This window comes from Frankia sp. CcI156, from assembly GCF_001983015.1.
GTDB lineage: Bacteria > Actinomycetota > Actinomycetes > Frankiales > Frankiaceae > Frankia > Frankia casuarinae.
Window position 1 is genome coordinate 1 of the sequence record NZ_MOMD01000054.1, and the last position, 47,831, is coordinate 47,831.

The 47,831-nt window shown below is 68.1% G+C and carries 43 protein-coding genes and 3 pseudogenes; 36 read left to right on the plus strand and 10 right to left on the minus strand.

Annotation, left to right across the window (positions count from 1 at the left end; genetic code table 11):
- The first annotated feature begins 114 nt into the window (after positions 1–114).
- From CcI156_RS18185 to CcI156_RS18200, 4 genes are all read left to right on the plus strand, one after another.
- On the plus strand, positions 115–1,800 hold the full coding sequence (locus CcI156_RS18185; protein WP_083718630.1) for a DEAD/DEAH box helicase family protein: 1,686 nt from the start codon (positions 115–117) through the stop codon (positions 1,798–1,800).
- Positions 1,793–2,395, plus strand: a complete 603-nt coding sequence (locus CcI156_RS18190) for a hypothetical protein (RefSeq protein ID WP_076807071.1) — start codon at positions 1,793–1,795, stop codon at positions 2,393–2,395. Before CcI156_RS18185 ends, CcI156_RS18190 begins: the two co-directional genes overlap by 8 nt.
- A 2-nt stretch (positions 2,396–2,397) precedes the next feature.
- A complete protein-coding gene (locus CcI156_RS18195) occupies positions 2,398–2,838 on the plus strand; it encodes a very short patch repair endonuclease (protein ID WP_023841385.1) in 441 nt (146 codons plus the stop codon).
- Positions 2,839–2,900: 62 nt separating this feature from the next.
- Positions 2,901–4,082: a DNA cytosine methyltransferase gene (locus tag CcI156_RS18200; protein WP_076807073.1), complete on the plus strand. Its 1,182-nt coding sequence runs from the start codon at positions 2,901–2,903 to the stop codon at positions 4,080–4,082.
- 109 nt (positions 4,083–4,191) lie between these two features.
- Here CcI156_RS18200 and CcI156_RS18205 read toward each other — a convergent pair whose 3' ends face one another.
- Both CcI156_RS18205 and CcI156_RS18210 read right to left on the minus strand, forming a co-directional pair.
- Entirely contained in the window at positions 4,192–4,566 is a 375-nt protein-coding gene (locus CcI156_RS18205; RefSeq protein WP_083718632.1) for a hypothetical protein, read from the minus strand.
- Complete coding sequence (locus CcI156_RS18210) at positions 4,563–4,931, minus strand: hypothetical protein (protein WP_023841388.1); 369 nt, start codon at positions 4,929–4,931, stop codon at positions 4,563–4,565. The genes CcI156_RS18205 and CcI156_RS18210 overlap by 4 nt, the downstream gene beginning before the upstream one ends.
- Positions 4,932–5,282: 351 nt before the next feature.
- Here CcI156_RS18210 and CcI156_RS27870 point away from each other — a divergent pair.
- The 5 genes and pseudogenes from CcI156_RS27870 to CcI156_RS18235 form a co-directional block, all read left to right on the plus strand.
- Positions 5,283–5,399, plus strand: a pseudogene (locus tag CcI156_RS27870) (kinase); the annotation flags it as partial.
- Positions 5,400–5,514: 115 nt separating this feature from the next.
- The gene (locus tag CcI156_RS18220; protein ID WP_076807075.1) at positions 5,515–6,699 is read left to right on the plus strand and encodes a tyrosine-type recombinase/integrase; all 1,185 of its coding nucleotides are present in this window, start codon (positions 5,515–5,517) and stop codon (positions 6,697–6,699) included.
- Positions 6,696–9,263 (plus strand): site-specific integrase, encoded by a 2,568-nt coding sequence (locus CcI156_RS26300; RefSeq protein ID WP_076807077.1) that lies wholly within the window; start codon positions 6,696–6,698, stop codon positions 9,261–9,263. The genes CcI156_RS18220 and CcI156_RS26300 overlap by 4 nt, the downstream gene beginning before the upstream one ends.
- On the plus strand, positions 9,260–9,880 hold the full coding sequence (locus CcI156_RS18230; protein WP_023841391.1) for a DUF6262 family protein: 621 nt from the start codon (positions 9,260–9,262) through the stop codon (positions 9,878–9,880). Before CcI156_RS26300 ends, CcI156_RS18230 begins: the two co-directional genes overlap by 4 nt.
- A 246-nt stretch (positions 9,881–10,126) precedes the next feature.
- Positions 10,127–12,874: a hypothetical protein gene (locus tag CcI156_RS18235; protein WP_139341534.1), complete on the plus strand. Its 2,748-nt coding sequence runs from the start codon at positions 10,127–10,129 to the stop codon at positions 12,872–12,874.
- Between the two features lie 336 nt (positions 12,875–13,210).
- On the opposite strand, the gene CcI156_RS18240 is transcribed toward CcI156_RS18235, so the two are convergent.
- On the minus strand, positions 13,211–14,293 hold the full coding sequence (locus CcI156_RS18240) for an ISAs1 family transposase (RefSeq protein ID WP_083718640.1): 1,083 nt from the start codon (positions 14,291–14,293) through the stop codon (positions 13,211–13,213).
- A 266-nt stretch (positions 14,294–14,559) separates the two neighbouring features.
- Between CcI156_RS18240 and CcI156_RS18245 the strand changes: the two are divergent.
- A pseudogene (locus CcI156_RS18245) lies at positions 14,560–14,955 on the plus strand (kinase); the annotation flags it as partial.
- Positions 14,956–15,105: 150 nt separating this feature from the next.
- On the opposite strand, the gene CcI156_RS27115 reads toward CcI156_RS18245, so the two are convergent.
- Positions 15,106–16,635 carry a helix-turn-helix domain-containing protein gene (locus CcI156_RS27115; RefSeq protein ID WP_371681820.1) on the minus strand — a complete coding sequence of 510 codons (1,530 nt, stop codon included), beginning with the start codon at positions 16,633–16,635 and terminating at the stop codon, positions 15,106–15,108.
- 585 nt (positions 16,636–17,220) lie between these two features.
- Here CcI156_RS27115 and CcI156_RS18255 point away from each other — a divergent pair.
- The gene (locus CcI156_RS18255) at positions 17,221–18,408 is read left to right on the plus strand and encodes a hypothetical protein (RefSeq protein ID WP_083718634.1); all 1,188 of its coding nucleotides are present in this window, start codon (positions 17,221–17,223) and stop codon (positions 18,406–18,408) included.
- Positions 18,409–18,435: 27 nt separating this feature from the next.
- On the opposite strand, the gene CcI156_RS18260 is transcribed toward CcI156_RS18255, so the two are convergent.
- Positions 18,436–18,768, minus strand: a complete 333-nt coding sequence (locus CcI156_RS18260) for a hypothetical protein (protein ID WP_023841398.1) — start codon at positions 18,766–18,768, stop codon at positions 18,436–18,438.
- 84 nt (positions 18,769–18,852) lie between these two features.
- Here CcI156_RS18260 and CcI156_RS18265 point away from each other — a divergent pair, with 84 nt between their 5' ends.
- From CcI156_RS18265 to CcI156_RS18360, 20 genes are all read left to right on the plus strand, one after another.
- The gene (locus CcI156_RS18265) at positions 18,853–19,548 is read left to right on the plus strand and encodes an ATP-binding protein (RefSeq protein WP_076807087.1); all 696 of its coding nucleotides are present in this window, start codon (positions 18,853–18,855) and stop codon (positions 19,546–19,548) included.
- Positions 19,545–19,901 carry a hypothetical protein gene (locus CcI156_RS18270; protein ID WP_023841400.1) on the plus strand — a complete coding sequence of 119 codons (357 nt, stop codon included), beginning with the start codon at positions 19,545–19,547 and terminating at the stop codon, positions 19,899–19,901. The genes CcI156_RS18265 and CcI156_RS18270 overlap by 4 nt, the downstream gene beginning before the upstream one ends.
- A 127-nt stretch (positions 19,902–20,028) precedes the next feature.
- Positions 20,029–20,502, plus strand: coding sequence for a hypothetical protein (locus CcI156_RS18275; RefSeq protein ID WP_254665616.1), 474 nt, complete (start codon positions 20,029–20,031; stop codon positions 20,500–20,502).
- 152 nt (positions 20,503–20,654) lie between these two features.
- Positions 20,655–21,038, plus strand: coding sequence for a hypothetical protein (locus CcI156_RS18280; RefSeq protein ID WP_023841402.1), 384 nt, complete (start codon positions 20,655–20,657; stop codon positions 21,036–21,038).
- A gap of 60 nt (positions 21,039–21,098) precedes the next feature.
- The gene (locus CcI156_RS18285) at positions 21,099–21,965 is read left to right on the plus strand and encodes a methyltransferase domain-containing protein (protein WP_083718642.1); all 867 of its coding nucleotides are present in this window, start codon (positions 21,099–21,101) and stop codon (positions 21,963–21,965) included.
- Positions 21,966–22,047: 82 nt separating this feature from the next.
- Entirely contained in the window at positions 22,048–22,833 is a 786-nt protein-coding gene (locus tag CcI156_RS18290; protein WP_076807089.1) for an SAM-dependent methyltransferase, read from the plus strand.
- 311 nt (positions 22,834–23,144) lie between these two features.
- Entirely contained in the window at positions 23,145–24,485 is a 1,341-nt protein-coding gene (gene fxlM / locus CcI156_RS18295) for a methyltransferase, FxLD system (protein WP_083718636.1), read from the plus strand.
- Between the two features lie 3 nt (positions 24,486–24,488).
- A complete protein-coding gene (locus tag CcI156_RS18300; RefSeq protein ID WP_023841406.1) occupies positions 24,489–26,048 on the plus strand; it encodes a hypothetical protein in 1,560 nt (519 codons plus the stop codon).
- Positions 26,041–26,340, plus strand: a complete 300-nt coding sequence (locus tag CcI156_RS18305) for a 4a-hydroxytetrahydrobiopterin dehydratase (RefSeq protein ID WP_076807091.1) — start codon at positions 26,041–26,043, stop codon at positions 26,338–26,340. Before CcI156_RS18300 ends, CcI156_RS18305 begins: the two co-directional genes overlap by 8 nt.
- Before the next feature lie 99 nt (positions 26,341–26,439).
- Positions 26,440–26,895: a GNAT family N-acetyltransferase gene (locus tag CcI156_RS18310; RefSeq protein ID WP_076807093.1), complete on the plus strand. Its 456-nt coding sequence runs from the start codon at positions 26,440–26,442 to the stop codon at positions 26,893–26,895.
- Positions 26,896–27,530: 635 nt separating this feature from the next.
- The gene (locus CcI156_RS18315) at positions 27,531–28,571 is read left to right on the plus strand and encodes a radical SAM protein (protein WP_076807095.1); all 1,041 of its coding nucleotides are present in this window, start codon (positions 27,531–27,533) and stop codon (positions 28,569–28,571) included.
- Entirely contained in the window at positions 28,564–29,265 is a 702-nt protein-coding gene (locus CcI156_RS18320; protein WP_023841410.1) for a hypothetical protein, read from the plus strand. The genes CcI156_RS18315 and CcI156_RS18320 overlap by 8 nt, the downstream gene beginning before the upstream one ends.
- A 99-nt stretch (positions 29,266–29,364) precedes the next feature.
- The gene (locus CcI156_RS18325; protein ID WP_076807098.1) at positions 29,365–29,979 is read left to right on the plus strand and encodes an AAA family ATPase; all 615 of its coding nucleotides are present in this window, start codon (positions 29,365–29,367) and stop codon (positions 29,977–29,979) included.
- A gap of 27 nt (positions 29,980–30,006) precedes the next feature.
- Positions 30,007–30,444: an NUDIX domain-containing protein gene (locus CcI156_RS18330; protein ID WP_076807101.1), complete on the plus strand. Its 438-nt coding sequence runs from the start codon at positions 30,007–30,009 to the stop codon at positions 30,442–30,444.
- A gap of 620 nt (positions 30,445–31,064) precedes the next feature.
- Complete coding sequence (locus CcI156_RS18335) at positions 31,065–31,994, plus strand: hypothetical protein (RefSeq protein WP_254847504.1); 930 nt, start codon at positions 31,065–31,067, stop codon at positions 31,992–31,994.
- A 44-nt stretch (positions 31,995–32,038) separates the two neighbouring features.
- Positions 32,039–33,127, plus strand: coding sequence for a TauD/TfdA family dioxygenase (locus tag CcI156_RS18340; RefSeq protein WP_076807103.1), 1,089 nt, complete (start codon positions 32,039–32,041; stop codon positions 33,125–33,127).
- A 77-nt stretch (positions 33,128–33,204) separates the two neighbouring features.
- Positions 33,205–34,425 (plus strand): class I adenylate-forming enzyme family protein, encoded by a 1,221-nt coding sequence (locus CcI156_RS18345; protein ID WP_217697717.1) that lies wholly within the window; start codon positions 33,205–33,207, stop codon positions 34,423–34,425.
- Complete coding sequence (locus CcI156_RS18350) at positions 34,409–35,062, plus strand: HIT family protein (RefSeq protein WP_076807107.1); 654 nt, start codon at positions 34,409–34,411, stop codon at positions 35,060–35,062. The genes CcI156_RS18345 and CcI156_RS18350 overlap by 17 nt, the downstream gene beginning before the upstream one ends.
- Positions 35,059–36,636 (plus strand): AMP-binding protein, encoded by a 1,578-nt coding sequence (locus CcI156_RS18355; protein ID WP_023841417.1) that lies wholly within the window; start codon positions 35,059–35,061, stop codon positions 36,634–36,636. Before CcI156_RS18350 ends, CcI156_RS18355 begins: the two co-directional genes overlap by 4 nt.
- The gene (locus CcI156_RS18360) at positions 36,633–37,769 is read left to right on the plus strand and encodes a DUF6624 domain-containing protein (RefSeq protein WP_076807110.1); all 1,137 of its coding nucleotides are present in this window, start codon (positions 36,633–36,635) and stop codon (positions 37,767–37,769) included. The genes CcI156_RS18355 and CcI156_RS18360 overlap by 4 nt, the downstream gene beginning before the upstream one ends.
- A 24-nt stretch (positions 37,770–37,793) precedes the next feature.
- Here CcI156_RS18360 and CcI156_RS18365 read toward each other — a convergent pair whose 3' ends face one another.
- Entirely contained in the window at positions 37,794–38,249 is a 456-nt protein-coding gene (locus CcI156_RS18365; RefSeq protein WP_254847505.1) for a ribonucleotide reductase, read from the minus strand.
- Positions 38,250–38,909: 660 nt separating this feature from the next.
- On the opposite strand from CcI156_RS18365, the gene CcI156_RS18370 reads away from it, so the two are divergent.
- Positions 38,910–41,048, plus strand: a complete 2,139-nt coding sequence (locus CcI156_RS18370; protein ID WP_083718644.1) for a radical SAM protein — start codon at positions 38,910–38,912, stop codon at positions 41,046–41,048.
- Positions 41,049–41,067: 19 nt separating this feature from the next.
- On the opposite strand, the gene CcI156_RS18375 is transcribed toward CcI156_RS18370, so the two are convergent.
- On the minus strand, positions 41,068–41,688 hold the full coding sequence (locus CcI156_RS18375) for a hypothetical protein (protein ID WP_076807115.1): 621 nt from the start codon (positions 41,686–41,688) through the stop codon (positions 41,068–41,070).
- 83 nt (positions 41,689–41,771) lie between these two features.
- Here CcI156_RS18375 and CcI156_RS18380 point away from each other — a divergent pair, with 83 nt between their 5' ends.
- Entirely contained in the window at positions 41,772–42,872 is a 1,101-nt protein-coding gene (locus CcI156_RS18380; protein WP_076807117.1) for an aldo/keto reductase, read from the plus strand.
- On the plus strand, positions 42,869–43,699 hold the full coding sequence (locus tag CcI156_RS18385; protein WP_076807120.1) for an endonuclease/exonuclease/phosphatase family protein: 831 nt from the start codon (positions 42,869–42,871) through the stop codon (positions 43,697–43,699). The genes CcI156_RS18380 and CcI156_RS18385 overlap by 4 nt, the downstream gene beginning before the upstream one ends.
- Positions 43,700–43,709: 10 nt before the next feature.
- Here the strand turns inward: CcI156_RS18385 and CcI156_RS18390 are convergent, their stop codons facing one another.
- Positions 43,710–44,405 (minus strand): hypothetical protein, encoded by a 696-nt coding sequence (locus CcI156_RS18390; RefSeq protein WP_023841424.1) that lies wholly within the window; start codon positions 44,403–44,405, stop codon positions 43,710–43,712.
- Positions 44,406–44,581: 176 nt separating this feature from the next.
- On the opposite strand from CcI156_RS18390, the gene CcI156_RS18395 reads away from it, so the two are divergent.
- The gene (locus tag CcI156_RS18395; RefSeq protein WP_217697718.1) at positions 44,582–45,103 is read left to right on the plus strand and encodes a GIY-YIG nuclease family protein; all 522 of its coding nucleotides are present in this window, start codon (positions 44,582–44,584) and stop codon (positions 45,101–45,103) included.
- A gap of 739 nt (positions 45,104–45,842) precedes the next feature.
- Here CcI156_RS18395 and CcI156_RS18400 read toward each other — a convergent pair.
- Both CcI156_RS18400 and CcI156_RS18405 read right to left on the minus strand, forming a co-directional pair.
- Positions 45,843–46,493 (minus strand): 2'-5' RNA ligase family protein, encoded by a 651-nt coding sequence (locus tag CcI156_RS18400; RefSeq protein WP_023841427.1) that lies wholly within the window; start codon positions 46,491–46,493, stop codon positions 45,843–45,845.
- Positions 46,490–47,293 (minus strand): hypothetical protein, encoded by an 804-nt coding sequence (locus CcI156_RS18405; protein ID WP_023841428.1) that lies wholly within the window; start codon positions 47,291–47,293, stop codon positions 46,490–46,492. The genes CcI156_RS18400 and CcI156_RS18405 overlap by 4 nt, the downstream gene beginning before the upstream one ends.
- Before the next feature lie 312 nt (positions 47,294–47,605).
- On the opposite strand from CcI156_RS18405, the pseudogene CcI156_RS18410 reads away from it, so the two are divergent.
- Positions 47,606–47,831: pseudogene (locus CcI156_RS18410) on the plus strand (IS110 family transposase); the annotation flags it as partial.

Genomic DNA, 47,831 nt, shown 5'->3' on the forward strand with positions numbered 1-47,831 from the left:
AATACCGATAAGACCAGCGTTGGAAGCCCGGCTCCCAGCGCCTTCCCGCATGCCCGGAACCAGCCCCTCCGCGGTCCAGCAATTCACTCCTCAGACCAAGTGGGAGGAGGTGGAGTGAAGACTTCCTTCATGGACCCCGCGTTCCTTCACGAGATTGGCCCTGTCGCGTTTGCCCGGCAGGTGGAGCGCCTGCTGCGGCATCTGGGGTTCACCAACATCGTCAATATCGACGGTTCCAATGATCAGGGTGGCGACCTTCTCGCYGACCGCCTCGGCGAGCGGTGGGTTTTCCAGGCAAAGTGGAAGGCAAGGGCGGCGGTACCATCTAGCGCGATTGACGAGGTCGTTCGGGCGCGCGCTTACTATCAGACGGATCGGGCTGCCGTCGTCACAAACTCCCGCTTTGGTCCTTCAGTTGACCGACGCCGCGACGAGCTGCTGCGCGTAGGGGTGCGGGTCGACCTGTGGTCAGGCAAGGAGCTCGTCGAGCTCTACGCCGACGAGYGCGTCACCCGTCCGCGCTTGCCTGAGCGTCCCCTACGGCCATACCAGGCGGAGGCGTTCCAGCGGTTGGTAGAGGATCTTGAGGAACACGGTAGGGCGTTACTCGTCCTCGCTACTGGACTCGGGAAGACCGTCATCGGTGGTGAGGTCATTGCTCGCCACCTTCGCCGTCGGCCGGCTGACCGTGTCCTCGTCGTGGCGCACACGAAGGAGTTGGTCGAGCAGCTAGAGCGGGCGCTATGGCACCACGTCGGTAAGGAGACCCGTACCCAGCTCCTGACTGGGGACCACAAGCCGGACGACCTGCGCGGGATCACCTGCRCCACCGTCGCGAGCGCTCTGTCCTATGTGAAAGGAGGCTATCGACCGGGGCTGGTGATGGTGGACGAGGCTCATCACGTCGCCGAGGACGGGYAGTTCGCGGAGCTACTCGATCTCCTTCGTGACGTGCAGCACTTCGGAGTTACCGCGACGCCCTGGCGTGGAGACCGGTTCGACATCCGGCATCGTTTCGGCGAACCCAGTTACACCCTCGGCATCGAGGATGGGATGCGGCTCGGTTACCTCGCCGAAGTACGGTACCGCCTGTTTGCCGATAACATCGACTGGGATTTCGTTCGGGAAGCGAGTCGTCACCGATATACCATTAAAGATCTTAATGCTCGGCTATTCGTAGCGGAACGCGACGAGGCAATCCGCGATCAGCTAGTAGACACCTGGGCACGTACAGTTGAGCCTCGCGCCGTAGTGTTCTGCCGCACGATCGAACACGCCGAACGGATGGCCACCCTCCTTAACGGAGTGCCGCAATGGCGAGGAGCCGAGGCAGTCCACGCAAGCCTTGACCAGCGAGACCGGCAACTTCGCCTGATGAGGTTCCGCTCCGGTGAGACACCGATCATCACCGCGGTCGACATTCTCAACGAAGGCGTCGACGTACCTGACGTGAACATCATCTGTTTCGCTCGCGTTACTCACAGTCGGCGGATCTTCGTTCAACAGCTGGGTCGTGGCCTGCGTCTACGAGAGGGCAAGACGCATGTCGAAGCCCTCGACTTCGTTAGCGACATCCGGCGGGTCGCCGCGATCATGAATCTGCGAGAGCGGGTGTCCGCCGACGAGATCGAGACGCTACGCTTGTCCGGCGCTGGCACCCGGTTTGAGTTCATGGACCGAGCCGTCGAGAGCCTAATGCAGGAATGGATCAAGGACGCGGCAAGCCTGGAGACGGCGCTGGACKAAGCACGACTACAGTTCCCCTCCCCTGAGGTCTTCTCGGGTACATGGCATGAGTGACATCCCCGAACCGCTACGCCGCGAGATCATCGCGGAGATCTTCGACCGAGCCGACCAGCTCGACTGGGATGGCCTCAGCCAGGCGGAGCGCTCCAGGGCCTACGACAGCTGGGTTGATGATCCCCAGATTGGGGCGGTCCTTCTCCGCTTCCTCGCTCCCGAACGCGCCAGAGTGTGGATCAAGGACGTGCCGATGAAGCACTACGATCGCGCCCGCCGCGGTATCGGCCCCTACGCCCCCCTGGTACGCCGCCGGCTTCCTGGGCCCGATCATCTGGCTCGTCAGGTGCTCGGCCCTGGCTGGTCCATCCGGGAGCAGACCATTCGCGCTAAGCCCAACCGCTGCGAAGTCAGCGACGGCCGCACCGATCGGTTGATGATTTGGGGGAAACCGGCCAACTTTCGCGCGCTGATCTGGGYGGGTATCAACGCTGAGGTCGACCACGAGCCCACGCCCCTCCTCGTCGTCGTCAGTCGCCAGGGACAGCGGTTGAGCGACGGGGAGATCACCCGGCACGCCCTTCTGGCAAAGCAGGCGGGACTCGAAGTTCGACACACCACAGTGCGTGATACTCCAACCACGGGGGCGGACTGACGATGCGCGATCCAGAGGTCACCAGCAGGATCATGTCCGCCGTCAGGTCCCGGGACACCAAGGCCGAGGTCGGTCTCCGTCAAGCATTGTGGCGACGTGGGCTACGTTACCGTATTCGTAGCCGTCTACCTGGGAAGCCCGACATTGTCTTCCCGACACCTCGTGTGGCCGTCTTCGTTGATGGTGATTTCTGGCACGGTAATGCCTGGCGGGTGCGCGGCATGCCGACCTTCGATAGTCAGTTCGAGCGGATGAACAACCCTGACTTCTGGCGGAAGAAGATCCGGAACAACATGGCCCGCGACGAGCGGGTGACCCATGAATTGCAACAGGCAGGGTGGACCGTCTACCGAGTCTACGAGTCACGGCTCCAGAAAAACCTCGGCGACGTCGCGGACGAGGTCGAATACCTCGTACGCTCCCAAGCCTCTCGACACACCTGAAAAAATTCGACATAATAGGCCTAAGGTGGACAACTTTCGGGAAGTAGGGGCGTGGTGGCCGAATGCCAAGATCGGTAGAGATCTTCGCTGGTGGTGGCGGTATGGCGCTCGGTATGCGTAACGCCGACTTCGAGYACGAGCAGCTTGTCGAGAAGGAGTCCAAGCCCAGTCACATCCTCCGCGCCAACGCCGAGCGTACCCCATCGCTGTGGAAGAGTGACAATGTCCGCGAGATGGACGTCCTCAAATGGTTGGAGGAACTTGACGATCTACATCTTGATGGTGTAGATCTTGTCGCCGGTGGGCCACCTTGCCAGCCGTTTTCGATCAGTGGGGTACATGCGGGCCACAACGATAAGCGCAACATGTTCCCCGCCGCGATCGAGACGGTTCGCAGACTTCGCCCGAAACTATTCGTGTTCGAAAATGTGCCAGGACTGCTGCGACCCAATTTTCTACCATATTACAACTACATCTTCGACCAGCTCTCCAACCCAGATATCATGCCCCGAACCGACGAGTCGTGGCAGACTCACTGGAGCCGAGTAAGGCAAGGGGATCGCAATGGACTCGCCTATCGAGTCTATCGATCCAAGATCAACGCTGCGGATCTTGGTGTCCCGCAAGTAAGAGAGCGCGTCTTCCTTGTCGGCATTCGAACCGACGTCGCGAACTTCGATAGTTGGCCTGGTATTGCGGCCAGCCATAGCAGGGATCAGCTCCTACGCGCGCAATGGTTGACAGGGGAATATTGGGAAGAGCACGAGATTCTTGAACGGCCAGACATTCCGCCGCGGCTCGCTGCGCGGGTACGCACGCTCCGCCAGCAAGAATTTGATACGGCGGATCAGTTTCGCTGGAAGACCACACGTGACGGGTTGTGTGGCCTACCGGAACCCATCGACAATGTTGACCATGAGGAATTCGTCAACCACCGCGGGATTCCCGGCGCGCGCACCTACAAACGGCATACCGGCGGATTGATAGACTGGCCGGCCAAGACCCTCAAGGCGGGAGTGCACGGGGTCTGCGGAGGGGAAGCGATGATCCGCTTCCACGACGAGTCAGTCCGCTACTTGACCGTCYGAGAAGCAGCTCGAATTCAATCATTCCCGGACAACTATGAGTTCCCAGCGACACGGACGGCGGCCATGCGGGCGATCGGAAACGCCGTAGCCGTAAGCGTGGCGGAACGAATTGGCCGCAGCCTCCTCGAACACACCGGTCTACTGGAAGCGGAATAGCTATTCGGTTGCACCCTGATTAGGTGGCTTGCCAGACCCCCTACGGTCCCAAGTGGCTGACCGARCTCGGGGCTTGGAGTGCCGCGTGCCTGTCGCTGCGTCCAAAGGGTCAGGCCCGTTCGCCTGCAACATCCTTCCGTTTTGGGTGCTGGAGGCAGGCTCCGGCATCGATGGTGGTCGCGGCGCGGATCARCATCCAGGCGAGGGCGTGCGCTTCCTGCGCGGTGAGGTACTCGATGCCGCTGCGGGTGGGCGCACGATCACCGAAGTCGGCACTGACGACCGCGGGATGGACGGTGGACGCCGTCATCCGCTGTTCGACCCGTACGCGCAGCAGGCCRCTCGCGGACCGCAGCCCAGGTATCTCCGGGATGTCGATCTCCGCGATCTCCGCAATGTGGTGGTCGCYGGGGCCACCGGGTTCGGGACGGAGATGGCCCTCTGGAAGCTGGCACCACGCGGGGCAGGAGTCGCTGGCGGTCACCGGATCACCCGCTGTGTCACGACGCCGCTGCCTGCCGAGGAACGCATGCCGAGAGGGGTGTGCCAGACGAGGCGGAGGTTCCGTCCGGCCACTGCGAAGATCCTGACGGCGTCCTCCGCGTGGGCACACGACGCGTGAAGGGTCGCGCCACCCGCGATGACAAAGGCGTGGTCGTCGAACTGGAAGCCCCAGCCGAACACCGCATCCTCCAACAGACCGACGTCCTGCTCGACGAGCGCGAATAGACGGGGCGCGTGCCTGGCGATAAACGACTCCAGCACCCCGGGCACATCTTGGAACGCTCCGAGCCAGGCAACGTCAGCCCGGAGTTGATCGTCGGGCTCGGCACTGAACTCAATGGTCATGCAGGTCGGTCCTTTCCAACTACACGCCGGGCGGGGCAGCTCCACGCCACCAGGGCAGCCGACATCAAGACGGTCCTTCGTGGCGGACGAGCGGACACTGTCACACCATCGCCCGGACAGCCGCCGGCGTCATTCCCGCCGCGACGAACGATCTGCTCGCGCGGCATCGTCTACGTGACCTGCGCGAATGYGGAGACTGAGCGCTATCTCTTCGTGGGCGTAGCCCACGTCACGCACGTCTGCAAAGCGAGCGCGGCCGGATGCGCCGATCACCTACCGTCACGGGCGTCCGGACTGGCTGTCGGTCGTGGTGTCGGTACTGGCAGCATCGTGGAGGTGCCGGACGAGGCGATGGCAGGATCAGCGACGACCATGCTGGTGGTGATTCGCGGCAACTCGGGAGCGGGGAAGAGCTCGGTCGCGCGGGCGCTACGAGCGCGGGCTGGGCGTGGTGTCGCGCTGGTGGAGCTTTCCGACCGTCCTCCTGGTRCACGTGACGTCTGCGGCGGCGTGGATCGTTGATCCTTCTGGGCCTCTAACCTTTCATGATCTCTACGTTCGGGACGTGGGGATGTGAGGATGCGTGGACCGCAGACGGGTCGTTGGGCAGATACGAGTGCAGGAGATCGTCTTCGGTGGCGGTCGCCGGGCGTGGACGATCCTGTGGCCCGAGGGCGCGGTCTACGAGGACGCGGACCGGTTCCTGCGTCGGTATGAGGGCGAGCCAGGTACGCAGCGGACGTACGCGTACTTGCTGGTGGATCATCTGCGGTGGTTGGAACGCGAAGCACTCCAGCTTGAGGCAGTGCGGCTGCGGGATCTTCAKCGGTACATGGGGATCGTCGGCGCCGAGGTGCGGATGCCGCTGGGCGAGCCATGGCGGGTCGGCAAGCGGYCCTACAGCGCGACGACCTTGGGCACCGCGGCATCGGTGCTGAAGGGCTTCTACCTCGGACTCTCGGACGAGCATCGCCACGTCGAGCTCCGGCGAGACCTGGACCAGGTTCGATTGCCCTCGAAGTTGGACCGGAACAGGTCGTTGCTGGGGCATGTGACCTCGACGATGCCGGCCAACCCGCTGGCACCGGGCAAGGGCACCCAGCGGCATCCGAAGATGCTGCCGGACGAGGGCCGTGGCCGGCTGCTGCGGAGAGCGACCACGGCTCGCGACCGCATGATCGTCACGTGGCTGTATGACGGCGGGTTCCGGATCGGCGAGCTGTGCGGGCTGCATCTCGCGGACCTGCACCTGCGGGAGAACGCCGGCTGCGCCCAGGCGCGCGGCGCCCACGTGCACATCTGCCACCGCGAGAGCAACGTCAACAAGGCCAGGGCGAAGACGAAACACCCCTGGCAGTTGGTGAACGGGGTCGTACAGGGCGGGTTGATCCGCCGGGTCAGCCCCGAGATGATCCACACTTACTTCGTCTACATGACCAGCGAGTACCCGCGCTCCGCGGCGAGCGGCCACGGGATGTTGCTGGTGCAGCTCGCCGGTGAGGACCACGGGCAGCCGCTGTCGGCCGCGGGTGCGCGCARCATGTTCCGCCGGGTCGGCCTGCGGGCCGGGCTCGGCCGGGTTCACCCGCACCAGGCGCGGCACACCTTCGCCACAGCGGTCCTGGACGCCTCGGGCGGCAACCTCACGATCGCCCGCGACGCCGGCGGTTGGGCGTCCGCCGCCACGGTGGACCAGATCTACGGCCATACCGACATCCACGATCCCCAGTTCGACGCGGCCCTGCGCAAGGTCTGGAACCAGACGTGACCGAGACCGCCGCCCGACTCGCCCTGCCGCGGCCCAGCCGGGAGTCGCGGGACCGGTTGGAAGTTCTGACCGCTCTGATCGGCGGGCCGGGTTTCGACCCGCTGTTTCGGGACGATGTCATCCGCGTCCCGCGCGACCATCCGGCGCTGCACTGGAACTGCCTGATCGAGGGCTGCGACGGTTACATCCGTGCCCGCGAGCTGTGCGGGAATCACCTGATCCGCTGGCGCGAGGCACAGGCCGCCGGCGTGGAACGGCTGGAGTTCCTGCGCACCGCCGCGCCGGTCGCCGCGCAGAAGCGGCTGGCCGCGCCTGGCGGCTGTCGGGTGCCGCGGTGCGGCCGGCCTGCGGAGCGGAAGGTGTTCGCCGAGTTGTGCGCCTTCCACCTGCGCCGCTGGCAGAAGCGGGCCGGGTCTGTGCGCGTGCTGGAAGACGGCGAGTTCGAGGCGTGGATGGTCGTCCAGGCGCCGCGCGCCTCGTTCGGCGCGTGCGCCGCGCAGTGCTGCACGGATCTGGCCCGCTCACCGCTGCGGCTGTGTGAGGACCACGAGAAGCTCTACCGACGGGCTGGGCGCCCCGGCGGCGCCCAGCTGCCATCCAACTGGGGCCGCTGGTTCGATCGCCGTGGTCGCAGCGTCGCGGTCTCCTATGACGACGAGCCGGCGTTTCGACGCTGGTGCCGCCAGGTGCAGCCGGCCGCCCGGCCGGGGCAGATCAGCCTGCACGGCCTGAGCCCACTGGTCACGGCGGAACTGAAATGGGCCCTGCATGCCTACAGCCAGCGCAGCGATCACACCCGGTGGTGGATGCACGCGATCCTGCGAGTCGTCGACGGCTGCCGCGGCCTCACCTCGATGGCGGACTACGACCTCGTCGGCGCAGGCGCGCACGAGCGGATGATCGTGTCCGAGATCCGCCGCGATCTGGAGATCGTCTACGTGGCGCCGAGCGAGAGCAAGACGGCCGGATACATCGACTTCGAGCACTTCGGCCGCAGGATCACCCATCTCAACAGCAGGTTCGACCTGACCCAGATTCCGCAACGGTGGCTCCGTGATCTGCTCTGGGACCACCTCGCGGACCTTCTGCGCTCGGTCGACTGCCCCCGCGGCCGGGGCACCTTCTTCGCGATCCGCGTCGCGGTCCAGGAACTCGGGGCGTTCCTGGAGGCCAACGCTCCCGCCRCCGGCCAGGACCCGTCGCTACTGCGCGCGGCACACGTCGATCAGTTCGTTGCCGATCATCGTCGCCGAGCCCGAGACCAGCTACCGGCGCTCCGGCCCAGCTACCATGCCAAGCGGCCCGTCGTCACCGACGTCAACTGCAAGAGCACCTTCGAGATTCTTCGCAGGATCATGCGGGCGGCATTGGAGTCCGGTCGCACCGAGCAGATCGGGCTGGACCGGGAGTTCGTCGCCGCCTTCCCCACGGRAGACAAGCCGATCTTCCGGCCTCGCAGCCCCTACACCGACGACACCGCCCGCGCCCTCGCTGACCCAGCCAACCTCGCCCTGCTCGACCAGACCGACATCGAAGGCCGGGGAGCCCGCGACATCTGGGAAACGATCGTGGTCACCGGGCGGCGGGCCGGCGAGGTTCTCGGGCTACGGCTGGACTGCGTCGGAATCTACAACGGCGTTCCGCTCCTCTGGCACGATCAGACCAAGGTCGGCAACTACAACGAGGCCATCCGCATCCCCGACTACCTTCACGAGCGGCTGCGGGAACGGCAACGCACGACCATCACMCGTTTCGAGCAGCGCTACGCGCGGACCCCGACATCGCAGGAACGCACGACCATGGCGATGTTCCCCCGCGGCCACAAGAACCCGCGTGGCACTCACGCCGTCAGCTACACCTGGTTCCACGGGCACTTCCGCCGCTGGCTGCACGGCCTCAACCTGGGCCCGGCGGTTCCGCACCAGGCCCGCCACACGCTCGCGACCAGACTGCTGGCCGCCGGCGCCAGCCTGACGCACATCAAGCGCTACCTTGGCCACGTCTCCGAACGGATGACCGAACACTATGCGAAGGTCGCGCTCAGCGACCTCGACGACGTTCTCCAGCAGGTATGGGTCACCGGCCCCGGCGCGCCCCAACCCGGCCAGCTGATCTCCGACAAGGTGACACCGCTGCCGCACGAGCAGGTCCACGCCCTCGCGATCGATCTTGGACGGCGCGCCACCCCGACTGAAGGTGGGATCTGCACCTACCAGGTCGTCGTTGACGGCGGCGCCTGCCCGTGGAAGCTGGACTGCGAGCACTGCGACAAGTTCGTGATGACCGGCGCCGACCTGCACTACTGGCGGCGCAAACGCGAGCAGTGGTACTCCCTGGCCGAACGCGCACCCACCGACGAGATGGCCGACTGGCTGCACCAGCAGTTCGAGCCCACCGCCCGCGCCATCATCGGCCTKGAACGCGCCCTCGCCGGACTCGGCCTGCTCGACGACGCACTCGCGCTGGACCTGCGCCGCCCCCAGGACTACTTCCACCGCCTCTGGACCACCGGCTTCCGCACCACCGACCTGGCCACCATCGGCGGCGCGGACGCCAGCGCATGACCAACCTGGACGCGGGAGTAGCGCGCACGACGGCCGCCAACCAGGCCCGCCAGCAGGCCACCCGCGACAAGCTCACCCGTGTTGAGGCGACGCTGCGCACCCTGCGCCGCGAGCGAATTCCGATCACCTACCCGGCCGTCGCCCGACGGGCCGGCGTCTCGCGCACCTTCCTTTACCAGAACACCGACGCCAACAAACTGATGACCACGGCGATCGCCGCCAGCGGCGACCAGCGACGCCGAACCCAGGAAGCACACGACGCGCAGGTCGAAGCATCCTGGCACCAGCGGGCTCTCAACGCCGAGGACGCCATCAAGGTCGCTTACGCCGAAATCGACACCCAACGGGAACGGATCAGCATCCTCCTCGGACAACTCCGTGACCTGCATGCCGAGTACACCGAGGGCACCGCCCAACGCCTCGCAGAGGAGAACGGCGCGCTCAAGCAGCGTGTTCGCCAACTCGCCGACGGCAACCGGAGCCTGGAGCAGAAGTTGCACGCCGCCCGCTCCAACAACCGCTTCCTCGACAAACGCCTCGCCGACCTTGAAGCCGAACTCGTCGACGCACAGTTGAACCGACCGACAGGCTCCCGACCTGATCGTCCTGATCGGTGACCTACGCGGTCGGAAGCCACCCCGCCCTACAGGGGCGGACCCCCGGTCATTCCGGCGCTGACGATCGCGACCTGGAGACCATGATTCAATATGCGCTTCGATCGATGAGCGGATGATGAGCCGACCGCCGGCGCTGACGGGGGTTCTGGTAGACAACGCTCGTCGGCTCCTCGCCGGCACAGGCACGTCTCGGCGGCTGGCGTGTCAGGCACCGATATCAACTCGCCGCCTCACCCAGGGAGGGCAATGACCGGGCTGGGGGCTTTGGCCGCCGCGGGCGGGGTGCGTCTGCTCGCGTCCGTGGCTTCGCCCGCGGCTCGGGCGCTCGCGCGGAAGGCGACGTTCCGGCGGGCGGTCTGTCGCCGCGTACGCAAGCGGGTCAAGTGGCCGTGTCCGTGGCGCGCCTATCGGAAGTGGCTCAAGACCCTCACGGCGGAGGAGCTCGCTGCGCCGGTCGAGGAGATCCAGGCGCACCTGGCCGCTCGTCTCGACGCGATGCTGGCCGCGGCGTCGACAGACTGGGTGCAGTCGCCGGAGCACCTATCACGGGCACTGCGTTTGGTTGAGTTGACGTACCCGGCGATCGCCGCCGGACTTGGCGACGCCAATCGGACGGCGATATGCGAGAGCTGGGCGCAGCAGCGCAGCTTGCAAGTGCGGGACCTGCTCCTCCAACTGGTCGGCCCCGGCGCCGGGCTCAGCTCGCCCGACCTGGCCTGCGCCCTGGAAGCCCGCTCGCGAGCGCGGCGCGCGGTACGCCTGCAGCCCTATGAACTGGACGAGGACACGCTGGCGCCGCACTTCGCGCACGTCGAGATCGTGCAGGTTCCGGCGGGCGAGGTCCGGGTGCTGCTTGGCGACTTCGGCTCCGGCAAGTCTGAAATCGGCGAGGCCTGGCACCGGGCCCGCATCACAGACCTCGCCGCGCACGAGTCGGCGCCGTTCCCCGTCTGGTGCAACGCCCGCGACCTCGTCGCCGAGTCGCTGGAGGCTGCCGTTGAACGGCAGGTGGGCGCCGCGTGGCGGCACGGCCGCGGCGCCGCCGCCGTCGTCGACGGCGCCGACGAGGTGGACCCATTCACCGCGCAGGCGCTGCTGGAAGCGGCGCGGACGACCGTTCGGACGTTCACGAACGTCCGCATGCTGCTCACAGCGCGGCCCGGCGTCCTCGCGCCCACGGATGCAGAGGAGCTGACGGCGCCGCTTCTGGCCGATGACGAGGCTCAGAGCCTGGTTGAACTGGCAGGGGGGCGAGCACACGACACGTGGCAGTGGACGGCCAACATGCGCACGACCGTCGCGCGGCCGTTCTTCGCGCTCGCCGCCGGCGCGATGCTAGCGCGGGACGAGGCGCCGCGCGGTGAGGCCGACCTGATCCGGGGGCTCGTCGAGGACGCTCTCAAGCACGGGAAGCAGCGCGCGGCGGTCACCTCGACCGAGACGCGATCGGTCCTCACAGCGATGGCCGTGGCACTCACCCGCTCCGGCACCGACGGGCTTTCGTTCGGCGACCGCCAGATCGCTCGGTCAAGCCGGCTCGTCGCCGACGCCGTCGATGGCACGGCCCGGTTCTCGCTGCCGATCTTCCAGCACTGGTTCGCGGCCCAGGCGCTCTTGTCAGGAGATGTGCCCGCCAGCGAAGTCATGGCTGACGCGATGAGCTTCAACCGATGGCGCTGGGCCGCGGCTGTGGCCGCCCTCAGCGCGAACGGGCCTGACGCCGTTGACGACCTGCTCACCGCGTGGGTCGCGGCGAACCCGGGCGCAGCCGCCTGGATCCTCAAGACGGCCTTCGCCGGTCACCGGGACTGGCGCGCGCCGGACGACAAAGCGCTCGACCCGACGACAAGCGGCGCGCGCCTGCTCCGCGCGCTGCGCACCTGGACTGACGCGCTAGGAGGCCTCGCTGCCGACACCGTCCCGTGGCCGGTCGTGGCAGGCCCGGTCGAACTGGGCGTCGCCGTGTCTGGGCCCCGCATCGACGTCGGGTTCGCCAGGTCCGCGCCGGCGGCGGATCTCGTAACCGAGCTGCCGCAGGGAGTGCATCCATTGGCTGGCGGATCGACGGTGGGCTGGTCGGCGTGGATCAGCGGCGGAGCGCCCGAAGGCGACGTCTGGCCGTGGACCATGGTCCGCAACCAGGTCGCCAAGGCGACGATCGAGAGGCTGTCCTGGGACCATCGGCTGGGTGCCTCGGACGGCGTGTGGGTCGCCGAGCACCGCTTCGACCTCGCGCGGCGGYTGCTCAACCGGGGCTCGCGATTCCAACAGCCGCTGCCCGCCGAACGGGTACGCGCGCAGGCCGTAAAAATCCTCGACGCGGTCGGCGGGGCACGCAACGCGAGGATCGTGCTCAACGGCCGGAAGATCGGCGGCAGTGACCTCGACGACCTCGTCCGCTGGATCGACGACAGTGCCGCGGAACACGTGGAGTCCCACCTGCCAACCGCGGACATCGAGCATCCGACCGGCGGGTGGGTCTGGGACCGGTTCTCGCCACAGCGACTCATGGAGTTCGAGGTCGAGGTCTACGGCCGCGCCTGCGACGCCTACGACGAGGCCGCGGCGCACGCGTTCGCTCGACTCAGCTGGTCAATGCCGGGTGCGGCGCTCGCGCCGTTCGGCGTCGTCATGGAATTCACAAGCGCCAGCGGCGACCAACCGCCGGGCCTATCGCTGACGCGAGTGCCGGTGGCGCTGCTCCCACAGTTCGCCGCCGAACGCGAGCCGGCCATCCGGTCCGCATCCGGCCGAGCGATCATCGCTTACGCCGAGCCGGAACCGTCAGCAGACCGGTTCCCGGCGATGCTCGGACAGGTACGGGCCTGGCTGGCGCAGCGCGGACGCGAGTCGACCGCCAGCCTGGGCTKGGCCCACACCGCCGCGGACGACATGGCCGAAGTMCGACCCGCGTCCAGCGTCGCCGCCCGCTGGCTGAGCGACGACCTGAAGAATCTAGGGCTGGCCACCGGGACTTTCCCCCAGCTCCGGTAACTGCGGAGCGAAGGARAGCACCGCCTCGATCACATCCGATCATGGTCAAGCGACGCCGATCTCTCCAGAATCATGCTGGAACCCGTGCTCATTTCTCCCACCCGATGACCGTTGTCGGCCGCCTGCGCGGCGCTCGCTACCGACACCCGACTCTCGGGAAACCGTGTAAGGCTTCGCATGCGACAGCCCACGTCGCGAACATGTTCACGACGTGGATGCCCAGCCTGGAGGCGACTCAACACTTTTGGCGGTTGGTAAGGTCGAGCAGGACTACCTGCGCCGGGTGGTGCTCAGAGAACGGGACGATCCCGGCCAGGGCCCCGGCAAAGTTGTCGCTTAGCAAGCAATCTTCATGATCGTCTCCAGTGGGCGTTCGGGGCGGCGGGCGTGATAACGGATTCCCGCGGCGATGTTCGTAGTACCGGCCAGGCGCAGGATCGTGATCGCGAGGTTGCGCATGCTGGCCATGACCTGGGGCGCGTTACCGGTCCGCACCTGATCGAGGTCCTCGCCGAACGTGACGTCGYGGACCCAGTGCAGCCGGTTCTCCACGTGCCAGTGCTCCCKGGTGAACGCGGCGAGCTCAGCCGGGCTCGCCTGATGGGTTGGCAGGCTCGTGACCAGGTAGGCGACCTCGGTCTCGACCAGCCCGCCGGTGAGTGGCTGACGTCGACGAGTGATCCGCACCGCCTGCACGGCGTGCGGGAACAACAGCCCGGCGCGAACCTCGGTGGCTTTCACCGTGCGCCGTTCGCGGCGGCCGTGGCCCCGCTCGACGGTCCGCGCGCTGGTCCTCACCTGGCCCCAGGGCAGAGCCGCGAGCTGGGCATACAGGCTGGGCTGGTTCGCCTTCACCGTCAGGACGTAGTGCGCCCCGCGGCCRACCAGCCAGCGAGCGGTCTCGGTCTGGGTATGCAACGCGTCCGCCGTAACGATCACACCGGCCAGGTCGAGGCCCGCGAGTAGGACGGGTAGCGCGGGGATCTCGTTCGACTTCGCGTCCACCGCGACCTGGCCGAGCACCACACCGGTGTCATGGTCGAGCGCGGCGAGCAGATGCCGACCCGCGACCTCGCCGGTGCGGGAGCCACGCAGGGTCTTGCCGTCGACCGCGACCCGCCGCCGCGTCCCCTCCCGCGGGCTGGTCACCGCGGCGGCCCAGGCTCCCAGCGCCGTGTCCAGCGCATCWGCGTCGAGGGCTGCGAACACCCGGCGGAACGTCGACTCCTCAGGCACCCGGACGATCCCGAGCGGACCGGCGACCGCCTGACCGGCATCAGCGGCCCACTCGCCGATCGCGGTGAACGACCGCGCGCCAGCGACGACCGCGCAGGTCGCCAAGGTCAGCACCACGGCCAGGCTGTACCGCCGCCCTCGGGATTTCCGTGGATCCGGCACCCGGCCGAAGACCGCCAGCAGACCCGACAACGAGGACGGGCCCTGATAGCCGTCAGTGACAGCGACAGCCAGCTGATCGAGAACAGGAACAGGCGGTGATACTGGTACGGCGGGCACGGCACCTCAGGTCGATCATGATGGCGTAGGAACCTCCATGATCTCMAGGTGTCGTGCCCGCACCCATGAAGCCCCCGACCGCGGGCCGGTCTCCCGCTACACAGCCCCACCACAAACCCCAGGCCTGACCCACCGCCTACGCGTCAGCAAACTTGCCGGGGCCCTGCGATCCCGGCGGGTTCGCTCCGGCGCTGATCGATCAGACCGTGCGTTTCTGTCTTGATCATGGTTTCCACGTTGTGCTGGAGGGCATCCTCACCGCGGCCCGCTACGCCAGCATGATCGAAGGACTGCTTGGTGCGCATCAGGGCCGGAGTTTCGTCTTCTACCTTGACGTGTCGCTGGAGGAGACGCTGCGTCGTCATGCCACCCGGCCGCAGGCGGCCGAGTTMACCAGCGAGGACATGCGCGGCTGGTACCTGCCCCGTGATCTTCTCGGGGTAGATGGCGAACAGGTCGTCCCGGAACACTCGACGCTCGACCAGACGGTCGCGTTCATCGGAGCCGCCGCCGGGCTTGTACCCGCGTCGCCCATCCGGGCGGCACCAGGCAGTCCTGCCCCATGAATCGCGCGACGGGTGCGGGTGTGCGGGATTCGTGGCCTGCCGCTCCAGACCAGGTGTCGGCTGGCCGCAGCCCATGATGCTTCCGCCAGTCGCTGCGTGCTTAGGGGATCGTGGCCTTCTTCACCGTGCCGCTGACCGCTGGCAAGCCAGTCAGYGGGGCCGATGTGGGAGGCCTGGAAGATCCACTTCAGCTTCGTAGAGGTCCTCGAAGGCGCGGACCGCCGGATCGGCTCGAAACGCGGCGAGACGAGCGCGCAGGTGTTGGACCCGGTCGGAAGTGCGTGCTGATCCTGCGCGGGCGTCGAGGCGGACGACGTGTGAGGCTTCCTCGACGGCCCGGTGGAGATCGCCTGTCTGCAGGTAGGCCTCGGCGAGCCAGGAGCGGTAGAGGGCGGCTTCGCGGGCGTGGTCTTCGTCGCAGCGGGCGACCGCGTCGACCAGCAGTGGTTCGGCGCGTTTCGGGAGGCCGAGTTCGACGTAGCAGCGGCCGGCCATCATCTGGATCTCGTTGTCGTCGAGCCAGTACACCCAGGTCGGTTCGTCGTCAGGGTGGYGCTGCTCGTAGTGCCGTTCCACCGCGGCGAGCGCCTTCTCCGTGGCCGACCGGTCGCCGGCCTTCGCATGTGCCCAGGCGATCCGTTCGTACAACAGCGCCAGAGTGGCCGGTGTGGCGGAGTCCTCCGCTCCGCGCAGGGCGGTGCGGGCCAACAGGATCGCGGTGCGCGGGTCGTGCTGATTCGCGAACTGGTAGCTCAACGTCGAGATCAGGTTCGCCGCGACCGGGCTGTTACCCGCAGCGTGCGCGGCTTTCACTCCGTCGAGATAGAAACGGCGCGCGGCCTGGGTGTGGCCGGCGTCCATCGCGACCCATCCGGCGAGCTGGCAGAGCTCCGCGACCGCGGACTGCAGCCGACGTCCGAGATGCTCATCGTAGATCGCGTCGCCGAGCACGGCGGTCGTGGCGGCGACTTCCCGGGAGACCAACTCGTGCAGGTCCCGGCCGCCGACGAAGTCATCCAGACGGCGCAGCTGCACGACCCGGCCTTCCACCGTGCGGGTAAACGCCTCGCCGATCCGCCTTCCTACGCGGGTCTCCACGACCTGGGGTGGTTCGGTCACCAGCCACTCGTGCGCGCGGCGCAGAGCCGTATCCGCGTCGATGTCCTCCTCTATGGGATCGTTGCCAGCGGGCGCGACAGAGCTCACCCGGCCCGGAAGAGCGGGCACACGCACGTGTTCGACACTGACCGGCTCAGGCCGCGGTCGGCTGCTGATCGCGGTGGCGTTGTGTGCGGTGCCGTCCTGCGCCGGCCGTGGAATGCTCTTGTGGATCTGCGCGATGAGGAGCAGATCGTCGTGGGGCATCTGCTCGCGATCATCAAGGTCAATGAGGTTGTGGATGCTGGTGCCGTAGACCTCGGCGAGCAGCGCAAGGAGCTGGGGGGTCGGCCGGCGACGCAGGGGCAGCGGCCAGTTCTCCAGCTCGCTGAGACGGGGGYCGGTCATCGGGGCCTTGCCGTGCGGGTCAAGGCCGGTGCGGGCGGCGTGAGCGTTGATACGGCCCGCGGCCTGTTGCTGAGTCCAGCCGTGCGCGATCCGGTGCGCGGCGCGGGGACGGTAGTGGTAACGGCGGGCGAACTCGATCGCGATCTCGTCGTGGGACATGCCGACGGCGCGCATCCGCTCCCGCAATTCGTCCTGCTCGACGCGATGGCTGGGCGTGGCCACGACGATCGTGAGTCCCTTCCGTGACAGAGTGTCATCTCGCGATTCCGGAGGCCTGTCCACGGTAGTCGATCGATCACGCCCCGGGGAGGCAGGGGCGGTATCGCCGCGAAACGATTGCTGCCGCCGTTGGTGTTTTCCCAGCTCACACGGGGTCGAGAAAGACGAACAGCTTCTTCGCGTTCGAGGGAATGACCGGCGGCACGGCTGGGGCGATGGTGTAACGGTTCCACTTTGCCTACCGTCAGTGAGGGCCGTTCCCATGACGTGGATCGCCGACGCCACACTCCGCGACCATCCCCCCGGACCCGGCGCCACCCGCACCGGCCGGATGGAGCCGGCGGTGTCGACCGGCCAGAGGCCGCATCGGAGTAGCCGGCTGGTCGCAGGCGCATCCATGACGGGCTCGACGGGCTTCGCCGTGGGTGGGCCTGCAGGTCCGGGCGGTGCGAGGGGCGACGACTGCGTCCTGCCGGGGAGCGGGGAGCTGGCGCGGTGAGCCGGCCGTCCGGTTGCCCGGCCTGCTGGCCGGATGCCGATGTGCGGTGGCTGGTCGAGGACACGCGACGGCGGATCGTGTCCGCGACCGCGGAACTGTGGCCGCAGTTTCGGGTGGACATCGGGCCGCTGTTCACGGCGGGCACCACGTTCGCCARCCGGGTCCAGGTCGGGGGGTCCGTGGTGTGCGCGGCGGTGCGACCTGGGGGTGCGCTGTCGCGTGTCGTCCGCGGCGACCACGGTGACCTCGCCGCGGTGCGCTCGGACGACCGCGGGTGCGCGGACCAGGTACAGGCACAGGCACAGGCAGAGCAGCTCACCGCACTGGCCGCGCACAGCGGGCTTCGGGTGGCCGCCCCGACCGCCCTGACCGGCGGGGTGCTGTTCACCCCCTGGGCGGCGGGGCCGAGCCTAGCCGCCCGCGTACAGGCCCAGCCTGCGATGCTGACCGAGCTGCTGGCCACGTTGATGGACGACCTGAGCGAACTGCACCGTGATCCGGCGCGACAGCTGCGGCAGGTCGCGGCACCGGCCCAGGCCCGCAGCCTGCCTCGGGTGGTCACCGCGGCGCTGGAGCACACGRCGGATCACTTCCACGCCGACCGGGCGCCGGCGGGGGAGGTCGGGGAGCTGCGGGCGCTCGCGGGAAGCCTGTCGATGCGGCTGGGCCGGCTGGCCGCCCGGTGGGATCCCACGGCCTGTCCCAGCGCCGGACTCGCCTTCGGGAACCTCTCCCCCGGCCACATGCTGTATCCCGACGGTTCGCCGGCGCCGATGCTGGTAGCACCCTCGCTCGGGCCCGAGGGGGAACCGGCGGACACCGGGACGCTGCTCGGCCACCTGCATCTGCTGGCGGTCGGTGCCGCGCCGAGCGTACGGGCGGACCTTGTCGAAGGCCTCGAAGCCTGGCTCGCCGGCCAGCTGGCGGCCCGCCGGGAGCAGTGGAAAGGCTGGCTGTCCGCCGTCCTCACGGTCTGGGCGGCCACCGTCTTCGACCGGGTCGTCACCGCTGAAACGCTGCCCGCCGCCCTGCCGCTCGCACCCGTCACCGCAGCGCTCCGGACCGATCCCCTGCCAGCGCTGGCCGCTCTCGACGTGCTGACCTGCGAGCTACGCCGCCGCGGCACCGATGCGGCGCTGAACGCCACCCTCAACGCGCTCGCCGGCACCACATCCGCCGGCACCGCCACCGACAGCGCAGAGCTCACCGCAACAGCCACACCCCGCTGATCTTGCCGACCCTGTTCGCCTTCCCGTTCAGAACCCGAGGTGTCTCTGCATGGCTACGGCTCTCCGCCCGTCGGCGGACAACCGGTCACTACCCGAACCTGGCCCCAGCGGCGCCTCGGCCTGCGGGGCATCGTCGCCGATGCCGGCACCGATCCGGTGATCATCGGCGAAGGGCAGGCTGGCCGCCGCGTAGGCGAACAAGCGCCCGACCAGGCGAGTGCTGCGTTCGAGCGGCTTCGTCGCACCGCCGTCCACCTCCTGGATGTTCACGTTCACCGCGATGGCGTGTGCGCGGGCTGCGGAGGCACCTGGCCGTGCGGCACCGCGGTACTCGCCGAGCACAACCTCGCGCTCGTCCACGAGACGACCCCCGCCCGATCCCCGTCTACGCCCCCGCTGCGCGAGGGCGCGACCAGGCCCGCAACCCTCCGCCGGGAGAACCCCGTGACCACCACCGCTGCCGCCCCATCCGCCCCCACCGAACCGCCCGACCAGCCGCTGCCGCACCGCATCTGGCACTACCCCGCCGCCCCGCGGTCCGCCTCCGATGCCCGCCACCACGTGACAACCCAACTCCACCACTGGGGCCTCARCAGCCTGACCGACACGGCCGCCCTCGTGACCTCCGAGCTGGTCACCAACCCGCTCGCCGCCAGCCACCACGCACGCCACAGCGGGGACGACGACCTGACCTCCCGCATCGCGATGCGCCTGACCTACAGCCCTCAGGACCTGATCGTCGAGGTGTGGGACGCAGGCGCTGGTCGCCCCACCCGCCGGACCGCCGGACCCGACGCCGAGGACGGCCGCGGCCTGCAACTGGTCACCGCCCTGAGCGGACACAGCGGCCACTACCAGGCCCGGGTCCGCACCGCCGCCGGCCACCGGCCGAAAGGCAAGGTGACCTGGGCGAGCCTGCCGCACACAACCCCATCCACCCAGGTGCCGCGGGACACCGCCGCTGGGGATCTACCGCGGCGCGCCACATCCCCCGGCCTCACCGAGACGACACAGGACCCGATCGGGTTCGACCTGGCGCTRCTGCAACGAGTACGCGACGGCCTGCGCAACCTGGACGACGGGACCCACCTCCACACCAGCAGCCACCCCCACCAGCCTGGAACAGGCGGCACAGCATGACCCGATCCGCCGACCGTTCCTGCCCACCGTGGTGCACRCAGCCCGCCGGCCACCTGGTCGCCGAACCCGCCGGCCCCGGCGACTACCACATCTCCGCGTTCACGGTCATCGACCTGCCACCGATCCCCGGCCTGCGGGACACCACCGCGATCCAGGTCGCGATCGAGCAGTACGTCACCGCCACGACCACCCACCAGCCGATGATCGCCATCGGATTAGGTGCCGACGACGCGGACAACGAAGCCCTCACCCTCGATGAGATCGACGCCCTCATCTCGGCCCTCACCCGCGCGGTCACCCGCGTCCGTACCACCTCGCCGTGCCACACACAGGACGACCATGGCCCCGTCTGACACGCCTCGGGGCACACCCCGATCCGGTACGGTCGCCGATCCACCGACGCACCCTGCCGACGCCAGCGGTCCGCGCATCCACCCACTAGCGGCCAGCCGGGCGGCCGGACCGCGCAGCAGCGGGCCCGTGGCCGGCGCGGCGCCGACCGCCACCAAGCCCACACACCCCCCACGCTCCGTGCCGATCGCGGTCACCGCGCACCTGCTCCTGATCGACCAGACGGGACGGATCCTGCTACAGCAGGCGGCGAACAGCCGGTGGGGCCTGCCCGCGACCGAGCTGCGCTTCGACGTCTCACCCCAACGCCATGTCGTCGCCTTCGCCGGGAGGGATCTGGGGATCGAGGTCGCCGAACGCGATCTCCTGCTTGCTCACGTCAGCGCGCACAGAACCACCGCGCAAGACACGATTCGTCTGGTCTTCAGCGTCGGTGTGTGGAACGGCGAACCTGCCCACAGCGCCTGGCGTCAGTGGGCCTCTCCCGGCAGACCCCCTGAGCGGATGGCCCCCTGGGACGCCCAAGCCCTTCCGGTGCTCCTCACCATCACGCCCTACACCGAGATCGGCTGGGCCAGCCCAGACTGGCCCGTCCTGCCCTGACATCCCGTGATCATTCTTTTCTACTGGGCTCCAACCTCACTGCCCGCAGACCTACCCCTGGGACGCACCACCCCGTCTCTGGAGGGGAAGCGTCACACGACCCGGCAGCCGAGCCCGCCCGCCTTCACCCCTCGACACCGAAGCCGACGCCCATGACGCCCCCGCGCACGGTCCCACCCACGCTCCGACCGGTCGTCCTGCTCGCGCGGATGCGCGATCTCCTCCCGCCCACCGAGCTGGCAGACGTGCTCGCCGCCTTCATCCCGCCCATTGACCCCGCGGGCGCGGCCTGGATTGACCTCTGCGCGGCGCTGGACGCCTATGACCACGCAGCTGAACAGAGACTGGACCTGGACGAGGCATGCCAGCAAGTCGACATCGCCGCCATGATCGCGGGGGCCGGGGTCGACGGTCTGCCGCCCTCGGCGACGAACAACGGGCGCCGCATCACGGCGTTCACGCAGCTCAGGCCAGTGGCCACCAGGCGAACAGAACGTTCCCTCCGCGGGGGACGACACGGCGATCAATCCAGCTGATCATTCTGTTTGTCTGCCTGCCCGCGGGAGGTGGGTACCGTCTCAATTCCAGGAGTGGCCGTGGCTTCGCAGCACCTGTCCGACACGAGCTGGGGCGCCCTCCGTATCAGCGAGTGGACCGAGTCGGACCTGCTCGTCGTCCGCCGCTTCGATCAGCCCGACCCCCGTCACCGCCGACCCTCCGCCGGCGAGACCGTCGTCCTCGCCGGCGCACGCGCCCGGCCCGGACAGGACCTGGTCGCGCTCAGCCCGACCCCAGGGCTGATGACGGGCGCGCTGACCGCGGTCTGCCCCGGGGGCAGCGTCACCGCCGTCGCCCCGACCGCCTCAGCCCTGGCCCTGATCCGGCCAACCCCGGAAACCCGCTATCGGTGGGGATCCGTGTGGGACCTCACCGATCTACCTCTCCTCGACGCCAGCGCCGACGCCGTGATCGGCCGCACCGTCCTGGCGCCGCTCGGCCATCCCCGCCGCATGCTGATCGACATCGCCCACRTCCTGCGACCGGGCGGACGGCTGTCGATCTGCGAACCGCTGCTCGRCCAGCGAAGCCCGACCGACCTCGACGGACTGAGCTGGCACGACCTCGCCCAGGTCGTGAAGGTCCTAACAGACGTCCAGCCCGCAGCTCACGCCTTCACCGTGCCCGCCGCGGTCGGTAACGCCCGCCTCGCCGGCCTCGTCCACATCGAGCACATCACCGACACCGTCACCGCCAGGATCACGAATGTGGCCGCCGCCGAGGCTGCACTGCACGCCCCGGGCCCGGCCGGCGAGTCCGTCTACCAGGCAATCAACCGCGCCTTGGGCGCCGCCTTCGCCCGCCGCTACGCCGATGCGTGGCGCGTAACCGCGCGCCGCCGCCCCCTCGTGCTGACCACCCCGATCGTCTACCTGACCGCCGTCAAGCCAGACACCGGGACCTGACCGCTGGACACCGCCGCGTCGCGCAGGGCGCGGCGCCGCGGACCGCCACCCACGAACCTGACATCTGTTCGGGAGTCCACCGATGGCCGCATACCCGCCGCCCACCTTCGCCACCACCCGCCCCCACCCGGCCAGGGTGCGGAACTACTTCCTCGGGGGCAAGGACCACTTCCCGGTCGACCGGGAGCACGCCGCCGCCCTTGTCTCGATCGTCCCGAACATTGCGGAGGCGACCCATGCGTCCAGGCAGTTCCTGGTCCGTGCGGTCACCTACCTGGCCGTCGACGCGGGCGTGCGGCAGTTCCTCGACATCGGGCCCGGCCTGCCCGTCGAACACGCCACCCACCAGATCGCCCAACAGGTGGCACCGCAGTCACGCATTGTCTACGTCRACAACGATCCTCTTGTCCTGGCTCACGCTCGCGCGCTGCTCATCGGAGCGCCCGAGGGGGTGACCGTCACCGTCGATGCCGACATCCACGAGCCGAAGGTGATCCTCGGACGCGCGGCCGAGACCCTCGATCTCGCCGAACCCGTGGGCCTGATCCTGACGGYGGTCATGGGGCTGGTCGACCTCGACGAGGCGTACGCCATCACCCAGACACTCCTGGATGGCCTGGCACCGGGCAGCTACCTCGTCCTGGACGACGRCACGGTCGACCCGGACAACGAACAGATCACAGAGCTCGAAGAGCTGTCCGAACACCACGGATACCAGTACCGAACACCACAGGAGATCACCGGATTCTTCGACGGCCTCAACGTCGTCGAACCCGGCATCGTGCCCCCAGCACACTGGCGAAACGCTCCTGAACCGGAGGACCCACTCGCACCGTTCGGGATGTGCGGAGTCGGACACAAGGACTGATCGCTAGCGAACCAGCCCGCAGACCCCTCTCCGCCAGGACGGAGACGCCGTTCAAGATCGAAAAAGCTTGATCCGGCCGAACGAACTGACATGCCCGTGGCGAACAAACGCGGCCAGCAGCAACAGTTCTCGCAGGTCAGCCGCCTTGCAGGTACCGAAGGAAACGTTCGTGGCGAGGGGAATGACCCGCCTCGCGGCGCCAGGCATCGTAGAGCCGCGTCGCACCAATCCACCCGCACCCGAAAGATCGTTGACGCCGTAGAGTCGACAGGCCATCACACAAGGTCGTCATCCGAGCGAGGAGAAGCCTGGTGTCCACCTCCACGAGTGAGCCCACCCAGGAACAGGTGGCCCCCCAGCCCGACGATGTCGCTCGCCTGCGCGAGGAGCTCATCCAGGAACTGCGGGAACTGAAGGCAATCGTGACGCCGGAGGTGGAGAAGGCGGTGCGGGCAGTGCCCCGGCATCTGTTCGTCCCCGAGCTGCCGTTGACCGAGGCGTACGCCGCCGAGCGCCACTACGTGACGAAGAACGACGAGCTGGGGGTCAGCATCAGTTCGGTGTCCGCCGCGCGGGTTCAGGCCATGATGCTGGAGCAGGCCCAGATCCGCCCCGGGATGCGCGTTCTGGAGATCGGCACCGGCGGGCTCAACGCCGCGATGCTCGCCGAACTCGTGGGCGAGACCGGCCAGGTCGTCTCGATCGACATCGATCAGGACATCATCGACCGGGCAGCTCGGTTCCTACCGGCGGCKGGCTACGACAGCATCATCTTGCTGCGCACCGACGGCGAGTTCGGCGCCCCCGAGCACGCTCCCTTCGACCGGATCATCGTCACCGTCGGCGCGATGGACCTGCCMCCAGCCTGGAGTGACCAGCTCGCCGAGGGCGGCCGGCTCGTTGTCCCGCTGCGGATGCGTGGCCTGACCCGGTCGGTGGCGTTCGAGCGGGAGAACAACCGTCTGGTGGACCGCGGCTACGAGCTGTGCGGCTTCGTGYCGATGCAGGGCGCCGGAGAACAACGTGAACGCCTCGTCCCGCTCCACGGCGACGAGGTGCGCCTGCGCCTGGACGACGGCCAGCAGGCCGACGGTGACGCCTTGGGCGCCGCGCTGACGATGCCCCGCAAGGAGGCGTGGGCAGGGAGCGTCGAGAAAGGCGGCAGGTTCGACGGACTGTTCCTGTGGATGGCCATGAAGCTGCCCGACTTCGGGCTGCTCGCCGTGACGAAAGCCGCCGTGGATTCCGGCCTCGTCACCCATTCCTGGGGGCTGGGAGTCCCGACCCTTCTCGACGGTGACAGCTTCGCGTACCTGACCTTCCGACCCACGGACGAGACACGCGAGCATTTCGAGTTCGGCGCCTACGGGCACGGCCCCCACGCCGACACGACCGCCGCGAAGCTGGCCGACCTCATCGGATCCTGGGACGGCACCAGTCTGAACGCCCGCATCAGCGTTCACCCCGCAGACGCCCCGGACGAGTCCCTTCCTCCGGGCGCCCTCATCCTGACCCGCCGCCACAGCCGTATCGCGGTTACCTGGCCGTCCTCCACGCAGGACCGGCTGTCCGGCGAGCACTCCGATGCCGCTTCCCAGCCGCGCCGAGCGACCGAGGACGACCTGGGTGGCGCACAGGCCCAGGAAGGGTGAGACATGACGAGGCCCAGTCTGCGGGCGGAGCAGGATGAGCTGCGTACACGGATGCGCGCGGCCGGCATGTCCCACGACGAGATCGCGGTCGAGTTCGCCCGCCGCTACAAGCTGCGCCCCCGCGCCGCGCACCGCATCGCACACGGCTGGACCCAGGCACAGGCCGCAAACCACATCAACGCCCACGCCGCCCGCACCGGCCTCGACCCCCACGGCACCGCCCCCATGACCACCCCCCGACTCTCGGAACTGGAGAACTGGCCACTACCGAACAACCGCCGCCGCCCCACCCCCCAGCTCCTCGCGCTACTCGCCGAGGTCTACGGCACCAGCATCCACAACCTCATCGACCTCGACGACCGCGAAAACCTCAACCCCGCCGACACACTCCTGATCAATGCCACACGCGGAGACGCTCCATCGACACCGCTGGCAGGATTCCCCGCGGCGCTGTCACCGCCCACGGTTCCCTATTCCCGGCCGCCGGCTGATCCTGGCGCAGACGCGGGATTCGGCGGTGTGCCCAAGCGGCTGCGTCTCGATGCGTCGGCTGGGAGCATCGAGGGAGTGGACGTTCTCGGCCGCCGCGGGTTCACCCTCCTCGCCGGCTCCGCGCTTGTGGCGGGTCTGGCAGGGCCACGTCGTGCCCGCCGCGTCGACCCGGCGCTCGTCTCCTACTTCGACGACCAACTGCAGGGCCATTACCGCGCGGACATGCTGCTCGGCTCCGGCGCGCTGATCGGCACGGTCGTCTCCCAGTTCGAGGTCATCGAGCAGCTGGTGGACACAGCGGATGGGCCGACCCGCCAGCGCATGGCGAAGGTCGGCTCGTCGTTCGCCGCGTTCGCCGCGTGGCTGTGGCTGGACGCCGGCGATCCGGTCGCCGCGATGCGCTGCCACGACGCCGCCCTCGAACTGGCCCACCGCTGCGGGGAACGCGACGCCGTCGCCTGCGCTCTGGTCGACCGGGCGATGGCCTTCACCGACCTGGGCAACGCGATGGCCGTGATCGACCTGTGCCAGGCCGCGCTGGTCGACGCCCGGCATCTCACGCCCGAGGTTCAGATCTTCGCCCTGCAGCAGCAGGCGCACGGTGCTTCGCTGCGCGGCGACCGCCGGCAGGTCGATCTCCTGCTCGATCAGGCCGGCAGGCTCGTAGACCAGGTCGACGTCGAGGAGTGGGGCACAGCCTGCCGCCGCACCGACAGCTACGTCGAGGTGCAGCGCGCCACCTGCTACGGACGGCTCGGCCTGGCTGACGACGCCGACCGTCTCTGGCAGCAGATCATCCCCGCCGCGCCTCCCTCTGCCCGCCGCGATGTCGGGGTCTGGTCCGCACGCCATGCCGTCGCCGCCGCGCAGCAAGGCGAGCCGGAACGAGCGGTGGGCCTCGCACGCTACGCGACCGCGCTCGCGGTGGAGACCGGCTCCGCGCGAGCCCGTCGAGAACTCGCCGCRGTCGCCGCAGCGATGACCCCATGGCACACACACTCCGTAGGCCAGGATCTGGCGGAGGCGCTCGCGCCCGTCACCACTGACGAGACCGGGAGAGAACATGGCTGAGGCTCTGTCACRGGAACAGATCGAGCACCACCTCACGACCCTGGACGGCTGGACCACCGATGGCCGACGCATCGAACGGCTGTACTCGTTGCCCCACCTCCAGGGAGCGGCGTTCGTGATGCACATCGCCGCCATTCAGCACGAGTTCGGTCACCACTCCGACGCGACGCTCGGCTACAAGACCGTGCACGTGTCCATCAGCTCCAGCGACATCGGCGGCTACGTCGCCGAGCACGACATCGAGCTCGCCCGGCGCATCCAGGCAATCGCCTCAGCGCACGGTGCGGGGTAAGACCAGGTCAGCGGCGCGTTCCCGGCTCCCTTCGCCACCAGTCGGGCTCGTGCCGCAGCCGTGAAGGTTTCCCTTTGATCGAAGTCGTAGCCTCACGCAATGACCTGTTCCCATGACCTTCGGGTTCGGCTCGCTCTGAGCAGCGATCGAGAGTTCTTCTTCGAGGTGAGGCGAGYCGCCCTGCGGGCATACGTCGAAYAGACGTCGGGGTGGGATGATGCRGAACAGCGCATAACCGCCGACAAGGAGTTCGCCAATCTGCCATGTGCCGTGGTCGAGGAGAGCGGGCGACCCATCGGCTACACGTGTGTCATCCACCAGAGTGAGTACGACTTCATCGAGGAGATCGCGCTGCTCCCCGAGGCGCAAGGCCGTGGCATTGGCACCCATCTGCTACAGGGCATCCTTCGGGCGGCTCAGCGGCGTGGCGTTCCGGTCCGGCTCAGCGTCTTCGTCAACAATCCAGCACGGGCCCTCTATACCCGCCTCGGGTTCGAAGTCGTGCGGATTGAGGATCCGCGCATGTCGATGCAATGGACCCCAGGCAACGCGTGAGGCACCCCTGTCAACGGACACTGAAAACAGGATCTACCCCTGATCTTGTGGTCGAAGTGGACCCTCACGCTTTCAGGTCGCGAGGAGAACTCGTTTGCGGAGCAGGTTGAAATTCGCCCTGCCATACATCTACCTCTTGATCATTTTCGCGGCACGAGGTCGCAGCAGGGTAGCGGCGCGCGAACTCGACAGCGATCTCATCGTGCGCCATACCCACCGCGCGCATTCGGGCGCAGCTCCTCCTACTCAGCCCGCTGACTGATCTCGCCCATGGCCCGGTGTCCCCTTCCTCAACTTCGACTCGATCGGCCTTGGGGATCTCGGCCACCGACTGAACCAGCACCACCGTAGCCGTCCACTCGCAGGCGAAACGGGGGCTTCGGGTGAGCCTGGGCTCAATGAGCACCCGAACGATTCCCCGCAGCCGAGACGAACATGAGGGCATGCCAGCGCGCTTTCGGGCAGGTCAGCGACCACCTACGGACCCGAATCAGATGTTCGTTCCGTGGGGAATGACCAACACGTGGGTCGCTTGGGACGCTGAGCGCGTTCAGCATCGGTTCGGCAGCCCGCCGCCATGAAGGCTGCGAGTATCTGGCCCGGTCGTCGTACGCGCCTACATCGAGAAGGACACGGTGATCACGCATTCCCCGCCCGCGCCTGCCCACGGCCCCGCGAGCCAGTCCAACGAAGCCGAGAACCCTATCCACACCGACGAACCTGTCGTCTTCACTAAAGGTCACCATTTCAACCTCGCGGCGTTCGGCGACCTGGAGACGATCGCCGCAGGCGCATCCGGCCCGCTGTCGGTGATCCTGCAGGTGACAAAGCGGTGCAATTTCGACTGCTCGTTCTGTTCCGAGACGCTGCAGGAACCGGATCCCACCCTGGCCACGCTGGGGCGGGTGCGGGACAATCTGGTGGGGGTGCCCCGGGTGTTCCTGTCCGGCGGCGAGCCGCTGCTGCGCCGCGACATCGTCGACATCGTCGACATGTTCGCTGGCACCGTGATCGGGTTGCCGACCAATGCCACGCGGGGCCTTCAGCAGGCACGTCACCTGGCCGGCAAGGTCACGTTCGTCACCGTTGGGCTGGAGGGGCCGCGGTCGACGACGAACCGGGTCCGCGGCGACTACGACAGGATCATGGCGGGGGYGCGGGCGTTCCAGGACGCGGGCCTGCCGCTGTCGCTGTCGGCGGTCGTCTATCGCTCAACGCTGACGGCGCTGCCATTCACCCTCCAGATCGCCGACGTACTCGACGCCGGGAAGCTCAAGCTGATCCTCCCCTTGCGCAAGGGCAACGCCCTCGATCTCGCCGACCACGAGTTCCTCACGGTCCAGGAGGCCACGGCGGCGTTTGAGCGGCTGGCCGAGCTACGCACCGTGAACGACTGGCGGCCAGCGTTGCGGCTGACAACCTGGACCMCAGACACCGAAGGTCACATGATCGTGATCAGCCCACGTGGGCTGGCGAGTGCCTGGCCGGTCTACGACGCCCCCGATCTACTCGAACCGTTGGGCAACCTGCTCGACGAGCCGATCTCCGCGATCTGGGCACGCTACCGGTTCAAGCGCAACCACTACGCCAAGTACCTCGGGCACACGATCCACTCCGCCAGTCGCACCGAGCGACCGCCGGCCGCAYGCCATCCGCTGCGGATCACACATGCGTGACGCGACCAACCTGAACTGGATCGACACCCCGTTCGGCGGCGCACGGCGCCCGTTCGCCAACCGGGCCTCCCTGCTTGCCGCCTTCACCATCAACGCGGCAGACGACTCACCGGCCGCCGCCGCCGTGTACCTGCCGCTGCCACAGACGCGCCCACTGAAAGTGGCTGACACGACGGTTCGGTTCGGCTTCCATGCGGTCGCAGCCGAAGGGCGGGCGGAGGCTGCCGCCGTCGTGGCCTCGGTCGACGCTCTGTTTGTCCAAGCCCGACGACAGGCGGCGATCCTCGCCGGCCACCGGCTCGCCGGCGAACTCGCGGCCCTGACCGCCACCAGCTCCGGACAGGTCACACGGGGAATCACTGCGGTAGCAGGCGCGTGGAACGGCCAGCCCCCGAAGCCAGGTCTGGCGCGCCTGTATGAAACTGCCAGCGAACCGGCCCCGGCCACGCTGGCCGACGTGTGCGCCGCCCACCGTCTTCATGGTCTTTCCCTCGATGCTTCCTGGGTCGCGGCCGGCTCATCGTGGTCGGGCTCGCAGATCCTGCGGCATCTCGTCACGCGTGCGCTGGCCATCGCGCTGATCGCCGCGGGGAGCACCAGCCACTACCAATGGAACGCGCTCCACCTCGACACAGTCATCGAGGCCACCGCTTGGGACCAATTCACCGAACTGTGCTCCACGCCCGTCCCATGACGTCGTCAGGCACGTGGGCCGATCCGGCCTTGCGCGCGTTTCCGCGCACCGTCCCGCCGAACGCGACGACCGGCCTCTGGTCCTGAAAGGAGCTTGCCGATGCTGCGTAACTGCCTGGTTGTCGCGGTTGAAGGCACCCATGCCTCCGGCAAGACCACGCTCACCCACGCGCTCGCCGCCTACTACCGGGAACGCGGCGTACACRTCGCCTGCGTCCCCGAACCCGCGCGCAACAGCCCCTTCATCGAGGAGATCGTCGTACACGGACGCGGCGAGTTCGACCTGGAGACCGAGGTCGACCTGTTCGCCGCCCAGCTGACCAGCCAGCTGCGCACCGCCMGCCAACACACGATGATCATCGCCGACAAAACCATCGCGAATGTCCTCGCCTACGCCTGGCTGGTCCTGCCTGGCGGCCCAGACGGACCACATGCGCCCATCCTACGCGCCATGGAATCCTTCTGCCGGRCCTGGTCGCACGTCTACGACGCGGTGTTCTACTGCTGCGACAAGTTCGACCAGCACCAGATCGGAGATCCCTACCGGTCGAAAGTCCTCGACATTCAGCCAGCAGCCGACCGAGTCGTACGCAGCATTTGCGCCAGCGTCGGGCAGCACATTTACGATATCCCACCAAACATGTCCACCAGCGCGAGAGTCGACTGGATCGCCGGGCAGCTCATCGCGCTCGGCCTCGACCCGACCACCCGCTGACCACCTCGCACCGCAGGGAGACCCACCATGACGTACCGCAGCGTCATCGACGTCATGCTCCTGTTCCTCCGCGGCGACACCGTTCTACTCGCCCTGCGGTCCGGTACCGGGTTTGCCGACGGGTGGTGGAATCTTCCCAGTGGAAAACTCGATGCCGATGAGGATGCGGTCGCCGCAGTATGTCGTGAATCCCGCGAAGAGGTTGGCATTCTACTGACCCGGGACGACCTGTCTCTCGCCTCGACCGTGCATTTTCGAAACGAGCACGGCGAAGCACGCCTTGGACTCTTCTTTCACGCAAGGTCATGGAGCGGAGAGCCGGTCAATTCCGAACCCCACAAGTGCGCCCGGATCGCCTGGTTCCCACTCGACAGCCTCCCCGAAAATACCTACCCGTACACTCRCGTTGGAATTGAACTCTGCAAGCAGAAGAAAAACTTCACCGTCTCCGGCTGGAATATTTAGCGAACACCGATATCGGCTCCGACGAGTCGCCGGAGAGAGTCTCCACTCCGATATTCCGCATCGAAGGTTGCCGGATTTCAGTCGATCTTCGGCTCATCACCGCTAATCCACTCGCACCCAGCGGTCCAATTGATCACCCCGGGGATCCGTAGCACAGTTTGCCGAAAGGATTCATATTCACGATGAACGAGCGCGAGTTTCATACCGTCGTCGTGGGGGCAGGYCCCGGCGGATTAATGGCGGCGCACCGAAGTGATGTGCCTGCGCCAGGACTTCTCCTCCTCGACGGAGGGGACGATGTAGACGATCGCGTTGGCGTCATGCGGTCGGGAGATCGACGTAATGTCGTGACCAGGGGTTTCGGGGGCGCTGGCCTGTWCTCCGACGGGAAGCTGTGCCTGTCTCCGCGGATCGGGAGCACCGTCAGCCACAGATTTCCCCCAGCTCTCGTCTCGAAGCGTCAGCACGCGATCGATGAGATTCTTCGTTCCGGTGAACGGGCAGACCTTCACGGCTCCGACGCGGAGACCGCAAAAGGTTTGGAGAAACTGGCCGAGACYGCCGACCTGGAGTATGTTCACTATCCGGTCCGACACTTAGGAACCGACCAGCTTCCACGGATGCTCAAGCGGCTGAGATTGCGGTTGTCTGAGAATGCCACTATCGCCTGCCGTACGACCTGTCTGGACCTTCGCCCGTCTGGACGTCGCGATTTCCGGTGGGAGCTGGAGCTGGACGGCCCAGTTTTCAAGCGGGTCCATGCGGTCAACGTTGTCCTGGCGCCCGGGAAAGTAGGAGCATCGTGGCTCGGGGAGGTTGGCCGCGCCCTCGACCTGCGCCGTGACCCGGCGCAACCGAAGATCGGTTTCCGATTGGAGGGGGCGAAGGAATTTCTCGCACCTCTCCTGAAGGTCGCTACTGATCCCAAAGTCATCTGGAGCGGACCCGACGGGGTCGAGGCGCGGACCCATTGCGTGTGCTACGGCGGCAATGTGGTCCCTGCCGACTATCACGGCCTGCTGCTCGTGGGCGGGCATGCGACCTCCACCCACGCCGAGAACCGTTCGAACAGTGCCATCATCGCTACGGCCGGGCGCCGGCTTCCCCTCAGCGCGGCGGATGTCCGAGGGCTAGTGGCCGGGATCAACAGCCGCTACGGCGGTCTGATGAGCCAACGTCTCGGYGATTTCCTCTCGAACGAKGACGTCGCCRCCGRCCGGGCGGTACGCGGTTTTTCGCCAAGCATCCCGGCAGCTACTCCCGGCGACTTCACCACCGAATTCCCGGCCGAAATCGTTCACGTCCTGCAGTCATACCTTCACCGACTCTCCGCCCTGTGCCCTGAAATCCTCCATCCGGAGAATGTCCTTTACGGGCCGGCGGTAGAGCGTTGGGCGTCCCGCTTCACCGTCAATGACGATATGTCAGCCCTTGGCCATCCAGGATTGTATCTCGTGGGCGACGGGCCCGGACTGACCGGCGGAATCATCGGTGCCGCCGAAACCGGCTGGATCGCGGGCGACGCTATCACCGCCGAGGCGCACCGCTAGATATCTCTCGAAAACTGCCAGTTCCTTCAATCCGGAGGGCTCCAATGGCGAATCCCACGGACCCAGATTTCTCCCCTGTACAGCTTTCTACCGACCATGCGCCGATCTGGATCGGTCGKGATCTGCGCCCAGATATCTATCTTCAGCGGATCGATGACGGCCATCGTGCCGATCTGGTTGCGGAAGTGCGCGCAGCTAGTGCACGGCTGGCAGCTAGGGACGTTTTCCGTGACCGCGACCTGACGGACGACGATTTCTCTCTGTCGCAGCTGAACACGCACCTAGGCGCGTTGTCTGCGGCCGTCACCAACGGGCCCGGGTTTGCCGTGCTCCGAAGCCTTCCGGTCGACGAACTCAGTGAACACGAAAGCCTCGTACTGATCCGCGGCGTGGCTGCTCAGCTGGGACGAATCGCGACTCAGAGCCGTGACGGGCAGCWCATCCGCCACGTTCGCGCCGGTCACACTCTCGGTGACGGTCGGGTGCGGGGACACCAGACAGCTGAGCGTCTGTGGTTCCACACCGACGGCGCCGACGCGGCCCTTCTGCTGTGCTTGCGTGCCGCCGACCGGGGTGGTCTGAGTCGTGTGGCCTCCGCTGCGGCCGTGCACAACGCGATGCTGGCGGATGCACCGGACCTCGTCGCCGAGCTCTACCAGCCATTTCACTTCCATATGGCCGGGGGGAACATCCCTGGCGGTCCACCGACGTTCATCTCACCGATCTTCTGCGTGCACCGCGAGCAATTCAGTACTCGCTTCGTGCGGCACACACTGCTGGAGACGCAGAAGATAACCGACGTACCGCTGTCGTCGCGGGCGCTTGCCGCGTTCGACCTCCTGGACGATGTCGCGGACCGCCTGGCCTGCGACATGGAACTCCAGCCCGGTGATCTCCAGATCGTGCACAATCACTGCGTCCTGCACTCCCGCACGGCCTACACGGATTCCGATCCGCGGCTGGCGCGGCATCTGCTGCGATGCTGGATCAGTTTGCCGGTGGCCGACCGGCGGCCCGGTGCCGTCGAACGGGGCCTGCGCGGCGGATGGCTCACCGACGATCTCCAGCGCGTCGCCGCATCCACCTGGACGCCGCCATCGGTCCCCGCCGGCCCCGCAGGCGGAAGCGCGTGAGCGGCACGCGGCCATGGCGGCACGAGCTTGCCGCTGTTCTCGATCGCCTCGCGGATGATCGCCGCGACGCTCCGGCGGTGATCGACTCTGCAGGCCCGCTTACCTTCAACGAACTGCACCGGCGGGCTCGCGACAGGTCACGGAATCTCGATCACTGCTGCCGTCGGCTGCGTCCCGTCACTGCCAGATCGAATGTCGACTTCCTCGTCGACGTGTTCGCAACCTGGCTGGCCGGCGGAATCCCCCTGCCACTGCCAGCCCACGGTGCCTCGGAGCTGGCGCGCACTTTGCCGCGCACCCCGGGCGCCGGATGCGAGCCGTGGAAGGCTGTCCTCGGCATCGACGAAGGTCGTTACCGTCTCCTGGTCACTCACGGGGAGCCACCGAGCGTCCCACGGAAGGCGCTCGCGCTCAGCATGCGGCCCGACGGCTGCGCGTTGATCAGTTCTCCGTTACACCTCAACGGTCCGTTCGAGTTCGCCGTGCGGCAGATTCTGCTCGGCGGCACCGTCGTGATCTGTCCGGTCTACGCCCCCGAAGTCTGGGTCACATATGCGGACCGGCATCGGCCGAGCTGGATCTTCCTGGTCCCCACCCAGTTACGTCGGCTGTTCGACGACGTCGGCGAGACCGTTGTCGCCCAGGCCGCCGCCTCGGTGGACAGGCTGGTGTATTCCTCCCAGCCCTGTCCGCCCGACCTCCGTGCCCGTCTTCTCGCCGTGTTCGGCGCCGAGCGGATCGCGGAGTACTACGGTTCCGCCGGGTACGACGGCACACTCCGCATCGGTGACGCCGCAGGCGGCGTCCCGATCAACGGGGCCGAGATTCGGATCTGCGGACCGGACGGTGCACCGGCCCCGGCGGGGACCGTCGGCACGGTCGAGGCGCGCAGCGACGTGGGGCTCGCCAGCCATTTCCTCCCCGAGGGATGCCCACCACCCGGCGCCTGGCACACCGTCGGTGACCAGGRCCATCTCGACAGCACAGGGCGGCTGCATCTCGCCTCCGTTGCCATGGCCGGACGGGCCATCGTCGGCGGCGTCAACGTCGCCCTCGCACACGTCCACGCAGTACTCGCCGCGCACCCCGCGWTCGACTACTGCACGGTGTCCGCAGTCCCCGACACCGTCTACGGCCATCGGCTGATCGCCGAGGTCCAGACACGGGCCCTGACGCTCACCACGGAGAAGCTCCACGCCTACTGCGCCGCCCGCCTTGCCGCGCCCGAGCGCCCCGTCCGTCTTGACCTGATCCGTCCCAGTCCGCCGGAGGCGACTGCCCATGCCGTCGATCTGTGACCTCTGCGCCGCTCTCGACCCGGCCGTGATCGACTGCGCGTTGCAGCGGCATCTGGCCAGGGCGCAACCTCGCGTCCTCGCGGCGAATGCGCATGCCTGTGCGATCCCGACCATCGGGGCCTACACGGCCGGCTACCTGCTCCTCGTCCCCAGGGCCCATGTCCTGTCTCTCGGAGGTCTCGATCGGGATGCCCGAGYCGGCGTCGACGCACTGATGCGCGAGATGGCTGGGCGGCTCGCCGAGCGGTACGACAGCCCGGTGCTCGGCTTCGAGTACGGCCTGAACGCCGCCGGGCAGCGCCGGATCGAACATGGGCACCTCCATCTCCTGYCCACCACGGCGGATCTGCACGGCTGGCTGGCGGACCGGCTCACCGGGTACCCCATCGCCTCCCTCGCCGACCTCCCCGCCAACCCCGCCCACTCCTACATCACCGTTCGCGATCAAAGTGGCGTACTGGCCGTCTTCCCGGTCCCCACCGACACACAGCCGCGCATTCGGTTGCGGCAGGTCGTCGCCACGCTCGACCCGCGGCTGGAGGACGGCACCTGGGACTGGGAAGCCGCCCCGCACACCGATCTCATCCGCCGCACCGTCGACGACCTTGCCCCCGTCACGGCCAGGCAGATGTCATGACGACCTCATGGACCCTCACGGCCCTCTGGCAGCACATCACGACACTGCAGCCCCACACGACCGCGCTGGTCCACCGCGACCTGGCGTGGACCTGGGCGGAGTTCGACACGGCGGCAGCGGCCGTCGCGGACGACCTGCGCCAGCGAGGAGTGACACCCGGTCAGGTCGTCGCCCTCTGCCTGCCCAACATCCCTGAGCATCTCGTCAGCCTCGCTGCCGTTCTGCGTCTTGGCGCGACACCCGCACAGCTCAACCCGCGCTACCGCTCCCGTGAACTCGACCAGCTGCTCCGCCTCCTGCAACCCGCCGCGACGATCTCCGACCCGGACTCCGGCTCTCACATCGCCGCGCTCCACGCCGGCGACCGTCTCCGCGAGGAAACACAGATCCGACCGCTTGGCGCTTATCCACTGCTCGTGGCCAGCGCAGCCGAGCGCCTCTCCTCGGTGCCGCCGCGGGATGAATCAACTGAGTGCATCATGATCAAATGTACGGGTGGAACCACCGGGACTCCTCAGGCCGTGGCCTGGCGCGTCGCCGACATCCTCAACAATCTCAACGCCCACAACCCCTGGGCGCGCCATGACCTGACCCGTTCTCCCGCGCGGACCGCCCTGGCTCTGGCCGACGCTCGTATCGTCGTCGCCAGCCCCCTGAGCCACGGCTCGGGTCTGACCCGAGCACTCGGCGCGCTGTGCGCCGGCGGGATGGTCATCACCGTGCCCGGGGCCTCCTACGACCCCGCCGGAGTGCTCGACGCGGTCGTGCGGCACCGCGCTGACACCCTGGCCATCGTCGGCGACGCCTACGCGCGCCCGCTCATCGACATCATCCACGCCGGCCCTGAAATCGACCTGTCGGCGCTGCGCACCGTCACCTCCTCGGGTGTGCCMTGGACCGCCGAAGCCAAAACCGAACTCCTCGCCCTGGTCCCGCATCTGCGGCTGGTCGAGACCTTCGGCGCCACCGAGGCCACCGGCCTGGGCTCGTCTCTTGCCCGTTCCGGGCACGTGCCGGCAACCGGGCACTTCGACCTCGGCCGCCACGCCCAGGTCTTCGGCGCGGATGGAACACCGACCCGCGTCGGCAAAATCGGCCGTGTTGCCGTCCGCCAACCRCTACCAGCCGGTCTTCACCCTCAGGGCGCCCTTCCGGCCGACCGCTATGTCCACTCCGATGACGGACGCACCTACCTGCTGTCCGGGGATCTCGTCCGACTTCTGCCGTCCCGGAAGATCGAGCTGCTCGGCCGTGGGCAGGACTGCATCAACACCGGCGGCGAGAAGGTCTACGCCCCCGAGGTCGCTGCCGCGCTCCTCGCCCATCCCCATGTCGCCGATGCCGCTGTCCTCGCCGTTCCCGACACGCGGCTCGGCAGCGCCGTCGGCTGCGTCCTGCAGCTCCGCGCTGGAGGCAGACTCGCGCAGGTGCTCGGCGACATCCGCGGCGACCTCGCCGGCTACAAGATCCCACGGGTGGTCCGGGTCGTTGCCGCCATACCCCGAACCCCGGCGGGGAAGGTCGACCTCGTCTGCGCCCGCCAGCTCCTCAGCGACCAGGAGGCCAGCTCATGACAACACCCGACATCACCGCGTGGGCTGACCTCATCGCGCTCGCCGAGCAGGAACAGCAGGCGCTCCTCGCCGTCCTGACCCGGCTCGTCACCGACTCCCAGCTCGAATCTCAGGTCGCCGCGGCCCTGAACTACCCCGACTGGCCTCTGCCCCTGACGCTGCTCCCGAGCAGGGCCGCGCACCTCACCGCCGGCACACCCGAACTCGCCGCCTACGCAGCTGTCTCCACCGCCGCGACCGCGCAGGTCCTCGCGTCACTGAGCCGATGGGGTTGGCCGCCTCCAAGCCACCCCGCGGCCCGCGACGCCGCCTGGCTGCTACTCCAACACTCCGACACCGAGACCGAGACCCGCCGCGACCTTCTCCGTGACATGGCGGACGCCTGGAAAAATCGCGGAGCAGACCCTCGGCATCTGGCGCTTCTGACCGACCGGGACCGATCCCTGCGCGGCGAGGAGCAGCGGTACGGAACGTTCGTCCTCGTCCGTGACGACCGCCCATGCTTTCTTTACCCCACCGCCGAAATCAGCAAGGTCGACGATGAGCGGCAGCGAATCGGACTGCCGACTCTGGCCGACGACACGCCCTACGCCTACTGCCCGATCACCCCCTACCGGCAGGCCCGCAGCGCACCCGTCAACCCGCCGGCACCGGCCACCATCGCCGTCCTGCCGCCACCACGCGCCCCGCAGCCGACGACGCACAGTCCCGCGGAAGACTCTGCCAACCGTCACGATGTCTACCTTGCGGCGACGCTGCGTGACCGGGAGGAAATCCGGCGCGTCCGCGCCCGCATGCCACCGCCCCTGGAATCCACCGCTCGCTGGATCGATCTCGACCCCCTCACGCGACCCAGCAGCCAGTTCGACGCGGGCATCGTCCTCAACCAGCTCGCGGCCCAACTCTGCATCGACGACATCGCCCGCGCCCGACTTCTCCTCGCCTACCCGCTCAGCCGGCGCAGCGACGGCGTCACGACCGAGATCGGCTGTGCACTCGCCTACGGCAAACCCGTGATCATCGCCAAGGGCTCACCGCAGTGCAGCTTCGACATGCTGCCGTCCGTCACAATCAGTAATGACATAGACAGTGCCCTGGCAGCAGCATGTCGTGCGCTTACCGACGCGRCCTGAGGCGGCCCGTCAGGCCGACGCGCTTCAGTAGGAGACCTGGACGGGGATGTCGAAAGGCGCGAATCTCGGCGACTGCGGCGTGTTCGACGACGCGGGCGGCGGTGGTGCCGACTCGGCCRCGAGTTCGGCGTGCTCCAGCGGCGTGAGGACGCCCAACGCAGTGCGATCCTCCAGCGGCAGGAAATCCAGCGCCAGCCGCCTGACCACATAGTCGATGATCGACAGAGCTCGCGGGATCTCCGGATCGTCCGTCATTCCCGCGGGCTCGAACCGCAGGTCAGCGAACTGCCGAACGTATGTCGCCAGCGGCACTCCGTGTGCCAGACCGGTCGAGATCGCCGACGAGACGGTCTCGGTCATTCCACGCAAGGTGGATCCCTGCTTCGCCATGATCAGATTGACGTCCGCCAGCGAACCGTCGGTATGCAGAGACGCGATGATGAAGCCGTAGGCGCCCCCAACCGTGAAGGCTCTCGTCATGGACTGACGATGGCGTGGCGCCCGCCGTGCCACGCCACTGGGCGTACGGGTTCCCATCGTCGACGTCGCGTCAACCACGGCGCGTTCCTCTCGATCGACATGTTCATTCTGACGAGCTACATCCAGTAATGATCACAACAGATAGCGTCACTACATAGCGAGGGGCGCCAGATGTTGTGGTGCGGCCGAGAGGTCAGCATAGGGCAACGGTCATCCCCTCTCGACGTCGAGGCTCGGCGTGTCCGACTTCTTCCGACCGCGCCAGTCGCGACCTGCCCACATCGGGGGCTCGCGCCCGCATGTCTCAGCCACGAGCCCGGGGGAGGCGAAGAGGAACCGGGGCTTTGCGAGATCGGCCCCGCCGACTTCTCCGGCGATGAATCCAGCCTGCTTCGCGGGAGCCTCGACGCGTCCGCTGCGACAGGCACTCACCTCTCACCAGTGAGTCGCCCTGCAGGCCCGGTCACGCTGGAAGTAACGCGGCCCGGCTCCGCTGTTTACGCAGGTGGAGGCCCTTTTCGGTACCGAAGAACTTCTTCGCAGTACGGGGAATGACTCATGTCGCCAGGTCGCGGACAGTGACAGGACCTTTACAACCGCCGAAACCTTTTGGAAGCCTCAGGGCAGGGCTTCGGCACCGTCCGTCCGGAGGCAAAGTCCATGCAGCATCCGCATGAGCCCTTCGCCCGGCTGTCCGCTGCCCTGCGCCTCGCTGGCGCGAGTTCAGCCCCCACGCCACCTCAGAGTGATCTTTTTCTGGATCCCGGTGCGCTGCGCGGCTGGGTGGAACGACGCTTCGCGGACGAGGTGGGCCGAGTCCGGGTCGCGGGCACGCTTGACCGCCGTCTGGTCTTCGTCGAACGGCTCGACGATCGGTGGGTCGTCGCGGATCTGTCCGGTCAGCCGCACCGTTCCCGGGCCTGGCCCCCGTGGGCGCGAGAGTCGGTCGTCATCGAAGATCCAGGATCGTCGCTGTCATTGGCCATGCTGGCCGAGGATGCCGTGCGCCGGCTGTCGCGTCCCAATGTTCTCCTGGCGGCGCTCTATCACCCGGAGACGTTTCCGCTGCCGCGGTTCCCGCTGGGCATCAGCACGGTGGCGCGCGCGGCCCGGGGAACACTGCTCGGCACGGTGTCGCTGGCAGACATGCAGCTCGGTCTCCCCCTCGACGACCTGATCGCTCGCGTCGAGGCGGACCGGCCGGACGTCCTCGGGGTCTCCGCGACGTTCGGCCAGTACGACCTGCTCACCCGCCTGCTGGAGGTGGTCTACGCCAACGTTGATCCGCCGCTCGTCGTCGCCGGTGGCAGTCTCACCGCCAGGGTCGAGCGGGTTCTGCTGGACCGGTTTCCCCAGTTGTTGGTCGCCAGGGCGGGTGGGGAAGCGACGATCAGCGCCCTGCTGGCGCACTGGCACGGCGACGGCGGCCTCGACGAGGTCCCCGCGCTCGGCTACGTGGGAGCGCCCCGTGGGGGCGGGCTGGCGGTCGGACGGCGGCGAACCGCGAAACCCGTCGTCCGGGACGTGACAGCGAATGTCGTTCCCGAGCTCGATCTGCTGCCGGCGACGTTGGACCGTCACGGTGTCGCACAGTTGGAGACCAGCCGGGGCTGTACCAGCTACTGCTCGTTCTGCCCCCGCGATCACAAGGGAGCCTGGTCGGGTGCCGGTGTCGAGCGGCTGCCGTGGCTGCTGGGCGAGCTGGGCGCGGTCTTCGACCGCTACCCGCGGGTGTCGCGGACGTTGTACCTGGTCGACGAGGAGTTCMTCGGCCGCGGCCCCGATGCCCCGGGCCGGGCGCTGCGGCTGGCCGGTCTGCTGCGCGGGGCGGGCTTCGGCTGGGAGTCCAGCTGCCGCATCGACCAGGTCGTCGACCCGGACCGGGACCTCGGTTGGCATGCCGAGCGCGCCGAGATGTGGCGGATGCTGGTCGCCTGGGGTCTGCGGCGGATGCTGTTGGGTGTCGAGTCCGGGGTGGACAGCGTCCTGGAGCGGTTCGCGAAGGGGACGAGCGGCGACCAGAACGTGCTGGCGGTCCGGACCCTGTCCGTGCTCGGCGTGCCGACCCGGTTCACCTACATCACCTTCGACCCGCTGATGACCCTCGACGAGCTGAAAGCCACCCACGCCTTCCAGGGGCGCACAGACCTGCTCCTGGCCCCGCAACCGGATATTCCCGCCGCCGAGGTCGCGCGCGGAGTGCGGGACGGCCGCTTCGTCGCGACGGCCAGCGCGGGCATGCCGTTCTACCGGGGGATCTCCTACCTGCTGGTCGGCATKGAATGCCTGATCGGTGCCGCCTACACCCGCCAGGTCCAGCGGGCCGGTCTCACCGGGGCGGTGACGCCGTCGATGGGGCGGGTGGAGGCCCGCTACGCGGACTGGCGGATCGGGGTCGCCGCCGGCTGGGCGCAACGCTGGGTCGACCGGCACTTTGCCCTCGACTACACCTTCAAGTCGACGGAGAAAATCCTCGACGGCGAGCCGCGCCGCCTGATCCGCGAGGCCCGTAGGGTGCTGAAGGACGCAAGCTACCTGCTACTCGGCGACCTGATCGCCGAAATCGACACCCAGCCGCCACATCATGATCCGACGGCCGAGGCCGTCCTGGACGCCCGGATCTGGCAGCGACTCGAAAGGCGCCTCGCCTTGCTGCGGGGCGAGCTCGCGGCCACCGTGCACGACCTGCTCACCGCCCTCAGCCGTGAGCACGCAGAGCTGCTCGCCGGCGAGCACCGGCGATGGTCGGCGGCCCGCGGCTGGACGCTGATCAACGCGGTGGACTCCTGTGCCAGCTGACCCGCCGGCCCGCGCCAGGTCAGGTGCCGGTCTTCTCCGGGATCGGCACCCAGTTGAACTCCGGACAGAACCGGGCGTAGGTCACCAGCTTCCACGCCGCGTAGTCCTCCACCCGGCCGCTCTGGCGCAGCAGGTGCTTGACCCAGGTGTGGCAGACCCGCTCGTCGTGGCTCATCGCGGTGTCGATCTGGTCGAGCATCCGRCAGGCCACCGCGAAATCGTCCACCGTGAGCGCGCTCAGATCGACCTCAACGCCGTCCACGGTGAAGCTGAACACCAGCCGGGTGGTGGAGAAGCTGGTGTGGCGCTCRCCAAGGAAACGGGCGCGGCCGTCGAGCGTGGACATCAGCTCGGCGCGGCGTTCCACCGGGTAGCCGATACCCAGGTCCAGGTCGGAGGCCTCCAGGTTCAGCCGGGTCCCGAACGAGCCGACGTCCCGCGGCCGGTGCCCGGTCCAGCGCTCGATGAGGTCCGACGCCTGCGCGCGCACCGCGTGCAGTCGCTCGTCGTGGGCGCGCATCGCCGCGTAGAACGCCGCGGCCCGGTCGAACTCGGCGTCGGGGAAGTCGCTACGGTCGGCCCACCCCTTCGCCCTGATCGCATCCAGGTCCAGCAGGGTGGCARGGTCCGGAGTCGTCATGCCGGTGACCCTAACGTCACAGCCAGCAGCGTTCACACACAGGTCGATCCCAGAGATCGCCGGCGGACAACGAGGGGAACGAGATGACGGCACCGAATCTTCTGACCGCCCGGACGCTCGCCGGCGGGCTGACGGTCCACCCCGTCGGCGTCGGCTGCTGGGCCATCGGCGGACCGGACCACAACCTGGGCCTGCCGATGGGCTGGTCCACCGCCGACGACCGCGCCTCCCTCGCAGGACTGGAACTCGCCTACACCCTGGGCGCGAACCTGTTCGACACCGCCGACGTCTACGGCCACGGCCACTCCGAACGCCTCCTCGGCCAGCTCGTCGCGCAGGTCGACCGGGACAGCCTCGTCCTGTCGTCCAAGGTCGGCTACTTCGCCGGGACCGCCGCCCACGCCTACCTGCCTTCGGCGATGCGCCGCMAGCTGGAGACCAGCCTGGAGAACCTGCGCACCGACCGGCTCGACATCTACTTCTTCCACAACAACGAGTTCGGCCCCGACGACCGCCACCTCGACGGCGCCATCGAGCAGATGCGCGACTTCCAACGCCAAGGCCTCATCCGCGCCGTCGGCATGCGCGGCCCGCACCGCTACGCCCCCCACCGGCTCACCCAGCCACCATCCGCCCGGCCAGACAAACACGCCCGGTTCCGGGCCCTGTTCGACCGCGTCCGTCCTGACTTCCTCGCTGTCCGCCACAACCCGCTGACCCCGCCCGCACCTGCCGGCGAACAGGACATCTTCACCCTCGCCGCCGAAAATCACACCAGCATTCTGATCAACAAGCCGCTCGGCCAGGGCCTGCTCACCGGCAAATACGACCCGCGCCGTCCACCCCGTTTCGGCGACGGGGATCACCGGCGACRCAAACGCTGGTACACCCCTGACGCACTCGCGGTCGTCGACCGTGGGCTCGCGCCCCTGCGCGACCGGTTCGGCCCGTCGACTCAGGACCTGGCCCGGGTGGTGCTGGCCTACAGCCTTCAGCGCGCCGACAACGCGGCCGTGCTCGTCGGCTTCACCACCCCCGACCAGATCCGCGAGAACCTCACCGCCCTCGACACACCCCTGTCCGCCGACGACCTCACCTTCGTCCGGGCCACCCTCGGCCAGCTCCAGCAGGACCTCGACGCCGCTGGCGAGGTCTTCCTCGACGAAACGGCGCCACCCGCATGAACCCCCAGCAGGCCCTGTTCCCAAACCCGCCCGCACCGGTCGCTCCCGCGGCCACGACCGAGCTGCGGCTGGTCACCTTCAACGCCCAGCACGCCGCACCCGACCGGGCCCGCCGCCAAGYCGCCTGGCTCGGACAGCAGACCGACGCGGACGTCGTCGTGCTCACCGAGGTCGGCCACGGACCCGGCGGCCACACCCTGCTCGACGCACTCGCGCAGCACGGCTACGCCCACATCCACGCCCCACGGCCGGGCGCGCCCGACTACAGCACGGTCATCGCCTCCCGCAACGCGCCCCTCGAACCTGTGGCCACGGGCATCGACGTTCTTGCCCACCGCGCACCCGTCGTGGACCTGCGGATCGATGGACAGCGCCTACGTCTGGTCGGCCTCTACGTCCCGTCCCGCGGACCGGCCGCACGCCGCAACGAGAACAAGCGCGCCTTCCAACACGCGGTCACCCGGGCCCTGCCYGACGTCCTTGCCGGCTTCGACGGGCCCGTCGTGGTCACCGGCGACCTCAACGTCGTCGAACCCGGCCACGTCCCGCACTATCCAGTCTTCGGCCGCTGGGAATACGACTTCTACCGCTCCTTCACCGACACCGGCCTCATCGACGCCTACCGCACCCTGCAACCCACCACCCCGGGCCACAGCTGGTACGGCCGCGGCGGCAACGGCTACCGCTTCGACCACACCTTCCTCACCCACGACCGACTCGACCTGACCCGGTGCGACTACCTCCATGCCCCCCGCCACGAGGGCCTCAGCGACCACGCGGCGATGGCCGTCGCCGCTGTCGTTGCTCCCCGGCATCTCCAGTCGTAGTCCGCCGGCGTCAGATCGATTCCGCCGCGATCCAGGCGAGGATCACTCGTCGTATGAGGGCTCGTCCTTCGGTGAGGCTCATGGCCGATGTCTTGCTCGGGGTRCCGGGCATCCTGGCGTGCCGTGCGGCCTGTCCGCTGATACCGGGATGGTTCGCGGCCTGCTTGAACGCCTGCTTCTCGGCTTTCGTTACCCAGCCGAGGGCAATCGGGTCGCGGCCGTCCTGCACGATCTCCCACACCTTGTAGAGCTCGACCCACCCAAGGTGCGTGGCCCGGCCGAGCATCGCCAGGGCCTCCGCGAGCGCCGGACCGCGGGCCGCGGCAGCCGCCTGCGGCGGGCCTGGCGGCGGTGGCGGCTCGGAGGCCACCGCGTCTCCTCCTACAACGACCTTCCCGAATTGGGTAGTACACCTAATTGTCTCAGGCGTGAGGACGGCGTGACGTCGATCACCGTCGTCGTACATCCCGGTCAGCTCGACGGCGTGGAAGTCGGTGCCGTTCAGCCAACCGATGCCGTTGACCCAGGCGAGCACCTCGGCCGCTGCCTCGTAGAAGTCCGTGTCCTCGGGCCGGTGGTCCACCGCTGTCGAGGTGAGGTAATAGCCCTCCTCGTCGCAGGAGACCTGAGTGTCACCCGTGGGCAGCACCCGCGAGAGCAGGGCGAGGTCGGTCTCCCGGCCCCGTAGACGCGCTTTCAAGGTCATCTGCCCAGCGTACGGTCTGCGGCCATCTCCTCCGCCAGGTGCAGATGYCGACGACTCCTGTGGCGATGGGCGGATCTGTCGGTGCGCCGGACTAACGTCGCGCAATGACCGACACGRCAGGTATGTCCTGTACGCATCAGGGCTTGGCTGCGCCTGTACGCCAATCGTCGGACGACGTGATCGGAGATCTTCGCGACGCGCATACCTGCATAAAGATCGCGATCCGGCGAGCTGCTGCGCACGGACTGGTGTCCGACCCAGATGCCGTACTCGACGCGATCGCACCTGAGCTGGTGGCTGTCAAGGCGCTGGCGGAGGAGGCCGCGCTGCGCATCACCGTCGAGACCGAACGACGAGAACRCACCGAGCGCGCCCACACGCGAGTGCTTCGAGTCGTCGAGTCACGGGTGCGCAACGCGCTCGCGAACCTGGTCGTCACCGCCGTGGACAGGGAGTTCAACCCGCACGGCTGCTTCGTCTACCTGCTTTGGGGGACCGACCCCGACAGACCRCTCTACGTGGGGAAGTCGACCAACATCCTGGCCCGGCTCGGCCAGCACATGAGCGACTCGACGAGGCGCTACCGCGTCCAGCGGGTCACGGTGATCCGATGTCGGGACGGCCGTCAGATGGACCGCACCGAAGGACGGCTGATCGAGGAGTACCAGCCGACCCTCAACATCCAGGGCATTCACTAGCGGAATCGCCATTTCGGCGTTCATACCGGCCGTCCACGCGTCCGTCGAGTCACTCGGCCTGCCAGCGACGACATCGACGGAAGCGCGCCGAGTGGTGGACAAGGGAGTCGGGGCCAGGTCATCGACGCGACCATGCCCGTCGATGACCTGGCCCCGACCGCCGTGGCCTTCCTCGCCGCGAATCCGACCTCGCCGCCACCTGAACGTCTGGACGCTCATGCTCGACGCCCCGCGGATTGTCCGGGCGCGATCCTCCTCACCTACCGCACGCTGCGCCTCGACGCGTTCGCCCACGACCCAGAGCTGCATGGCCTCCTGGATGAGGTTCACGTCGAAGCCGTGGACGCCCTGGACAGCGCCGCGCACGCTACCCGTGTGCTCCAGCGCAGCCTCAATCAGCAGACACCGGCGGGTACACCTGCTGCGGACCTCGCCTCCTACGCAGCGTCAAGAGCCAATCAAGTCCGGGTGGACATCCTGCGCGGGTTTGAGGAGTTCCTCCGATCTGGGCAGACCTCGTCGCCGGGCTGGGGAGAACCGTCGAGCCCCGCCCGCGATCAGAATTGTCCGGGTCTTCCTTGCGGGGGATGCGAGCCAGCGGGTGCCGGCAGATCTGGCCGAGATCTTTGCTGTCCTGGTCGGCCTCGCTCAGCTGGCCCTCACCCGGCCCTAACCACCGGCCTGCACCCTCGTTGCAGCCCCGCCGCGTCGTCCGACCCGGGCGACCAGACGAGACGTGTCAGGCGCTCAGAGGGGCAACGGTCGCGGTGTCCCACTGGTAGGTCCGGCCTTCGCGGTACAGCCGCACCAACCGTAGATCGGCTACGGAGACCTCGGCGGGGGGCAGGTCACGCAGCCCCGCGACCCGGTGGATGATCGGTTCCGCGGGCGTGTCGCGGTTGCAGTAGGCGATGCCGATGTGCGGACGGAAACGCCGTTTCACGGCGGGCAGGCCGCAGGCGGTGGACACGTCGTCCAGGGAGTCCCGCAGTCTGATCAAGGGTTCCCAGGGGGTGACGGTGAAGCGGACCGCGCCGTTCGATCCTGCCAGCGGTCCGACCCGCAGCCGGAACGCCGGCTGGTGACCGCACTGTTCGGCGACCCGGCGGGTGACCGCGGCGAGGGTGGCGGGGTCGATCTCGTCGGTGAACGCGAGCCGGCGCACGGTGAGGTGCAGCCCGTCGGCGGGTACCGGGTCGAGACAGGCGAGGTCGTGCAGCTGCTGCTGGCAGGTCGCGGCGAGGTCGCGTAGCGCGGCGCTGTCGAAGGTCAGGAACCAGTGGAAGCTGCTCCGGCCCGGGGTCCAGCCGGGCCGATCCCAGTGGTCGGTCATGGAGGGTAGGACTCGGAAGCGTTCCCAGTCGTCGTGGACCGGATCGTGCTCGCTCACCGTGACGCGCCGCGGGGCAGCGTCTGGGTCACCTCGGCGAGTTCAGCGACGGCGGGCAGGGTCCGCCAGGGCGCGGTGCGGCGGGCCAGTTCCTGGCCGCGTTGGCGGATCGACTCGATCGGGGCGGCACCGGCGCGGGTGAGGGCCTCGACGCCGAGCGCGGCGCTGTGTTCCGGGTCGGGGTCGGCGCCGGCCGTCAGCGCGGTGGCGACATCGAGGGTGATCAGGACATCGCTCCACCGGGAACGGTCGGCGCCCGGCATGCTGCTGGCGGTCTGGGCGTAGCTCTGGACGAGGGCGGTGTCGCCGGTGCCGACGTGGGCGGTCGCGGCGTTCGCCGCGATCCGCGCGAGGCTGTAGGCGCCGAAGGAGATGCACGGCGACATGCCCTCGGGTAGCTCGGCGTCCTCGGCGAGGTCGAACGCGCGGCCGACGGCTTCCCGCACACCGTCGCGGTCACCGAGCTGGCCCAGGGCGCGGGCTTCGCCGTTGATCGCCAGCCGGATCGCCTGCGGCCCGCCCGCGGCGTGGATCTGCCCCTCTCGGGCCCGTTCCAACGCCAGCCGGTAGTCACCGGCGTAGTAGGCGCACAGGCTTTCGGTGCCCCGTACCCAGGCCGCCAGATCGCTGTCCTCGACGGCCACCGCAAGGGTGAACGCCTCCACGCAGTAGGCGCGCGCGAGTGGGAAGTCCCCGAGGTTCACCGCCATATAGCCGGCCAGCCCCGACAGCCGCCCCGCGGCCCGCAGCAGCCGGACTCGGTCCCGGGACGTCTGCCAGCCCTCGATGAGGGTCTGCACGACCTTCCGCTGGCGTACGACAAGAGCAGCCAGGGCGGCGTGGCCGCCACCCTTTCGTATGAGAATTTGAGTCCGGCCGCGGGACGCCTGTGGTCCTGATGTTGGYCGGTGGGCYGTTTCGGCCCGGTATCGCCGAGTCCCGTGCAGCATCTCCGATGCTGTCCGGATCGACGTCGGCGTTCTCTGGTGCTCAGAGCCCGTCCAAGAGTATGGCGGTGGAGGTCCTGGGGTACTCTTTCCTGCTGCTACGAGCGCGTTCCTCAGTTTCCTGTGGTCAGGGCCTCTCCGGACAGCACCTACAGGTTGCTGACCATGGAGGGCTGGCAGATGCAGGTGTTATTCCCACGGTGCGCGGGCCTTGACGTGCACCGGGACACGGTCGCCGCGGCGGTGCGCATCCAAACCGGTTCGGGTAAAGCCGTCACCGAGGTCCGGACGTTCACCACGACCGGGGGCTCGCTCGGACTACTCGCGGACTGGCTCACCGAGTGCCGGGTGACGATCGTCGGGATGGAATCGACAGGCGTCTACTGGAAGC

Coding starts and splice junctions, on each gene's coding strand:
- CcI156_RS18280 (WP_023841402.1), top strand. CDS start 20,655: ATGACGCCCCCGCGCACGGTCCCACCCACGCTCCGACCGGTCGTCCTG.
- CcI156_RS18320 (WP_023841410.1), top strand. CDS start 28,564: ATGCGTGACGCGACCAACCTGAACTGGATCGACACCCCGTTCGGCGGC.
- CcI156_RS18210 (WP_023841388.1), bottom strand. CDS start 4,931: ATGACCATTGAGTTCAGTGCCGAGCCCGACGATCAACTCCGGGCTGAC.
- CcI156_RS18195 (WP_023841385.1), top strand. CDS start 2,398: ATGCGCGATCCAGAGGTCACCAGCAGGATCATGTCCGCCGTCAGGTCC.
- CcI156_RS18230 (WP_023841391.1), top strand. CDS start 9,260: ATGACCAACCTGGACGCGGGAGTAGCGCGCACGACGGCCGCCAACCAG.